This window comes from Psychrobacter sp. T6-4, from assembly GCF_052258425.1.
Lineage (GTDB): Bacteria > Pseudomonadota > Gammaproteobacteria > Pseudomonadales > Moraxellaceae > Psychrobacter.
This window is the reverse complement of sequence record NZ_JBQQEZ010000018.1, coordinates 1-47,692: the sequence shown is the minus strand read 5'-3', so window position 1 is coordinate 47,692 and position 47,692 is coordinate 1. Positions and strand designations below refer to the sequence as shown.

41 protein-coding genes are annotated in these 47,692 nt (G+C 44.3%); 29 read left to right on the top strand and 12 right to left on the bottom strand.

What is annotated here, in order from left to right:
- Nucleotides 1-52 precede the first annotated feature (52 nt).
- Both ACTXGE_RS11750 and ACTXGE_RS11745 read left to right on the top strand, forming a co-directional pair.
- Nucleotides 53-1,054: a D-cysteine desulfhydrase family protein gene (locus tag ACTXGE_RS11750; RefSeq protein ID WP_443541415.1), complete on the top strand. Its 1,002-nt coding sequence runs from the start codon at nucleotides 53-55 to the stop codon at nucleotides 1,052-1,054.
- A 194-nt stretch (nucleotides 1,055-1,248) separates the two neighbouring features.
- Entirely contained in the window at nucleotides 1,249-1,722 is a 474-nt protein-coding gene (locus ACTXGE_RS11745) for a hemerythrin domain-containing protein (protein WP_443541416.1), read from the top strand.
- Here the strand turns inward: ACTXGE_RS11745 and ACTXGE_RS11740 are convergent.
- Complete coding sequence (locus ACTXGE_RS11740; RefSeq protein WP_435950546.1) at nucleotides 1,719-3,224, bottom strand: phosphatase PAP2/dual specificity phosphatase family protein; 1,506 nt, start codon at nucleotides 3,222-3,224, stop codon at nucleotides 1,719-1,721. The genes ACTXGE_RS11745 and ACTXGE_RS11740 overlap by 4 nt on opposite strands.
- 269 nt (nucleotides 3,225-3,493) lie before the next feature.
- Between ACTXGE_RS11740 and ACTXGE_RS11735 the strand changes: the two genes are divergently transcribed.
- From ACTXGE_RS11735 to ACTXGE_RS11710, 6 genes are all read left to right on the top strand, one after another.
- Nucleotides 3,494-4,105 carry a DedA family protein gene (locus tag ACTXGE_RS11735; protein ID WP_435950548.1) on the top strand — a complete coding sequence of 204 codons (612 nt, stop codon included), beginning with the start codon at nucleotides 3,494-3,496 and terminating at the stop codon, nucleotides 4,103-4,105.
- Nucleotides 4,106-4,675: 570 nt separating this feature from the next.
- Nucleotides 4,676-5,575 carry an SMP-30/gluconolactonase/LRE family protein gene (locus tag ACTXGE_RS11730; RefSeq protein WP_443541417.1) on the top strand — a complete coding sequence of 300 codons (900 nt, stop codon included), beginning with the start codon at nucleotides 4,676-4,678 and terminating at the stop codon, nucleotides 5,573-5,575.
- Between the two features lie 176 nt (nucleotides 5,576-5,751).
- Complete coding sequence (locus tag ACTXGE_RS11725) at nucleotides 5,752-6,486, top strand: YidX family protein (RefSeq protein ID WP_443541418.1); 735 nt, start codon at nucleotides 5,752-5,754, stop codon at nucleotides 6,484-6,486.
- A 166-nt stretch (nucleotides 6,487-6,652) separates the two neighbouring features.
- The gene (locus tag ACTXGE_RS11720; RefSeq protein ID WP_443541419.1) at nucleotides 6,653-8,479 is read left to right on the top strand and encodes an amidohydrolase; all 1,827 of its coding nucleotides are present in this window, start codon (nucleotides 6,653-6,655) and stop codon (nucleotides 8,477-8,479) included.
- Between the two features lie 201 nt (nucleotides 8,480-8,680).
- The gene (folD, locus tag ACTXGE_RS11715) at nucleotides 8,681-9,577 is read left to right on the top strand and encodes a bifunctional methylenetetrahydrofolate dehydrogenase/methenyltetrahydrofolate cyclohydrolase FolD (protein WP_443541420.1); all 897 of its coding nucleotides are present in this window, start codon (nucleotides 8,681-8,683) and stop codon (nucleotides 9,575-9,577) included.
- A gap of 103 nt (nucleotides 9,578-9,680) precedes the next feature.
- Complete coding sequence (locus ACTXGE_RS11710; RefSeq protein ID WP_443541421.1) at nucleotides 9,681-10,199, top strand: phosphate-starvation-inducible protein PsiE; 519 nt, start codon at nucleotides 9,681-9,683, stop codon at nucleotides 10,197-10,199.
- Between the two features lie 62 nt (nucleotides 10,200-10,261).
- Here the strand turns inward: ACTXGE_RS11710 and corA are convergent, their stop codons facing one another.
- Nucleotides 10,262-11,464, bottom strand: coding sequence for a magnesium/cobalt transporter CorA (gene corA / locus ACTXGE_RS11705; protein ID WP_443541422.1), 1,203 nt, complete (start codon nucleotides 11,462-11,464; stop codon nucleotides 10,262-10,264).
- Between the two features lie 18 nt (nucleotides 11,465-11,482).
- A complete protein-coding gene (locus ACTXGE_RS11700; protein ID WP_317199939.1) occupies nucleotides 11,483-11,872 on the bottom strand; it encodes a DUF2237 family protein in 390 nt (129 codons plus the stop codon).
- Between the two features lie 452 nt (nucleotides 11,873-12,324).
- Between ACTXGE_RS11700 and ACTXGE_RS11695 the strand changes: the two genes are divergently transcribed.
- The 12 genes from ACTXGE_RS11695 (at nucleotide 12,325) to ACTXGE_RS11640 (ending at nucleotide 27,530) form a co-directional block, all read left to right on the top strand.
- Nucleotides 12,325-13,599, top strand: a complete 1,275-nt coding sequence (locus ACTXGE_RS11695; protein WP_435950563.1) for an ATP phosphoribosyltransferase regulatory subunit — start codon at nucleotides 12,325-12,327, stop codon at nucleotides 13,597-13,599.
- Nucleotides 13,600-13,762: 163 nt separating this feature from the next.
- A complete protein-coding gene (locus ACTXGE_RS11690) occupies nucleotides 13,763-15,052 on the top strand; it encodes an adenylosuccinate synthase (RefSeq protein ID WP_435950564.1) in 1,290 nt (429 codons plus the stop codon).
- A gap of 254 nt (nucleotides 15,053-15,306) precedes the next feature.
- Entirely contained in the window at nucleotides 15,307-15,738 is a 432-nt protein-coding gene (ndk, locus tag ACTXGE_RS11685) for a nucleoside-diphosphate kinase (protein ID WP_435950565.1), read from the top strand.
- 281 nt (nucleotides 15,739-16,019) lie between these two features.
- Nucleotides 16,020-17,255, top strand: coding sequence for a dual-specificity RNA methyltransferase RlmN (gene rlmN, locus ACTXGE_RS11680; RefSeq protein ID WP_443541423.1), 1,236 nt, complete (start codon nucleotides 16,020-16,022; stop codon nucleotides 17,253-17,255).
- 193 nt (nucleotides 17,256-17,448) lie between these two features.
- Nucleotides 17,449-18,375 (top strand): type IV pilus biogenesis/stability protein PilW, encoded by a 927-nt coding sequence (gene pilW, locus ACTXGE_RS11675; RefSeq protein WP_443560313.1) that lies wholly within the window; start codon nucleotides 17,449-17,451, stop codon nucleotides 18,373-18,375.
- A complete protein-coding gene (locus ACTXGE_RS11670; protein WP_317199945.1) occupies nucleotides 18,372-19,187 on the top strand; it encodes a helix-turn-helix domain-containing protein in 816 nt (271 codons plus the stop codon). Before pilW ends, ACTXGE_RS11670 begins: the two co-directional genes overlap by 4 nt.
- 73 nt (nucleotides 19,188-19,260) lie before the next feature.
- On the top strand, nucleotides 19,261-20,376 hold the full coding sequence (gene ispG / locus ACTXGE_RS11665; RefSeq protein ID WP_435950573.1) for a flavodoxin-dependent (E)-4-hydroxy-3-methylbut-2-enyl-diphosphate synthase: 1,116 nt from the start codon (nucleotides 19,261-19,263) through the stop codon (nucleotides 20,374-20,376).
- A 91-nt stretch (nucleotides 20,377-20,467) separates the two neighbouring features.
- A complete protein-coding gene (gene hisS, locus ACTXGE_RS11660) occupies nucleotides 20,468-21,748 on the top strand; it encodes a histidine--tRNA ligase (RefSeq protein ID WP_443541425.1) in 1,281 nt (426 codons plus the stop codon).
- Between the two features lie 87 nt (nucleotides 21,749-21,835).
- A complete protein-coding gene (locus ACTXGE_RS11655; protein ID WP_317199948.1) occupies nucleotides 21,836-22,642 on the top strand; it encodes a YfgM family protein in 807 nt (268 codons plus the stop codon).
- Between the two features lie 48 nt (nucleotides 22,643-22,690).
- Nucleotides 22,691-23,884 carry an outer membrane protein assembly factor BamB gene (bamB, locus tag ACTXGE_RS11650; RefSeq protein WP_443541426.1) on the top strand — a complete coding sequence of 398 codons (1,194 nt, stop codon included), beginning with the start codon at nucleotides 22,691-22,693 and terminating at the stop codon, nucleotides 23,882-23,884.
- 163 nt (nucleotides 23,885-24,047) lie between these two features.
- Entirely contained in the window at nucleotides 24,048-25,463 is a 1,416-nt protein-coding gene (der, locus tag ACTXGE_RS11645) for a ribosome biogenesis GTPase Der (RefSeq protein ID WP_443541427.1), read from the top strand.
- A gap of 156 nt (nucleotides 25,464-25,619) precedes the next feature.
- Nucleotides 25,620-27,530 carry a sensor histidine kinase gene (locus tag ACTXGE_RS11640; protein ID WP_443541428.1) on the top strand — a complete coding sequence of 637 codons (1,911 nt, stop codon included), beginning with the start codon at nucleotides 25,620-25,622 and terminating at the stop codon, nucleotides 27,528-27,530.
- 104 nt (nucleotides 27,531-27,634) lie between these two features.
- Here the strand turns inward: ACTXGE_RS11640 and ACTXGE_RS11635 are convergent, their stop codons facing one another.
- Together ACTXGE_RS11635 and ACTXGE_RS11630 are read right to left on the bottom strand one after the other, a co-directional pair.
- Nucleotides 27,635-28,798 (bottom strand): D-alanyl-D-alanine carboxypeptidase family protein, encoded by a 1,164-nt coding sequence (locus ACTXGE_RS11635; RefSeq protein WP_317199952.1) that lies wholly within the window; start codon nucleotides 28,796-28,798, stop codon nucleotides 27,635-27,637.
- A gap of 316 nt (nucleotides 28,799-29,114) precedes the next feature.
- The gene (locus tag ACTXGE_RS11630; protein WP_435950580.1) at nucleotides 29,115-29,510 is read right to left on the bottom strand and encodes an MCR_0457 family protein; all 396 of its coding nucleotides are present in this window, start codon (nucleotides 29,508-29,510) and stop codon (nucleotides 29,115-29,117) included.
- A 626-nt stretch (nucleotides 29,511-30,136) separates the two neighbouring features.
- Here ACTXGE_RS11630 and surE point away from each other — a divergent pair.
- The 6 genes from surE to ACTXGE_RS11600 all read left to right on the top strand — a co-directional run bounded on the left by surE (nucleotide 30,137) and on the right by ACTXGE_RS11600 (nucleotide 34,598).
- Entirely contained in the window at nucleotides 30,137-30,922 is a 786-nt protein-coding gene (gene surE / locus ACTXGE_RS11625; RefSeq protein WP_443541429.1) for a 5'/3'-nucleotidase SurE, read from the top strand.
- Between the two features lie 81 nt (nucleotides 30,923-31,003).
- Nucleotides 31,004-31,801, top strand: a complete 798-nt coding sequence (locus ACTXGE_RS11620; protein WP_443541430.1) for a LysM peptidoglycan-binding domain-containing M23 family metallopeptidase — start codon at nucleotides 31,004-31,006, stop codon at nucleotides 31,799-31,801.
- A gap of 22 nt (nucleotides 31,802-31,823) precedes the next feature.
- Nucleotides 31,824-33,134 carry a lytic murein transglycosylase gene (locus tag ACTXGE_RS11615; RefSeq protein WP_443541431.1) on the top strand — a complete coding sequence of 437 codons (1,311 nt, stop codon included), beginning with the start codon at nucleotides 31,824-31,826 and terminating at the stop codon, nucleotides 33,132-33,134.
- A gap of 114 nt (nucleotides 33,135-33,248) precedes the next feature.
- On the top strand, nucleotides 33,249-33,785 hold the full coding sequence (locus ACTXGE_RS11610; RefSeq protein ID WP_443541432.1) for a cytochrome b: 537 nt from the start codon (nucleotides 33,249-33,251) through the stop codon (nucleotides 33,783-33,785).
- Between the two features lie 79 nt (nucleotides 33,786-33,864).
- Nucleotides 33,865-34,296: a PACE efflux transporter gene (locus tag ACTXGE_RS11605; protein WP_317199958.1), complete on the top strand. Its 432-nt coding sequence runs from the start codon at nucleotides 33,865-33,867 to the stop codon at nucleotides 34,294-34,296.
- A 14-nt stretch (nucleotides 34,297-34,310) separates the two neighbouring features.
- A complete protein-coding gene (locus tag ACTXGE_RS11600) occupies nucleotides 34,311-34,598 on the top strand; it encodes a DUF4031 domain-containing protein (protein WP_435950591.1) in 288 nt (95 codons plus the stop codon).
- Nucleotides 34,599-34,923: 325 nt separating this feature from the next.
- On the opposite strand, the gene ACTXGE_RS11595 is transcribed toward ACTXGE_RS11600, so the two are convergent.
- Both ACTXGE_RS11595 and ACTXGE_RS11590 read right to left on the bottom strand, forming a co-directional pair.
- A complete protein-coding gene (locus tag ACTXGE_RS11595; protein ID WP_443541433.1) occupies nucleotides 34,924-35,442 on the bottom strand; it encodes a DUF302 domain-containing protein in 519 nt (172 codons plus the stop codon).
- 156 nt (nucleotides 35,443-35,598) lie between these two features.
- Nucleotides 35,599-36,492, bottom strand: a complete 894-nt coding sequence (locus ACTXGE_RS11590) for a LysR family transcriptional regulator (RefSeq protein ID WP_443541434.1) — start codon at nucleotides 36,490-36,492, stop codon at nucleotides 35,599-35,601.
- 196 nt (nucleotides 36,493-36,688) lie between these two features.
- Between ACTXGE_RS11590 and ACTXGE_RS11585 the strand changes: the two genes are divergently transcribed.
- Nucleotides 36,689-37,813 carry an S-(hydroxymethyl)glutathione dehydrogenase/class III alcohol dehydrogenase gene (locus tag ACTXGE_RS11585; protein WP_443541435.1) on the top strand — a complete coding sequence of 375 codons (1,125 nt, stop codon included), beginning with the start codon at nucleotides 36,689-36,691 and terminating at the stop codon, nucleotides 37,811-37,813.
- Nucleotides 37,814-37,925: 112 nt separating this feature from the next.
- Here the strand turns inward: ACTXGE_RS11585 and ACTXGE_RS11580 are convergent, their stop codons facing one another.
- The gene (locus tag ACTXGE_RS11580; protein WP_443541436.1) at nucleotides 37,926-38,585 is read right to left on the bottom strand and encodes a DsbA family oxidoreductase; all 660 of its coding nucleotides are present in this window, start codon (nucleotides 38,583-38,585) and stop codon (nucleotides 37,926-37,928) included.
- A gap of 218 nt (nucleotides 38,586-38,803) precedes the next feature.
- On the opposite strand from ACTXGE_RS11580, the gene ACTXGE_RS11575 reads away from it, so the two are divergent.
- Nucleotides 38,804-39,664, top strand: coding sequence for a universal stress protein (locus tag ACTXGE_RS11575; RefSeq protein WP_317199964.1), 861 nt, complete (start codon nucleotides 38,804-38,806; stop codon nucleotides 39,662-39,664).
- 76 nt (nucleotides 39,665-39,740) lie between these two features.
- The gene (locus ACTXGE_RS11570; protein ID WP_443541437.1) at nucleotides 39,741-40,715 is read left to right on the top strand and encodes a glutathione S-transferase family protein; all 975 of its coding nucleotides are present in this window, start codon (nucleotides 39,741-39,743) and stop codon (nucleotides 40,713-40,715) included.
- A gap of 68 nt (nucleotides 40,716-40,783) precedes the next feature.
- Here the strand turns inward: ACTXGE_RS11570 and ACTXGE_RS11565 are convergent, their stop codons facing one another.
- From ACTXGE_RS11565 to phbB, 4 genes are all read right to left on the bottom strand, one after another.
- Nucleotides 40,784-43,309, bottom strand: coding sequence for a DUF3141 domain-containing protein (locus tag ACTXGE_RS11565; protein WP_443541438.1), 2,526 nt, complete (start codon nucleotides 43,307-43,309; stop codon nucleotides 40,784-40,786).
- 381 nt (nucleotides 43,310-43,690) lie between these two features.
- On the bottom strand, nucleotides 43,691-45,763 hold the full coding sequence (gene phaC, locus ACTXGE_RS11560) for a class I poly(R)-hydroxyalkanoic acid synthase (protein ID WP_443541439.1): 2,073 nt from the start codon (nucleotides 45,761-45,763) through the stop codon (nucleotides 43,691-43,693).
- A 215-nt stretch (nucleotides 45,764-45,978) separates the two neighbouring features.
- Nucleotides 45,979-46,644 (bottom strand): phasin family protein, encoded by a 666-nt coding sequence (locus ACTXGE_RS11555; protein WP_317199968.1) that lies wholly within the window; start codon nucleotides 46,642-46,644, stop codon nucleotides 45,979-45,981.
- A 74-nt stretch (nucleotides 46,645-46,718) separates the two neighbouring features.
- Nucleotides 46,719-47,480 (bottom strand): acetoacetyl-CoA reductase, encoded by a 762-nt coding sequence (phbB, locus tag ACTXGE_RS11550; protein WP_443541440.1) that lies wholly within the window; start codon nucleotides 47,478-47,480, stop codon nucleotides 46,719-46,721.
- Nucleotides 47,481-47,692: the final 212 nt, after the last annotated feature.

Genomic DNA, 47,692 nt, shown 5'->3' with positions numbered 1-47,692 from the left:
GGTGTTAATCTAGTAAGCTCATACTCAATAATACTTTTATAATGGATAAGACATGGACGACAATACAATAGCTAGGCAGCCTCTAGGATACTTTCCAACGCCACTGATCGAATTGACTCGACTAAGTAAAAAGCTGGGCGGTCCCAAAATCTTTATGAAACGCGATGACAATACAGGATTGGCGCTCGGCGGTAATAAAACGCGCAAGCTTGAATACATCATGGGTGATGCTCTAAAGCAGGGCGCTGATACGGTGATTACCGCGGGCGCCGCACAGTCCAACCACTGTCGTCAGACGGCAGGAGCGGCGGCGAGTTTAGGTCTTGAGTGTCATTTGGTACTAGGCGGCAAAGAGCCACAACAGGCTGGCGGTAACTTGCTACTCGATAAAATATTTGGCTGTCATATCCACTGGGCAGGCGCCAATCGCAAGGGCGAGGATATTCCTGCACTCGTTGATCAATTAAAGGCAGAGGGTAAAAAACCTTACGTTATCCCGTATGGTGGCTCGAACGAGCTTGGCGCTACTGCTTTTGTACAAGCATTTAAAGAGATGGAGGCGCAGCGTCAAAGTATGGATGTGACCTTGACGCATATAGTCTTTGCTTCAAGCTCTGGGGCGACTCATGCAGGACTCATGATAGGCAATAAAATGATTGGTAGCGACTGTCAGATTATCGGTATTAACATCGATAAAGGGGAGATGGATAAAGTCCCTTTTGATCAGCACATTATTAATCTAGCCAATAGCACAGCAAAGTTAATAGAGGCTGATATTAGCTTTTCAGATAATGATTTAATCTTAAACTCTGATTATGTTGGTGAAGGGTATGGCGTGGTTGGCGCATTGGAGAACGAAGCTATCGAGATGACCGCGCAGATTGAGGGCATTTTGTTAGACCCTGTGTACACGGGCCGTGCTATGGGCGGGCTCATTGATATGATACGCACAGATCAGATAAAACCCAGCGATAGCGTATTGTTCTGGCATACAGGCGGCGCGCCTGCGCTATTTGCTTACTCAGATGATTTGGACGCTGCACAAAAGGGTTAATTCACAACGAGCGACTCATTCAACGCTTGATGACTTACCTCAAACCAAACGTGGTTTGAGGTTTTTTAATATCTAAAGGCATAAATTGTTCAATTAGAATCAGTAAAGTCCTGTTATTTAATAAGTCTAAAATCTCAGCTTATAGTCGGCCTTTACTATATAGTGGATATTGAACTTAGTTAAGAGAGCATTTTATGAAGCGCGCTGATCAACTACAACCGCTATCTCGCCAGCATCATCTGGGTCTTAACTTGTCTCGTCATGCCAAACAGTGTCTTGATACGCCGCAAGATATTGACAAACATTGGCAAAACTTGACCACTTATCTCAACGAGATGCAAAGTCATTTTGAGAGTGCAGATCATTCAATCAAGGCGGCGTTGCAGCCTTATAAGGATACTAACCCTAAGGTAGCAGCCGTACTGGCTACGCTTAATGAGCAGCAGCGCGCCTTGCGTACATTCATGACTGATATCCCAAACGGGCAAAAGCTGCATACCGTTACGGCTAAACAAGTCAGGGAATTGGGCAACTTATTGTATGATCACATGCGTTTTAAAGAGCGTGAGCTATTTCTTATTGCCCAAGAGTTTTTAAATAATGAGCAGCTCGATAATATTTATGACGCGAGCGCAGATAATGTTAAACGTATAGATGAGAATCGCTAAACTCCAACGATGTGATGACGGCTAGGATCTGTCTTAATAGAAATGTTTTTAACAACTGATAGCGGTAAATAATCCTCGCTGACATGCGCTTTTGGATAAGTTGTAGCTATCCAGTCCCTATAATTATCTACCGTCAACACTTGGCAATATACTAAGTACAGCACCTGTAGCGCAATGCTACGCGAAAATCCCATGATGCAATGAAAATGAATGACAACTCCTGTCTCACTTGCCAATGCTTTGTCTGCTTCTATTTTTTTTATTTGTTTAAATAGCTCAATCATCTCATCGCTATCAATGTCTACAAATGATTGTAGATCTAAGATAGGAAAGTAAAGGTAACATAAATTTGCATTGGTATGATCAGTCAATGCTTTTTTGGCAGGTGAGTAATGACTATTGGCTTCTACCGCGCAGTCAACGATTACGACAGCTTGGCTGTCTAAGGCACTATAGAGATTATGACTTAGCACATTGAACACTTTAGCGCTGGCAACTGAATATACACACTTATATTCTGATAAATGATGCGGCGTCTGCTTGGCTTTTTGCGGATAAACACTATAGCGCTGCACGACATACCACATTAGATAATAACCACTTAACACGGGTGCAAATGCTACCCATGCTTGCGCATTCAAGCGACCTTGCTTATCCTTTTTAAACCATTTTTTAACATGATTAGGATACTGATAAAGCCAAGCTAAAGATAAGAAGCTCATAAGCCAATACCCAGCTAATAGCAGGCAGATTATCTCAATAAACTCATTTGTCTGACGACTCAATAGATAACCGAGTACAGATAGAAGTATAAATCCCGATACGGCAACGGCTACATACTTTAAAACGAGGTTATTTCTAAGGTTATTTGCAAGCCATATAACAGATGCGGCGAGTAAACAGCCACCAATGATATCTAAAACGTGGTGCTGATAAGTAAATACAGTAGAGACGATGATGAGGCTACAGACTACAAACAGTAGCGCTCGATAAATAACGGAGCGATAAACTTCCCATAGAGTAGCGCCCAGCACCAGCGCGTAAGCGACATGCAATGATGGCAGCTGATTAAAGGGCTTGTCCGTAAGGCCTAAAAACTGATAGCCAAAGCGCGTCCAATCAGTAGGCAGAGGACGCACAAAACTAAATCTTGCTGGAAACAGGTAAAAAATCAGGCAGCCTAAGACAGTTGCTAAAATCAATCGGCGCGTAAGCAAAGATAATTGCCAAGGCGTTTTTACCACAAAAAAACTGGCGCAAAACAACAAAATCGACCAGCTATAAGGCACGATCATCACAGGTATAAAGGGTATAAACGTATCAAGCGGCACTGATAACTCATAAATAGTCTTGGGGACTAGGCTAAAGGTAAGGTGCTGCTGAATATCGTCAAATAAAGTGTGAGCATAAAAGTTGGTCACCGTATACAAAAGCGCAAATAGCCCCAAAGCTATAGTCAATGAGAGTCGCCTCGTTTTTTTCTGTACCTTGTTTAGGCTCATAGCATCCTATGGTCAGTTCAATGTAAAAACGGTACCGTAAGATTAGGATGGTTTTTGCAGCATCACGCAGCGTAGGCACAGCATGCTAGACAAAATTATTCTAATCTTGCGATGTTCAACGTATTTATTTTAAATGTATTCATTTATTTGATATCAACTATAGTTATTTTTACAAGTTAAAGACACTCAAAACAAAACTACTATTCGAGATTGCAATTGATATCGACATAATTGCAGTACGAAAAAAACTGATATTAAAAGGTGGCGTTATGGGTCAAATCAGCGAGTGGGTATTGTCTATTATGGCCAAGTTTGGTTATTTTGGCATTATCTTTGCAATGTTTGCCGAAAATGTCTTTCCGCCGATACCGTCTGAGGTCATCATGCCAGCGGCTGGTTTTGCCGCCTCCAAAGGGGATCTTAGCCTAGTCTTGGTGATTTTGGCAGGGACACTTGGCGCGGTACTTGGCGCATTGCCTTTATACTATTTAGGGCGAGTATTTGATCAAGAGCGTCTGGCAGCATTTACCGACAAGTACGGCAAATTTGTATTCGTAAAGGCGCAAGATGTGATGTCCGCTAATGACTGGTTTGATCGTCATGGCAAAATGGCGGTATTTTTTGGGCGGATGGTGCCAGGAGTGCGCTCACTTATATCTATACCTGCAGGTATGAATAAAATGGCAATAGTGCCATTTTTAGCATTAACAGCATTGGGATCAAGTATTTGGACAACGGTATTAACTTTAGCAGGCTATTACCTGGGTCAAAACTATGAGGTTATTGAAGGCGTACTTGCCCCTTATTCTAAGATAATAGGTATCGCAATAGTGATTGTGATCATTGGACTGGTGATTAAACGACGTTTAAATGACCAATAATGATAATAATATCCTGACAAATGTTTTTAATTATTGCTCTTAACTTATTGATAACTATAAATAAAAAAGTTTTTTGTAAACGTATTTATTATTCGTATAAACGGATGTTATATATGAATTTATTTAAATATTAAATCTTAATACATGATTATATATAGCTTGAGAGCAGTTTAATTGATTCTAAAAGACGCCAAAATATGGTGAAAGCACTGTTGTCAATCATCTTGTATGAAAGTTGGTATCATAATTGCTTACGTTTACATCAATAAAAAATATGTTATAAATAACCTGTCTACAAAAATCAAGGATGAATGGAGTGACAGGTCTAAAATTCTATACCAACGGTCATATCATGACTAAAGCTGACAGTATGAACCAAAAGCTTATCACTTTAGCTCAGCAATACGACACATCGTCGGCAGCTGTCATTATGGATATGAATATTAAACCAAGATATTGTCATCGATATTTAACTTGCCTTACGACTAGTTCAAAAATTATGTTGCGCGCAGCAGTCGTTATTTTAAACCAACACTTTAAATACGAGTTTAAAAATTAGGAATGATGACAATGTCAAATTACGAGTTAAATGTGGTAGTAGATGACTTCCATTATTTAGAAGGACCGCGCTGGTACCAAGATGCCTTGTGGTTCGTCGATTTTTATACTAAAGGCGTGTACCGTATCAATGATGCTGGCGACGCTGAAAAGATCGTCCATGTTGAAGAACAACCCTCAGGCTTAGGCTGGTTACCTGATGGTCGTATGTTAGTGGTCTCCATGAAAGATCGAAAGATACTACGTTTAGAAGACGATGGCGAGCTAGTCGTTCATGCGGATATCTCTAAGCATTGCGGCGGACATGCCAACGATATGGTGGTTGCGCTAAATGGTAATGCTTATATTGGTGATTTTGGGTTTGATTTAACAGGCGGTGAGGACTTTAAAGAAACAGGGTTAGTGCTGGTTAGACCTGATGGTAGCTCACAAGTAGTCGCCGAAGGGTTATGCTTTCCAAATGGTATGGTCATCTCAGCAGATGAAAAGACCTTGATCGTCAACGAGATGTTTGGCAATAGAATCTCGCAATTTGAGGTGTATGATGATGGCACCTTAGGACCAAGACGAGACTTTGCAAACTTTGGCGAGCTTGGTGATGAGCCAGATCTATCTAAGCGTGTTGAGCGCGCTCAGATTCTACCCGATGGTTTGACCTTAGATCAAGAAGGCGCGGTTTGGATTGCCGATACTCTCAATCATCGCGTTGCACGTATCAAAGAGGGCGGGGAGATACTAGAGGTTGTCGAGACGGCCCCTGAAGGCATCTTTGCAGTCATGCTTGGCGGAGCTGATGGCAAAACGCTATTTATGTGTGCAGCGCTCGACTGGAATGAGGAGTCGCGCAAGGCTGAAACCAAAGGGCGCATGTTATCTACGCGAGTTGCAGTCGCTCACGATGGGACACCCTAAAATAAACTTTTATCATTGAATTAAGAAGCAACGACAGCAATGTGGTTGCTTTTTTTGTTTTAAGAAGAGCTCTTTTAGAGAGTGTCAAAGGGCAAGCAAATATCTTGTTTTATCCCTAAATATAAAGCAATATGAGCTATATTATATAGAGTCATCACCTACAAGGACGTCTTATCATGGCTACAAATACACTCCCTTTATCTGGCAAACTCATCCTAAAGTCAACGATGCTGGGTGCATCAGTAGTTGCGCTACTAGCCAGCTCAGGCTGCGCGACCGATTCTTTGTTGCAAGATAACAATACAGTGAGCGAGCGCTCTGTCAAGACCCTGCTATCGCAAGACCAAATCATCGCTTTTGGGCGTCCTGCGCAAATACTGCCTAAAACGCCAAATGCGACGATGGTCATCGTTGGTGAAAAGAACAGCTACGTGCTAACCCAAGGTGGAACTGAAATGGTCAATCTGCTGACCAATCTGACCCCAAAAAATATCCAAGTCGAAAACGATATGAGCTTTACCGTACCAAATAATGATGGCTACTTTCAAGGTCAAATGAAGCTGTCTTATGCCAAATTAAAGGACGAGTTTGCCCGCAGTGATTATCAATTCTTTTTGCAAAACGGCGGACAAGATTGTACCTCTGCCAGTGATACGCGTATCAATGCCCAGCGCTTTTGTTTTACCGTACCAGTCAAAGGTGCTATCTACCCACAAGTGAGCAATTTGAGCATGATTCAATCGCAGTACCGTGCTTTGAGCAAACCCTATACTGTGACCTTTTATGGTCAAACTAAGCAAACCCAAGTCAATTCAGGCGGTACGAGTACGGCTGGTAAGCTAGTGTTATTGCCTTTTGCGCTGGCCTTTGATGTGGTGACTTTTCCAATACAGCTGTTAGATAGTATATAAATTTTTTACTCTAAGCCGTTTGTACAAGCAAACACCGTCTTTCTAATCTAAAGAAAGGCGGTATTTTTTTGTTTAATTAAAGTTAACCTAATGGTGTAATTATTAAGTTTTTATGATAAATTATGATGGGTCATAAGGTAATTCTTAATAAAAGGGAGACTTAATAATGAAAAATCTGATTTTACTAGCGGGCGCGGCGAGCGTGTTGAGCGCTTGCGCCGTACAAAATCCACCTACAAGTGTGAGTACGCCTACGGCACTAGCAGCAGATATGATCGTGACTAATGCCAAAGTTGCGGTAATGGATGACAAAAGAAGTATCGCTCAAGCCATAGCGATAAAAGATGGCAAAGTACTGCGTACGGGCAGTGACAAAGATATATTGCGTCTGCGTGATGGTGATACTCAAGTCATCAATGCTGATGGCAAAACGGTGATACCAGGACTTAATGACTCGCATTTGCATGTTACGCGAGGTGGGCGCTTTTATAATTCAGAGCTGCGCTGGGATGGGGTTACATCACTCAAAGAAGCTTTGCGCATGCTAAAAGAGCAGGCGGATCGGACGCCTGAAGGACAGTGGGTACGGGTTATTGGCGGCTGGTCCCCTTATCAGTTTGAAGAAAAGCGTATGCCGACCATTGAGGAGATCAATGAGGCGACAGGTGACACGCCAACTTTCGTATTGTATCTCTACAGTCGTGGCTGGCTCAATCAAGCGGGCCTTGACGCCTTGGGTATCGATGAAAATACCAAACCGCCTAACAATCAAAGCCGCTATGAAAAAGATAAAAACGGCAAGCTGACTGGCGTATTGCTAGCAGAGCCTAACGCCATGATCTTGTACCAAGTCATCGGTAAACTGCCGCCTTTATCTAATCAAGAAAAGATCAACTCAACCAAGCACTTTAACCGTGAGCTTAATCGTTTTGGTCTGACCAGTGCTATTGATGCAGGTGGTGGCGGTCATACTTATCCTGAAGATTACGAAGCGGCAAAGACACTCGCAGAAGCAGGAGAGTCATCTTTACGTGTCTCCTACTATCTATTCCCGCAAAAGGCAGGCGAGGAGCGCGCCGCTTTTGAGAAATGGATGGCGAACAATACCGCAGATGTCAATGAAGATAGCGATCTTGAACACGGCTACGAGCTAAAGGGTGGCGGTGAGTACATGACATGGGCGGCAGGCGACTTTGAGAATTTTTTATCTCCTAAGCCTTTGATCAAAAATAACGAAGGCTGGCGCAAGCAAACCAAAGAGATTATTCAGATGCATGTCAACGAGGGCTGGTCATTTAGACAGCATTCGACCTATGGCGAGAACACCGCCCTTATCGTCGATTTGGTTGATGAGATTGACCGCGAGAACAATGGCAAAATTCGCAATGAGATGCGCTGGGCAATTGATCATGCCGAAACTGTCAATGATGAAACGCTTAAAGAAATCAAACGTCTAGGCGGCGGCATATCGATACAAGATCGCATGGCCTATGCAGGCGAGTATTTCTTAGATCGTTACGGCGCTGAGGCTGCTAGTACTTCGCCACCATTCAAAAAGATATTTGATATGGGTATTCCACTTGGGGCAGGTACTGACGGTACGCGGGTTTCAAGCTACAATCCTTGGATTGCGCTGTACTGGATGACGACAGGCAAAACCGTTGGCGGCACGCCGCTATATGGCAAAGACAATGTGCTCTCTAGAGCCGATGCACTAGAGGTGTATACCAAAGGCAGCGCTTGGTTCTCAAACGAGGAGACGGTAAAAGGTACGCTTGAGCCGGGTATGTATGCTGACTTTGCACTATTGTCTGATGATTACTTTAGTGTTCCCGATGAGAAAATCAAAACTATCGAAGCTGATCTCACTGTCGTCGGCGGTGACGTGGTATATGGCGCCGGTAAATACAGTAAGCTTGCGCCAACACTAGCGCCTGTGATTCCAAGCTGGTCTCCGGTAAAATATTACGGCGGATATCAAAACGCCAAGTAAATTATTGAAATTGCGATAAAGAATCGGTCTATTATTAGGCCGTTTTTTTGTATTGGTATTAACCATTCAACACGCTCTAGGATTTTGGCGCGTAGGCAGGTACAATACTAGATATACACAGAGACTTATTAAGCAAAGGACAGGCATGTAAGATACTTACGCGCGCTGTCCTTATTTTTTCGCTTTTTTATTGGAGTTATCATGTCACTTGCTCAAGCGTCGTCAACCGCTCACTCTGCTACTGTTTTGGACGGCAAAGCCCTTGCCAAAGAGATAGAGCAGCAATTACAGACCCGCGTTGCAGCGATCAAAGCCAAGACAGGACGCACGCCAAGCCTTGCGACGATATTAGTCGGTGCTGATCCTGCTTCTGCCACCTATGTCCGTATGAAAGGCAATGCTTGTAAGCGTGTCGGTATGGACTCTATCCGTGTTGAGATGCCAAGTGAGACGACGACTGAGCAGCTGATGGCAAAGATTGATGAGCTTAATAACAACGCTGATGTCCACGGTATTTTGCTTCAGCATCCAGTGCCTGAGCATATCGATGAGCGTGCCTGTTTTGAGCAGATCGCACTAGCAAAAGATGTCGATGGCGTGACCAGTTTGGGCTTTGGTCGTATGAGCATGCAGCAGCCTGCTTACGGCTCGTGTACGCCCCAAGGCATCATGCATTTGCTCGCGCATTATAATATTGAGCTGGCAGGTCGCGAAGCAGTGGTCGTAGGTCGTAGCCCCATCTTAGGTAAGCCGATGGCGATGATGTTATTAAATGCCAATTGTACGGTGACGATTTGTCATTCTAGAACGCAGGATTTGGCCGCTCATGTACAGCGCGCTGATATCATCGTCGGTGCAGTAGGCGTACCTGAGCTAATCAAATCAGAATGGATAAAAGCAGGCGCGGTCGTTATTGATGCAGGCTTTCATCCAACAGATGACGGCGGCGTTGGAGATATTCAAATGCAAGGGATAGCAGAAATAGCCAGTGCTTACACGCCAGTACCAGGCGGCGTTGGACCGATGACTATCAATACCCTTATTCGCCAAACAGTAGAGGCCGCTGAAAAATCAGCAGGGTTGGCACTCAAAGTGTAAACGTATTAAATTTTCGCTGAGCATTTCTACACTGATCGCCAGTACCTAAAACGTTTGAGAATGTACTCACTTAAACTATCATTACCAGTAGGTAGAATCTGAAATGACTAAAAGAGATGTAGATATTCATAAGCGACTACAAAGTATCGGCAGAGAATTTTTAGATGTTGCGCATTACATTATATTGTTTTTGATCAGTGTGGTAGTCATCTGGACTGCAGGCAAAGAGTTTATTTATATTGTTCAAAAAGGTTCAGCGGCTTTGAAAGATATTTTAATGCTATTTATCTATCTTGAGCTGCTCGCTATGATCGGTATTTATTTTAAAACCCATCGTCTGCCTGTTCAGTTTTTGATATTCATTGCGATTACCGCTTTATCACGACACTTAGTAGTTGATGTGCAGGCTGTATCGGATTACTTTCATCTATGGCTACTGGCAACCATCTCTATAGCTATCTTGGCGTTGAGCGCGTCTATTGTCGTTCTAACGTGGACGGCAAAAACGTTTGGTCGACCAGAGGATAATATTCAGCGCCAACATACAGATACAACACTAAAAACACTACTGCCGCAAAATGCTCAAAATTCAAATAACGAGCCGAAATCTGATCATAAATAAGGGCTTCTAAAAATTATACAGCTGGCTAAGCTATAGTAGGTAGTGCTGTGTTATATAATGCTCTATAACCATTTTAACCTTTTAAAGTTGTAGTACAGATAACTACACAGTGCAAGGATAAGTCCCATGATGACCAGATAAGAGTACTTCCAATGTAGCTCTGGCATAAAGTCAAAGTTCATGCCATAGATACCCGCAATAGCCGTTGGTACCGCCAAGATACCCGCCCAAGCTGCCAGCTTACGCACCACTTCGTTCTGTCCCATGTTGACCATGGCCATATAGGTATTCATCACCACGCTGAGCATCTCATTGAGACCATTAATGGCGTCTAAAGAATGTAACAGATGGTCGTTCACATCACGAAAGTAGGGTTTAGCTGCTTGTGAGAAGCCTGAGACCAGCTCGCTCTTTTTGTGATTGATAAAAAAGCTGCAGATGTCTTGTACGGGCAAGATAATAGCGCGCATATGCACTAGTTGTGATTTGAGCTCATAGAGGTTTTTTAATGTGCTCTTATTAAACTCATAGGTAAAGACATAGCGCTCTTGCTCGCGCAGATACTGCCCTAAGCGATCGGTGATAGGCATATAGTTATCGACGATAAAATCGAGAATGGCGTGCAAAACAAAGATAGGCCCCATACGCAACTTCTCAGGGCGACGATGGCAGTGCTCGCGCACAGGCGCGTAGGAATTTGAGGGGCCATTACGAATGGTAATCAGATAGTTTTTGCCCATAAATATCGCAGTGGTGCCATAGCGAATAACATTGTCCTCTAACTTGGCAGTACGCAGAACGACGAACACCATGTCATTATCATAGTTCTCAACCTTAGCGCGCTGATGATCGGCAAAAGCATCCTCAATCGCCAGTTCATGGAGTCCAAAGGCGTCTTGTACCTTTATCATGGTCTCAAGGCTGGGATCATAAAGACCGAGCCAGATAAACTGACCGCTATTACTTAGAGCGCGGCTGACATCGTTGAGTGCCACTTGAGTGATCTTTTCACCTGTTTTACGTGAGTAGGAATAGCAGCTGACGACTTCATCAATGCTGGTATATTCTATATCTTCATAGCGCTCAGAATCTGGATCATAAACCGTCATGGTCTCGATAGTATCTGCAAGCGTGCTATCAGCGTCGCCATAGATATAGCTGTCATAATCAGCGATATAAGGCTGACCTGAGTAGATATGTTTGAGGTTGGTATCAGGGGTAATATGGGTATTGGTTTTTACCGCAAGATCGTCGTTATCCATCATCTCTTATCCATGCCTAAACTAAAGAGCGAAGCGTTTTAGCGTATCGATATCGACTAAGGTCAGTAAGCTCTCATGACAAGCCTCTAGTTTGATTTGCGGAGCAATATCAAAATCGAGCGCCTCAACCCAGCGCAGCGCGCAGATACACCAGTAGTCACCAGGTTTGAGACCAGCAAAATTATACTCAGGTAACGGGGTGATCAAATCATTGCCACGATCGGCTGAAAAGCTCAAAAATTCACTAGTCATCTTGGCGCAGACAGTATGCTGACCGACATCAAAGTGACCTGTGTGACAAAATCCATTACGGTAGTAGCCAGTAATAGGATCAAAGCAGCAGCTAGCAAGAGCGGTGCCTAATACGTTGGTTTGGTTGATATCGGGACTTGGATGGTGGTCAATCGACATAAGATTTCCAGATAAATGATAAGTAAGCGCTAGTGTACCATGAGTCTATCTTGCTGCCATGGCAGATTTTATATCTAGGTTGACTGCCAATGGTAAAGCTTAAGCCAGCAGGCATTAGCGCCGCAGGCGAAAGAATATAAATAATCAGTCGTTATTGGCGTTAATTATGGCTAGGCGAACTCTAGTCGCTATGCTAAACTTAGGCGCAAAGTGCTTAAATAGCAAAGTATTAAGAACAGGTACTTGGTTATATAACCAGTAAAAAGCATTTTGATTATCTATTTTAGCCTCTCAATAATCTCTATTGCCACCGTTTAGGTATGACCTAGTTTTGGTATTAATAATTTTAGTATCATTAGGCAGATAGTGTTGTGTGCTAAAAACTTTTATTTGATCGTCACCTTTTATCATACTGCGTTTTTGGTAAGCGATATACCAAACAAGGATTCATTGTGCCTGCTAGTTCTGATTCTGCTCAATCTAATGCTCTGCCGACTCTAAGCAGTGCTCACCTTAGCCAATTTGCAGGAGAAACAGCCAATCATTGGCTACTGCCTGATGGCGTCGTTGACGTCTTATTTGATGATGCGCAAAAGCAAGAAATCCTGCGTCATCAATTGATCCAGCAGCTCATCACCCATGGCTATCAGCTGGTTAATCCGCCGATAATTGAGTTTACTGAGTCTCTGCTAAGAGACGCCTCAGAGGATCTAAAAAGGCAAACGTTTAAGATTATCGATCAGCTGACTGGGCGTTTGATGGGGGTGCGCGCGGATATCACTCCGCAGATTTTGCGTATTGATGCTCATCACGGCGGCAGAGCAATCGCTCGCTACTGTTATGCAGGCGACGTTATTCATACGTTGCCATCGGGCTTGTTTGGCTCGCGTACGCCGCTGCAATTAGGCGCTGAGATTTTTGGCTGTCATGCTATTGACGCCGATATCGAGCTGATAGATGTGCTGATGACGATGATAACGGCGCTAAAAATGAGCGCTAATTTGCACATTGACTTAGGTCATGTGGCTATCTTTAAGCGTCTAAGCGAGCTAGCTGAATTATCAGATAATGATACTGAGCAGCTCATGTATCTCTATGCCAACAAGAACTTGCCAGAGCTTAAACGAGTCTGCCAGTCCCTGCCGATGGGCACAGATTTTTATGTCCTAGCACGCAATGGACACGATACCGAGCAGCTATTGGCAAAGCTATCAGATGATGCCAAGCAAGACAAACAAATTGCTAGCGCGATCGATGAGCTACAACTGCTTACAAGCCATCTACAGGATAAATGGCGATGCGATGTGAGTATCGATATTACTGAGCTCTCAGGCTATCACTATCATACAGGCATCGTCTTTAACGGTTATATCAATAGCGAGACCCAGCCTTTAGTGCGCGGCGGACGATTTGATGGGATGAGCGGTAGTCAATTATCGAACGAGCCTCTATTGAACGAGCTTAAGCGCGCGGCGACAGGGTTTAGTATGGATGTCAGTCGCCTGCTAGCTCATGTCAAACTAGATGATGCCACCGTTGTCCTTGTAGATTACCAAGCGAGCAGTAATGCTGACGCGAGTCAGAAACAGGCGCTACAGCAAAAAATAGTACAGCTACGTGAGCAGGGCAATCGCGTGACTATGCCGTTAAATGAGCAAGATAGTCCGCAGGGCATGACGCATCGACTCACACTGCATAATAATGACTGGCAATTGATCGCTGTTTAAACATATAGCATTTATAACGGCACCAAAAGTTTATTAAATACACTCGTACCGTTTTATAGTAGCGCAATTATCAGATGTATCAGTACTACCAAAGGTAAGCTGATAAGTTTGAGAGTAAGCTGGTTTAAAACGAGTACTCAATACAGTAGCGTAAGGATTTATCATGGGTAAGAATGTCGTAGTTTTGGGTAGCCAATGGGGCGATGAAGGCAAAGGCAAAATCGTTGATTTGCTGACTGAAAAAGCCACTGCCGTTGCACGTTTTCAGGGCGGTCATAACGCAGGTCACACCTTAGTGGTCGACGGAAAAACGACTATTTTGCATCTGATTCCATCAGGTATCCTACGTGAGGGCGTGACTTGCTTTATTGGTAATGGCGTGGTGCTAGCGCCTGACGCTTTGCTCAAAGAGATGAGGGAGCTTGAGGCTAACGATGTTCCGGTACGCGAGCGTTTGCGTATCTCGCCCAATTGCCCACTTATCATGCCGTATCATGTGGCACTTGATCAAGCTCGTGAAGCTCGCCGCGGCAGTGGCAAAATCGGTACGACAGGTCGCGGTATTGGTCCTGCCTATGAAGACAAAGTCGCTCGCCGTGCAATCAAGCTTGCTGATCTGTTCCGTGATGATCTAGAAGAAAAACTACGTAACCTTATTGAGTATCATAACTTTCAGTTGACGCAGTACTATAAAGTCGATGCTATTGACTTTGATGAGACGCTCAAGCTGTGCCAAGAGTGGCGCGAGGAAATCAAAGGCATGGTCACTGATGTCACTGAAGATTTGAATCAGTTGCGTTTAGCGGGCAAGAATTTGATGTTTGAAGGCGCGCAAGGCACGCTACTCGATATCGATCATGGCACTTATCCGTTTGTCACCAGCTCTAGTGTTACCGCAGGCGGCGTCTCTACGGGTACGGGTATCGGTCCTTTATACTTAGATTATGTTTTAGGTATCACAAAGGCCTATACCACCCGCGTCGGTAGCGGTCCGTTTCCAACGGAGCTGTTTGATGATGTGGGCGCGCATCTTGCCCGCGTTGGTCATGAGTTTGGTGCGACGACGGGACGTGCGCGTCGCTGTGGTTGGTTCGACGCCGAAGCCCTGCGCCGCGCTGTGGTATTAAACTCATTGTCAGGTATCTGCTTGACTAAGCTTGATGTATTAGACGGTTTAGAAGAGCTGATGATCGGTGTGGGTTACAATCTGCCAGAGACTGAATGCGCAGGCGCTCATGATGCCGAGTTTTATGAGTCTGTGACGCCAAAGTACGAAACCTTGCAAGGTTGGAGCGAGTCAACAGTCGGTATCACTAACTATGATGATCTGCCAGAAAATGCCAAAATCTACATCAAGCGTATCGAAGCACTCATCGATTGTCCTATCGATATTATCTCAACGGGTCCTGACCGCGAAGAGACTATCGTACTGCGCGATCCGTATGATGCTTAATTGATATTTTGCTGACAGTAAATAAATAGCTTTGATTTAAAAGGTCTCAATAAGTATTGGGACTTTTTGTTTTTGGGTCTATAGTTATCTTTTACTAAGGGACAATTATAAATTATCCCTATCATTTATAGCGTCAATCATTATAATAGGCAGCAATCACACGTTTAGGCGCAGATATACGCATTAGTATGCCTAAACGTCATAGTGATCACAGATATTTACCCTTTTTATTCACATTTTATTAGGAGCTACACATGGCTAACGAACGTACTTTATCTATTATTAAACCTGACGCGGTTGGCGGCAATCATATCGGCGCAATCTATAGCCGCTTTGAAGACGCGGGCCTAAAAATCGTTGCCGCAAAAATGATGCAATTAGATGACGAAAAAGCAGGCGGCTTTTACGCTGAGCACGCTGAGCGTCCATTTTATAACGATCTAAAATCATTCATGATGTCAGGTCCAGTACTCGTATCAGTACTAGAAGGCGAAAACGCTATCGCTCGTCATCGTGAAATCATGGGCGCAACCAACCCAAAAGACGCGGAAAAAGGCACTATCCGTGCTGATTTTGCTAGCAGCATCGATGAAAACGCCGTTCACGGTTCAGATTCAGCAGAATCTGCCAAACGTGAAATCAGCTACTTCTTCAACGATGATGAAGTCTGTGCGCGTACCCGTTAATTTGTATCGCTGGTAACCACTAAAGCGATATAGAATATTTAAACGGCTTATATCTTATGGGTATAAGCCGTTTTAGCGCTTTGTTGTTGAAATTAGCGACCATTTGCCTCATCATCTGTATTTACATAGCGTTATCAATCCCTTATCAGCATGTTCTATTATTCAATACAAAAAGCACGCTCATAACGGATTGCTTATGCCGCATTTCTAGCATGATGATTTATATACTTGCATCTCAATACTTGCGCCGCTTATGAGTGGGTGCAAAAAAGGTATTTATTATGTCAACGATTCAAACCATTCAAGCGCCGACTCAGCATGTCCCTGCCAAGACTACAAGTATCAAGCTAGTAGACGAAGCAAAAGCCAAGACCAATCTACTTGGTATGACGCAAGCGCAACTGGCCGAGTACTTCAAGAGTATAGGCGAGAAGCCGTTTCGCGCCACCCAAGTCATTAAATGGATCTATCAGCACGGTGTCACTGACTTCGATCAGATGACCAATCTAAGTAAATCCTTACGTGATAAATTATCACAAAATGCCTGCGTGACACCGCCAAAGGTAATTCATCGTCAGTATAGTAACGATGGCACGCGTAAATGGGTGTTTGAAGTCACAGGCGGCTCTTTGGTTGAAACCGTATTGATACCGGCAGATGACAGTAAAGAAAACGGCCGCAAAACCTTATGTATATCCTCACAAGTGGGCTGCGCGCTGGATTGTAGTTTTTGTAGCACCGGCAAACAAGGCTTCGAGCGTGATTTGAGTGCCGCTGAGATATTAGGTCAGTTGTGGGTCGCTAATGCCTCTTATATGACTGATGACAATGACAGCTTAGAGCATGTCGATCATAGTTTGTGGGAGAACAACGTCACTAACGTGGTGATGATGGGCATGGGCGAGCCGCTCCTCAACTACACCCCTGTGGTTAGCTCTATGGAGCTGATGCTCAGTGATCATGGCTATGGCTTATCCAAGCGCCGCGTGACCTTATCAACGTCAGGCGTGGTGCCCAAGATGTATGAGCTGGCGCAAGATATCGATGTGGCGCTCGCTATATCCCTGCATGCGCCAAATGACGAGCTACGTAATGAGCTGGTACCTATTAATAAAAAGTACCCGCTTGAGCAATTGATGGCCGCTGCTCGCAACTATGTCTATGAGGTCAATCCGCGCCACAAAAAACATGTGACGATAGAGTATGTGATGTTAGATGGTGTCAACGATAGTAATGAGCACGCGCGGGAATTAGTCGCTTTACTGGGTGATCTGCCTAGTAAAATAAATCTGATTCCGTTTAATCCGTTCCCACATGCCAATTACGACAAATCAAGTAATAATCGCATTCATGCCTTTAGCAATATTTTAAGCGAAGCTGGTTTTGTCTGTACTATACGTCAGACGCGTGGCGATGATATTGACGCCGCTTGTGGTCAATTGGTCGGACAGGTGGCTGATCGTACTCGGCGCTCAGCGGCGTGGCAACAAAGTATTAAAGATAGAGAAGAGAACTGAGGCTAGTAAGTTGTCTTTTTATGGCAGTATAATATTCACTTGGCAAAGTAAATTGTACTTATAGACTGCAAATCTATTAAACTGATGCTGCACCGTTTCACAGTGTTGACAATCACCAAAGATCTTATCGCGTTAGAGTGCCTGAGCTGTACGCGATAACTAAGGTGAAAAACCTGTTTTGAATAATCGTTTAATGGTAGCTTTAATGATGCTTAAATACTTATATCAGCCCAAATGCTCTTTTTTAACTCATAAAAGTACACACTGTAGACAAAGCTTTGCGACTTATAAACTAGTGACGGCAAGTGTCGTTCTCTTATCTGTGGCAGGATGTCAGAGCAGTCAAAATACAGACTTGCTCGGTGGTACGCGTTATCAGACCACAACGCAGGCAAGCGATAATCGTAGTGTCGATAAGCAGGAAGTAGCGCGCGTTCGTACCACGCTTGCTGCGCAATATATCCGAAAAAATGAGCTGGATACCGCGCAGCGACAACTCGAAAAAGCTTTTGCTGCCGATAGCAGGTACGCGCCTGCCTATGATATGATGGGCGTTTTGTTACAGCAAGAAGGCAGCCGCATAAATTTGCAAAAGGCGGATCAGTATTTTAAAAAGGCGATCACCTTAGATCCTGATTTTGTGCAGGCGCGTAACAACTACGGTGTTTATTTATCACAGATGGATCGCTATAAGGAAGCCGCTGAGCAGTTTGAGATTGCAGGCGCGACTCTCGGTTACGAAGGCCGGATCGGCGCGCTTGAAAATTTGGGGCGCACCTACCTTCAGCTCAATGATAATCCAGCTGCAGCAAAAGCATTTTTGCGCGCACTAGACGGTAACCGTAGTAGTATTATTGCCCATATCGAGCTGGTTGATCTGCTCCTTGAGCAGCAGCGCGTACAGCAAGCACAACGACTCTATGATGAAACTTTAATATTGGTGCAAGGGCAAGGCGTAAGTCCACGACTTATGCTTCAAGGCATCAAACTTGCTGACGCACAAAACCAGATATCAACGCGCCAGCAGTTAGCGCAGCAACTTCTATCCGCTTATCCACTCAGCGATGAAGCAAAACAACTTAAGAATTGGCTTAATAACCCAGAGGCTCCATGGAAATGACCACCCCTTCATCACATCAATCATCTGGCGCTCAGGGATCATTCGGTGCTATGTTGCAGCAGGCGCGAGCATCAAAGCAGATCAGTTTAGACGAGGCTGCTAGCGAGCTATTTATATTAAAGCGTCACCTGCAAGCATTGGAGAATGAGAACTTCTCTGATTTGCCGCAAGTTGCTTTTGCGCGTGGTTTTGCGATTAATTATGCTAAGTTCTTAGATTTGGATCCAATCAAAGTCGCAGATAGCTTTGATGCCGCTTACCCTAACGAGCTCAAACAGCACTCGATCAACAATATCGACTCGCCACTTAGACCTATGGGTACTTTGCAGCGCGATACGCACAATCGTATCCGTTTTAATCCTATGCTTGTTATCGCTGTGATTGCTCTAATTATCCTAGCGATATTCTTGTATCGTATGGTGAGCAATGCTACCAGCGATAACGCTCAAGAGCCAACGCCGCTATCAGAGGACATCTCAGTTGCTGAGCAGACTCAAGGCGCTGCAATCGATAACCAAGATACGGTTGGCGCTTCAGGATCGGCGCTTAATTTAGGTGAGCCTACGACTAATGCTCGCTTGCCACTTGTGGTCAGTATTACCGATCCCGTCGTCGTCAATATTACAGACGCTGCAGGCAGTAGCCTTATGACAGGTGATCAGACTGCGGGTACTTATGAGCTTTTAGGCGCGCCGCCTTTGAACGTCAATATCAGTGATACCGCTGGTGTCAGCATGACGTTTAATCAAGAGCCAGTTGCTATGGATGAGTATGCAGCGGGCGACCAAGCCAGCTTCATCTTAAATCCATAAGCTTATAAGCTTAAATAAAACGCCAAGCTTAGCGGTATCAATCGATTGCGATTTTTAAATAAAGGATGTTTATATGTCTATGCCTACACCTATTAACCGTCGTCAAACCAAAAAAATCTATGTTGGCGATGTGGCAATCGGTGGCGACGCGCCTATTAGTGTACAAAGTATGACCAATACTGACACCTGCGATGTTGCAGCTACCGTTGCTCAGATTGAGCGCTGCGTTGAGGCTGGGGCTGATATGATGCGCGTATCGACGCCGACGATGGATACGGTCGAAGCCTTTGGCAAGATTCGCAAATTAGTTAGTGTGCCGCTAATTGCCGACGTACATTTTGATCATAAAATTGCTTTAGCAGTAGCAGAGGCGGGCGCTGATTGCTTGCGTATTAACCCAGGTAATATCGGTAGCGATGCCAAGGTACGTGAAGTAGTCGCTTGTGCTCGTCATCATAATATTCCGATTCGTATTGGTGTCAACGCAGGCTCGCTCGAAAAAGACATTCAGCGCAAATACACCGAGCCGACTGGGGAGGCGATGCTTGAGTCGGCCATGCGTCATATCGATATCTTAGATCGTCTAAACTTTGATCAATACAAAGTCTCAGTCAAAGCCAGTAATGTATTTTTGACGATGGATGCGTATCGCCTGATATCTGCGCAGATTGATAATCCGCTGCATTTGGGCGTGACTGAAGCGGGCGTCTATCGTACTGGCGCGGTCAAGTCAGCTATTGCATTAGGCGGTTTACTACTTGATGGTATTGGCGATACGATTCGTATATCGCTCGCCGCAGAGCCTGAAGAAGAAATTAAAATAGGTTTTGATATTCTAAAGTCCCTTAATATTCGCTCAAATGGCGTTAACTTTATTGCTTGTCCAAGCTGCTCGCGCCAAGAGTTTGATGTGATTAGAGTCATGACTGCCCTTGAGTCGCGTTTAGAGGATATACGCGAGCCGATGAATTTATCGGTTATAGGCTGCAAGGTTAACGGCCCAGGTGAAGCTAAAGAGGCGGATATAGGAATTGTGGGTGCAGCGCCCAAATCTTTGGTCTACCGCATGGGCGAGAAGAGTCATCTGATTGATACCACCAACTTAGTTGATGAAATCGAAACGATGGTGCGTGAGCATGCTGATAAGCTTGCCAAAGCACGCGAAAATGAGATTATCAGAGTCGGATAAGCAGTCGAGTAGCTTAAAAACTAGCACTAAATAGTCTAGCACTAAATAATAATGATAAAGTACAAGTGATTCTTAGGGATATAAAGGCACCATGATAAAAGCGATCAAAGGGTTTAACGATATCTTGCCAGAACAAGCGGCAAAATGGCTACGTTTAGAGAAAATACTAGCAGAAGTACTCGCTAGATATGGTTATGAACATATCCGTTTGCCTATCGTTGAGCAGACAGATCTGTTTGCAAGAGCGATAGGCGGCGCAACCGATATCGTCGAAAAAGAGATGTATAGCTTTATTGATAAGTCTGAGCCACCAACGCCGCTTACCTTGCGCCCAGAAGGTACGGCAGGAGCGGTACGCGCGGTCATCGAGCATAATCTATTGCGCGGCGATGCACCCAAATTGTGGTACATAGGGCCCATGTTTCGTTATGAGCGTCCGCAAAAAGGCCGCTATCGTCAGTTTCATCAGCTCGGTGTCGAGAGCTTTGGTAGTGCGTTACCTGATGCCGATGCTGAGCTGATCGCCATTACTTATCTTATGTGGCAAATGCTGGGTCTCAAAGACGAGATGCAGCTGCAACTTAATAGTTTAGGCGAGAGTGATGAGCGCCATGCTTATCGTGATGCGCTGGTTAGCTATTTGACTGATAAGCAAGATCAGCTTGACGAAGATAGCAAGCGCCGATTGAGTACCAATCCACTACGGATATTGGATAGTAAAGAGGCGAGCACGCAGGCTCTCTTAGCGGATGCACCAAAGCTTGCTGACTTTTTGGGTGATGAAAGCACAGCTCACTTTGAACAAGTCAAAGCTTATTTAGATGAGTTGGGCATTGAGTACGAGATTAACCCGCATTTGGTACGGGGCCTTGACTACTACAACAAAACCGTCTTTGAATGGGTGACTGATAAGCTTGGTAGTCAGGCGACGGTGTGCGCAGGCGGGCGTTATGATGGGTTAATCGGTCAGCTAAAATCTATGGATACTGACAAACCTGCTAAGTCTGAGCCTGGTGTTGGTTTCGCTATGGGTCTGGAGCGTCTGCTTTTATTAATAGAAGCAGTCGCACCTTTTGATGACGTCGCTGCATGTGATGTCTTTGTGGTTGCGCACCCTGATGTCTATAGCGCAGGCGTACGTTTTGCACAAAATCTGCGCTATGATAGAGCGGACTTGCGCATAAAAATGGGCGGGGCAACGAGCCTAAAAGCACAAATGAAAAAAGCGGATAAATCGGGTGCTAGATTGACCGTCATTATCGCGCAGCAAGAGCTTGATGAGCAGACCATTAGCATCAAAAATATGCAAACAGGCGAGCAGCAGACGGTCGAGCAGCAGTGGTTATCGAGTACGGATAATTTTTCGATTTAGCGACGATAGTAAAGACGATAGTAAAGACGATAGTAAAGCTGCATTTGTACCGCGATACTTTTTTAATAATTTAGTAGGCAGATGATCATGGCATTGAACCCTAATTCACCAAATACCGATAACTCAATGCAGGCTTTGCAAAAGTATGGTGGCAATATTATCACTGTGATTTTGCTCGCATTGGCAGGCTATTTTGGCTGGACGTACTGGCAGAATAATCATGCGCGCGTAGATACCGTTGCCGCAGATCAGTACGCTGATATTCAAAGGCTCAATGAAGAGGTTAATTTGGCGTCGCAAAATCCTGACTTGGAGGCGGATGCTTTGGCCGCGATTGCAGATAGTCGCACTCAGCTTAATCAAAACATTGACACTTTAGTGCAAACTCATGGCGACTCTGTTTATGCTTGGCAAGCGCTGATGATAAAGGCGCGTACGCAAGCTGACAACGATGACTTTAAAGGTGCTAGCGAGACGCTACAAAAGGCATTGGCTATTGATTTGGGTGACGCAGGTCTAAAGGCGATCACTCAATTGCGTTATGCCGAAACCCTACTTGCTATGGGTGATGCCGATAGCGCCTTGTCTGCCGCTAATAACGAGTTCCCAATCTCGTTTGAAGCCAGTCAGCAAGAGTTGTTAGGGGATATCTACTTGGCACAAAACAAGCAAGATGAAGCGATTCAAGCCTACAATAATGCTTGGGAGTTGTTACGAGAGCGTAAGGAAATTCGTGCAGTATTAGCACTGAAAATGGAGAGTTTGGGTGTGGTACCTGATCCTATCACTGAGCAGGCGAGTCTGGTTCAAGCCTCGAGTGCTGCGCCGCAGGCAATCAGTGTCGAACCTGCTTCTTCTGAAGCTCAAAGCGTAGCAATAGAGACAGCACAATAATTTTATATTGCATACTTATTTATCATTTACTCGTAGTGAGAACCTATAATGACTCGATCGATTCGCTCTAAAAGCATGGTCAAAAAGACGGTTATGAATGCGGCAATACTGGCGCTTATGACGACTGCTGTCGTTGGGTGTAACCGCGGTATCAAGCCTGTCGTCAACGATCCAGTAAAACTGGTACAGATTGCGCAGCCTGTTAGTGTGCTACAACCTGTCTTTAATGTTGATGTTGGCAACAAAAAGGCAAGCAAAAAAGATCCTTTAAGCTTGCAGGTCGGTTTTGATAATGGTCAGATAGTTACCGCCTCGCGTAGTGGTGATTTACTAGGGTTTGATAGTACTGGTCAACGTCTATGGTCAGTGAATGTCGGTGATGAGATCACAGGCGGCGTGGCGGTAGATGCGTTTAGTCAGACTGCTATTGTTACTACTCGTAATGGTCAGGTTCTCGCCTTTGATAGTACAACAGGTGCCAAGCGTTGGCAGCAGCAATTATCAGGCTCAGTACTCACGCCTGCGCTCATTACCAATAACCGCGTGATACTGTCCGCCAACGACGGGTTTTTGCACGGGTTAGTACTTCAATCAGGTCAGTCGGTTTGGCAGTTTGCAACTCAAGTGCCCGCTATTAGCATTCGAGGTACAGCTGCGCCCACCTTATTAGATGATAAGACTGCACTTTTGGCAACAGCTGATGGTCGTCTGCACGCTATCACCACTGATAGTGGTCTGCCGCAATGGTCACGTCGCATAGGCGTTGGCACAGGCAGTAGTGAAGTTGAGCGTATGAGTGATGTTGATGGCAAGCCTATCGTTGATGGCGATCAGCTTTTTGCAATCAGCTATAGCGGTCAGCTTTTAGGTATCGATTTGGCATCAAAGCAGGTCATGTACATAAATGAGCTTGCTAGCCTAAAGTCGTTAGCGGTGAACAATCAGCAAGTGATCGCGACCAGTTTAGACGGCAAGGTCATCGCTTATGATCGCAATAGCGGCGAGATGCTATGGGAGAGCAACGAGCTGGCTTATCGCAAACTCACTAACCCTGTGATGATAGGCAACTATATTGCTATTGGTGACTTGGATGGGGTAGTGCATCTATTTAACCCAGCGACTGGTGCTATTGTCAGCCGTGTTCAGACCAAAGGTGCATTGACGACGCTACAGTCTGATAATAATCGTCTACTGGCTCAAAGCACCACAGGTCAAGCCTCCATTTGGCAACTGGCACGTTAATTAGCATTGCTACCTTTTAGTGCTGTTTTTTATTATCATAGGCATTAGGCGCTGCTATTGTGCCTAATGCCTTTATTATTGATCTATTATCGCTTTAAAGCATTATCGCTTTAATCCTGTCCGCTACTGTGTTTACTACCAAGCACACCATAGAGAGTATTGCATGAGTATCAAGCCTGTGGTCGCCTTAATCGGTCGCCCAAACGTCGGTAAATCCACCTTGTTTAACCAGTTTACTAAGAGTCGTCAGGCTTTGGTTGCCGATTTGTCAGGGCTTACTCGTGATCGTCAGTACGGTGATGCCAGATATGAAGATAAGTCCTTTATTGTCGTTGACACAGGCGGCATTGGCGAGGCGGATGATGGTAGCGGCAATATCGATGATTACATGTCTGAGCAGTCGCACACTGCTATACATGAGGCAGATATCATTGTATTCGTCGTGGATGCGCGCGCAGGTTTGATTGGCGCAGATGCTGAGATCGGTAAGTTTTTGCATACCTTAGGCAAACCTGTGTATGTCGTTGCCAATAAGGTCGATGGCGCTCATGATTCAGCGCCTGCTGAGTTTTATGCATTAGGACTTGGCGAGCCATATCCAATGGCGGCAAGTCATGGTCGCGGTGTCGGTAATCTACTTGAGGTACTTACTGCTGATATGCCAGAGGATGGGCACGGACAGGAGCCTGATGGCCTAAAGCTTGCTGTGATCGGTCGTCCCAACGTCGGTAAGTCAACGCTGGTCAATCGTCTATTAGGTGAAGATCGCGTTGTGGTATTTGATATGCCAGGCACAACACGTGATAGTATCTACATTCCTTATCAGCGCGACGGCAAAGACTATGTATTAATTGATACCGCAGGCGTGCGCCGCCGCGGTAAGATTGATGAAAAGGTAGAGAAGTTCTCTGTTATCAAAACCTTGCAAGCGATTAAAGACTCCAACGTTACGGTCATTGTCATTGATGCTCAAGAGGGTATCGTTGATCAAGATTTGCATATGATTGGCTATGCGCTTGACGCAGGCCGCGCCTTAGTCGTTGCAATCAACAAATGGGATGGTCTGACTCCAGATCAAAAAAACTATATCAAGATTGAGATGAATCGCCGTTTTAACTTTATTCCTTATGTCAAAGTGCATCTGATATCTGCGCTTCATGGTACAGGCGTCGGTAATCTATACCCGTCTATTCGCCGCGCTTATGAGTCCTCGATGTTTGAGGTATCGACCAACCGCCTGACGCAAATCTTGCAAGATGCGGTGACTGCAAATCCGCCACCAACCGTTGGTGGTCGTAGAATCAAACTGCGCTATGCTCATATCGGTGGGCACAATCCACCCGTTATTGTTATTCATGGTAATCAAACTGGCTCGCTACCCAAAAGCTATCAGCGCTACTTAGAAAATCAGTTTCGCCAAGTGTTTAAATTAGAGGGCACGCCTTTGAACGTGGTCTTCAAACTCAACGAAAACCCGTACGCTCACAAAAGCAGTACACCGACCAAAGCAAAGGCGCAGCAACTGCTTCAGCGCAAGCAGCGCAAAAAGTTCACTAAAGGCGATAAAAGAGATCGATAGCTCACGTTTTAATGAGCGTTTGCAAAGCTGTAATCGCTTATTTTTTAAACCTATAAAAGGGTGCAATAGCCTTTGTGACTTGGCATAAATACCAGTAGTATGTATGGGAGTATTTAGATTTATAACATTACAGTTGTCTAATGGCAGTGACGCGATATGAAAAACCGTCCACAAAAGACTCTCTCCGCTATTGCTTGGAGCGCTGTTTTACAAGTAACCCTTGTAACTGTGCTGACCGGGTTTTTACTGTCTGTTATTTACGGCCTGGTTTATCACTATAAGCAAAAGCAGCAACACGTTGATCAGTTAGCGGCGCTACTAACCACTAGTGCTTCAACGCCCGCTGGTGCCAATCTAATCGCCGATCAGGTGAGGCTCGTGTTAGCTAATGAGCCAAGTATTGAGAGTATTAGGTTTTATTCGACGACATATTCTATCGCCGATAACGCTCAAGACAAGGGTGATGAGACTCGTAGTGATTGGCAAAATGCACTGTTTTCAAATACTGCTAGCTTTAACTATCCTGTCATCAGTCGTGATGTTAGTAGTAGCACGTTTATTGACGAAGCTCTTGATGCCAGTGCTGATACTGAGAATCAAGACACTGGCAGTTTGGTCGGCTATCTTAATATTACGCTTGATACAGCCCGTATGCGTAGCAACTGGCTACAAGATAATTTGCTGCTATGGTTGTTCATCGTAGGACTCAGTCTGACTTGGATCATGTTTATACTGCGTAAAATCAACTGGTTTATCAAAGACGTAGATGCATTAACGGATGTATTCAAACTGGTCATAGAAAATCCAGAGCTCAAGCAACTACCTGTCACCAAGCAGCGCCTTGAGTTTAAGGAGCTTATGCACGCCAAGCACGCTTTTATCACTTTGTTTGAGCGCTTAAAGAATACGAAGCGCGACTATAAAGAGCTAGCTATATTAGAGCAGCAACTACACAACAAAGATTTGTCTTTAAACCTGCAACGCCACACCTTTCAAAGCATGATCAATCACGAGCTTAAAACTTCACTCAATGCTATCGTAGGCGGCCTACAACTACTCGATAGCCAAGGCTTAAATATCGAACAAAAAGACACTGCTGACATTATCAATAAAGGCGCGCAGCAGCTTGTGATAATGCTTGATCAAATCATGTTACTAAATCAGATTGATAAAGGTCAGATTAGTATCGAGACGCGAGAATTTAATCCGCTAGAGGTTATCGCTGATTTACTCGCTAAGTATGAGCCTATCGCTCAACAAAAAGGGCTGGCGCTTGTCAGTCATATTCATCATATCGATTATGTACTCCAAGGGGACGTCAACAAGATTAAGCAGATGGTATCGACGTTACTAGATAACGCAATAAAATTTACTACAAAAGGTGAGATTAGCCTTCAATCGCAGCTTACTCATTTTGATCGCAGTAATCGCTGGCAGATTGTGATCAAAGATACAGGTATTGGTATTGATGCCGATTATCTAAACGATATTTTTGATCCCTTCTTTCAGGCGGACTCGTCACAGACGCGTCAATACGAAGGCTCTGGTATTGGTCTGACTGTGGTCAGGCAAATGGCGCAGCTCATCGGTGCCACAATAGAGGTTGAGAGTACCCCTAATGTGGGTAGTCAATTCACGCTTACCATTCCTATGAGCAGTCAGCATCATACTCGGCAGCAATCGGTTTTTAGTGAGTTGACGGTTATCTATTACTACTACCGCGAAAAAGGACATCTAGCAGCTACTCTCGAGCGACTAGGGGCTCATGTTCATTATCATCAGTACGAAAAATCTGTTATTGAGCAGATGAGTATTAAAAAGGTAGATATAGTCATGTGCGCTGAAGACGTACAGATAACCAGAGTGATCTCGCTCACTAAATCCATCCGTCAATACGAAAAGGCGCATCGCGCGCTGATTATCTACTGGTATCCGCCGCAGCAAGCGCCGAATTTAGGGAGTTTTGAGCATGGGATCAAGGCTGTCGGCGTCGACTATTGTCACAGCTCAGATATCAATAGCAAAACATTAATGAAACTCATTAAGGAGTGGCTGGCATGGATATAGGACTTCTTATTTAGCACAAAAAAGACTAGCAGCACAAAAAAACTACTGAGCATAAAAAAAGACGCCTGATATTTAGGCGTCTTTTTTTACAACTAAGTCATATATCAAAACAGGTTCTGCGCCCAGCGTACCACATGCTGCCACATCCGGCTTATAAACCCTGACTCCTCGACGGCGCTGGTAGCGATGATAGGTACAGAAGCTACAGCCTTACCATCAATAACCGCCATCATCTTGCCAACTTCTTGGCCTTTGGCGATAGGTGCCTCTAAGCTCTCAGGTATGTCGACGACCGTAGTGATTTTATTTTTTTGTGTCTTGGTGGTCAAGATTTGCAAATTATCAGCAGTCGCCAGCTCAACCTCTTCATTTTCTCCAAACCATACTGGCAGTTTGCTTACAAACTGACCTGAAGGCGCTTTGGTAACGGTTGTAAAGTGGCCATAGCCCCAGTTGAGTAGTTCGCGCGACTGATCCGCACGAGCTTGCGCACTCTCTGTGCCCATAATAACGGAGATCAGGCGCATACCGTCACGGTCGCTAGAAGCTACCAAGCAGTAACCAGCAGCGTTGGTATGTCCTGTCTTTAAACCATCGACTGTCGAATCGGTCGCGAGTAGGGCGTTACGATTGCCTTGAGTAATACCGTTATAAGTAAACTCCTTTTCAGCGTAGATATCATAATACTCACCGCTGTTTTTGATAATAGCGCGCGCAAGTTTGGCCAAATCCATCGCTGAGGCATAATGACCATCATCTGGCATACCCGTTGAATTGACAAAATTGGTGTTTTCCATACCCAGCTTTTGCGCCTGCTCGTTCATCAAAATAGCAAAAGCCGATTCGCTACCAGCGATATGCTCAGCCATTGCTTTTGAGGCGTCATTGCCTGATTGAATGATGATGCCGCGAAGCATATCGATCACGCTTGCTGTTTTGTTGACAGGGACATACATGCAAGATTGGCTACTACTACCGCGGCACCAAGCGTTTTCGCTCATCAATACTTGGTCATCTTCACTCAAATCATTTGAGGCTAAGCGTTGCTCGATGATGTAACTGGTCATCATTTTGGTCAAGGATGCTGGTGGCAGAGGTTGATTGGCATTCTTTTGTGCCAAAATCTCGCCTGTATTGTAGTCCATCAATACATAAGCAGTATTGTCCATTTCAGGAGTTTGAATGGCGGCGCCTGCCATGACCGCGCTCATAGAAGCGCTTGCAACCATAAGCTGGATGAGCTGTTTTTTTACCTGCTTTACTATCATAAATTGTTACACCGCATCAAAAAACCAAATGTATCTACCGCATAGCTAAGGATATAAACGTATGTTTGGTAACCTTTATACCGAGCCTCAAAACTCATAATTGACAGATGAGCACAGTATATTGCCTAAGCGATAGACATAAAAAAATAACGCCTTATAGTAGCAAAATGCCCGGCGATGGGGAATTGTTAAATGCAACTAAATAAGACCGGGGGAGATTGTTAAGATAATAAAAAACTTGCAATCACTTATCGCCAAAGGCTATAAATCATCGCAAGTCGTATGAGACATTGTCTGTTGCAACCAGTACTACCCGTTAGATAGCCGCGTTAGCCAAGTCCTCGCATAGCGCTTTGTTTTCTTGTCTAGAGAATCCCATAGTCCAGCTACGAATGCCTTGCAAGATTTGGCGATAATCTTGCTGAGTAGACAAGTACTGGATAGCCGCTTTTGGATCCTCTAATGACGGCATCAATTCGTGAAGCTGTACATTATAAGACTTATAAAAACGCTGTTTTTGTTTGCCATTGAGCATCGGCGGGCATATCTCTGAGAGCACTTGCATGACAGCTATTTCATGCTTAGTGATGTTCATACCAGACATATCTAAAGGGATCGTTGTAGAGTTATCTGCTGCAGTTGTTACTGAAGAGAGCAAGAATGCAGACGCTATGGCGCTAGCAAAACCGACTTTGGAGGCGGCTTGTTTCATAGTAAAAGCTGTAGACAATATCGATTGATTCTTCATTCAGTATTACGCTCGCTTATCATTATTTGATGGTCATATGGTAATAGTTATAAAAATAAAAGTCACATGAATTCTTCGTCTATGTGTAGATATATTGTGAGCTTAGCCCGTGTTTCAGCAACATAGCAGAGCTATGAGCAGACAAGTTACGTCAAGATAAAGCAAAGGGTAAATAATGTTGTTAATTATTGCTTATTGTAACGCATTGGCATATTTTTTAGGGCACCGGTTTTGATAAATAGACTGACAAAACAAAACCTTAGACGTTAAGTGAATAGGGCAGACAGAGTATAACGCTAAATGCAGGCACTGGTGTACAAAGATTAATTTAATATTATTCACTATTATATAAGGCAGCTTTGAGCAATTTATCTCTTATTTAGTTTTATCACTGTCTGTTTGCAGGCAGCACTTGAGATATACAAGTACTAGTTAAGAGGTGTCAATCACCTAGAGCTTTAAGCATTTTGGCATTGAACAACAAATACAGTGTGTACAAAGGATATGATAATCCTATATCATCAAAACCCCAAAATTTAGCAAATCATGATGACTTTTATAGCGTCATCTACTATAGAAAAAGAGTATTAATGAGATTTTTAATTAGTAATGATGATGGCGTATATGCACCTGGATTGGCAGCTTTGTACAGGGCTTTATCTGGCATTGGAGAAGTGGTCGTCGTCGCACCAAATACTGAGCAGAGCGGTACAGCTAGTGCGTTAACTATTACGCGTCCCTTACATACTCACATTCTGCCATCTGGCTTTATCGCTGTAAATGGCTCGCCTGCTGATTGTATTCATTTAGCACTGCACAATCTTTATCAGGGCGTAGCATTCGATTGCGTCGTAACGGGAATCAATTCAGGAGCAAATCTGGGACAAGACGTTCTATATTCAGGTACCTTTGGCGCCGCTCTTACCGCGCAGCTTTTTGGTATTCCAGCTATTGCAACCTCCTTAGTTGGCGGCGCTCATAAAATATCAGACCAAGATCAAAGTTATGATAGGGCAGCAAACGAGATCGTCAAATTATTAACTCAAACATCGATAATAGATACCTGTAAAAGTTTGCCCTATCATGTATTAAACGTTAATATTCCTAATGTAAAAAGTGCTGATGATATTCAAGGTCGCAAAATCACGCGCCTAGGTCATAGCCAGATTGCACAGCCTGTGTATCATATGGTTGATCCACGCGGACGTGATGCTTACTGGTTGTCTTTACGCAAAGATAACGCACAGAATCAAGATCAAGCATCGGCTGATACAGATATACAAGCAGTTGCAGCAGGCTACATTAGTCTGTCACCAGTTAGGCTACACCATACTCCAAAAGCGGCGCTCAAACAGTTGCAGGCGCTAGATATATAAAATAATAATTTAAACCAGATACTAGCTTTACCATAAATAAGTCACACTACGACAAGTCACACTACAAATAGGATATCTTGTATGAAAAAGCTTACGATGAGATCGCAATTAGCGACGGCAACCTTGCTCGGAGCAATGACAGTGGCGATGGTTGGCTGCGCAACTAAGCCTGCTTATCAGCCGACCAATCTAAGCGGTCCCAAAATCATTACCAACGCTCAAGGTGTGCCTAATTATCATCTAGTCAAGCGCGGCGATACCGTCAGTCAAATCGCTTCTCGCTATCGGCTGAACTATCGCCAAATCGGTTCGCTAAATGGTTTAGATAGTAAATATACTATCTATAGCGGTCAATGGCTTAAACTGTGGGATGGCGGCTCGGCGCCTGCTGCCAACAACAGCTACAACACGTCAGTCCGTCAGACGCCGCAGCCACAGCCTACCTACACGCCGCCTGTCACCAGTGCACCTGTCACTCAAAGTCCAGTATATAACGCAACGGCCAACTCGGCGACAAATTATGGCTATCCAACGAGCAATCAGGTGATTCGCAACTTTGATGCTCAATCAGGCAACATGGGTATGTGGTTTGCCGGTCAAGAAGGCGATCCTGTCGTAGCGAGTCAATCAGGTACGGTACTGTACTCTGGTAATGGACTGCCTGAATATGGCAACCTGATTATGATACGTCATAGTGACAACTATATTACCGCTTACGCCCATAACAGTCAGTTGCTGGTCAAAGAAGGCGATCAAGTACAGCGTGGTCAGCGTATTGCCAATATGGGCCGCAGTGGTCAAACCGATCAAGTCGCCTTAGAGTTTCAGGTGCGCTTAAATGGTAACCCTATTGATCCACGTGCGGTACTAGCGCGCTAATTCCTAATATGAGAGTTGTATCATGCTAAAAAAACAATACGCCGCTTTGCTTCCCGCGCTTTTTTTTGTCGGCTGTACCAGTCAGCAAGCCATGCAGCAGCCAAGCAAAACGGTGCCAGTACGCCAAGGCAAAGTAGAGATTACTCAGCAGCAGACGATTACTGTAAAACCGACACCTGCGCCAGTTATCACGCCCAAACCGCAACCTGTTAAGCCTAGCTATCAGAGTTTTTCAGACTGGAAATCTGATTTTTCTATGCGCGCGCTATCATCAGGCTATAGCAGTTATGATGTGCAGCGCTTGCTTGCGTCTGCGAATTTAAATCAGCAAGTTATCTCACTCGATTCAGGTCAGCCTGAGTTCTCAAAAATGCCTTGGGAATACGTTGATTCTGCGGTATCAGAAGGTCGCGTGAGTACTGGCAAGCGTAAGTTCTCTGAACAGCGCGGATTTTTATCACAGTTAGAGTCCAGGTATGGCGTCGATGCTGAAATCATCGCCGCGATCTGGGGTATGGAATCCTCCTACGGCGTTGTCACTGGCAATAGCTATATTCCAAGCTCGCTTGCTAGTCTTGCCTACGATGGTCGCCGCCAAGAGTTCGCCGAAAACCAGTTGTTAGCCCTTATAACCTTGCTACAACGCGGTGATGTGTCTTGGTCGCAGCTCGATGGCTCGTGGGCAGGCGGCATGGGACAGACGCAGTTTATCCCTGATACATGGCTCAAGTATGGCGTTGATGGTGATAATAACGGTAGCCGTAATCCATGGGCGACAGGGGACGCGCTAGCATCGACTGCCAATTATCTCAATAATTCAGGTTGGGTGCGTGGTTTGGCGCCTTTTTATGAAGCAACTATTCCTGCCTCTTTTGATTACTCCTTAGTCGGTACCAAACAATCTGCTGCCAGATGGGCATCGATGGGTATTGATACGCTTGAGGATGTCACTTTGGATGCCAATACTCAGATGGAGCTGTGGCTGCCTGCTGGTAAAGATGGTCCTGTCCTACTGCTTAGCCCTAATTTTGATGTTATCAAGGTATACAACAACTCTTCAAGCTACGCGCTTGGGGTGAGTTTGCTTGGCAAAGCCATCGCGGGCAAAAGCGGTCTACAAAAATCATGGCCACGTTACGAGCGTCCACTCTCTACGGTGCAAGTGACCAATTTGCAGCGCCGTTTAACCAGTTCTGGCTACGACACCAAGGGTACTGACGGCATTGTCGGTACCAACACTCGTAATGCGTTTCAGCGCTGGCAGGCGGACAACGGTCAGACGCCAGATGGTTTTATCACGCAGCGCAGCGCGTCGTCACTAGCGTCTTGGTGAAGTAATCTGCTAACGCCATTTTTCAGCAGTGATTATTGGCGCAAGCTTACAGCAAAATTTTAGTTCAAGAAATATAGTTTTTCCGAGAGTGTTTTATAACCCAATAGGTAAGATATGAGCCCAGTTCAACCTACTACAACCCATGTCAATAAATGGTCTGCGATCAGTCGCCTTTTTCACTGGGTCAGCGCATTGCTGCTGCTCGTCACTTGGGTTATGATTTTTACCTATGAGAATACGGACAACTCGTTCTACATTGGCCTGCATAAAGCCTTTGGCGTTAGCTTATTGTTTTGGATGATAGCGCGAGTAATTAGCCGCGTATTTACCAAAGCGCCGCCGCCTGTCCCTATGCCTAAATGGCAAGAGATGATCTCTAAGCTTAGTCACTTTATGCTCTATGCGTTACTGATTGCGATGCCTATGGCAGGGCTGCTAATGTCAGTCTACGGCGGGCGTGCGGTAAGTATGTTTGGGCTGTTTGATATTCCTGTATTTGTCACCCCTGATCGCGGTTTGGCACGGTTTTTTAATGATGTGCATACTGATATTATTTGGAATCTAATATTAGTATTTACCGCCTTGCATATTGCAGCCGCGCTTTATCATCAGTTTGTCAAAAAAGATAAGCTCATTAATCGTATGCTGTAATGCACCTTTAGGTCTATAAAGTGCATAGCGTTTAGACACTATTGAAGCTTGCGGCTTAAATGAATAACAAAGAGCTTTTATGCGCACGACCAAAGATCGTATTCGCCACGCCTTGAGCTTTGAGATTATTGGGCTGCTTATTTTTGCACCATTAGCGAGCTTAGTGTTTGGTTTTAAGCTTGAGCTGATGGGCGTCATTGCTATTGCAGGCTCCATAGTCGCCACTGTCTGGAATTATTTTTATAATATTTTATTCGATAAAGCAATGCTTAGATTACGCGGCAGTGTCCACAAGACCGTAGCATTACGAGTCGGACATGCGGTACTGTTTGAGGGTGGTCTGCTGGTATTATTCTTACCGCTAATCGCATGGTACCTACAGATTAGCTTGTGGGAAGCCTTTGTTATGGATATAGCGATGGCGACCTTTTATCTCGTATATGCGTTTGTCTTTAATTGGGCTTATGACAAGGTATTTCCGATTCCTCAGCATGCTCAGGGTACGCAATAAAAAGGACAGTCAATATGGCGATATACGTCGATTTTATGCAGATAGAATTTAAAGGCTATAAATGGTGCCATATGCTGGCAGATACTTTGCAAGAGTTGCATGAATTTGCCGCACTGATTGAAGTGGATAAACGCTTATTTCACCGTAATGCCAGTTATCCGCACTATGATGTTACGGTGCAAATGCGCTTAACTGCTATCGAAAACGGTGCTATTCCTGCCGATAGAAAGAAAATTATTGAATGTGCAAAGAAGTTGAAAGTAGAGTTACATGAGCAAATAGCACAATCTGAGAACTCCTAATAAGTTAATTTTCTAAAACATGAAAAAGGTGGGTTATGCTTTTGCATCCCACCTTTTTATTTGTTTAGATTCTTACCTAAAGCTTATAACATTCCCAAAAATTAGAGTAGCAAGGAAAACGAGTGCAAGTATAGTCGATGTACTATAAAGTAAATACAGCGCTACTGGGATGAATTTTGCGCAGCCTCTGTGAACGCAGCACGCAAGTAAAATTTATACCAGTAGCGCGTTTGAAGTTATAACCTTTTTACTTCCAACTGACTATTCTACATTTATAATATGCTAAGCGAGTTTGACGCCGCTAATTGCATTTTTGGGTTTGGTATTACTTTGCAATAGCGGCTTTACTAACACCATCAAGGGCTTTTGCAATATTCCCTAATTGGGTATCACAACCTTTTATATTATGGCGGTCTTTGAGATATTCAGGATTGTTGTACGATAACCAAACTTTTTTATCAGCATCTTCACTGATGAGGATTTTTTGCGGCAAATCAATAGCGACGCTTTGCTCGCAATTCATCAATGGTGTACCGGCTTTAGGATTACCAAACATAATCACTTGTGTGGGTCTTAATGTTAAATCAACACCTTGCGCATTTTTCTGATGATCGACGCGCGCAAACACCTTCATGCCTTTACTTTCAATAATCGATGCCAGTTTATCCGCAGTATCTTGAACGGAGTGATTACTTTGCATCGTCACCAAACCCTTCTTAGCATTAATAGCAGCCATCGTTTTTAGTGTTGACTGCCCCTTGTCTGGCGCGTTTAAAATATTTTCAACACTGGCGCAAGAGGATACGGCCAAAGCTAGAGCAGCGATAGAGATAATCTTAAGCATAAAAAGTCCTTTTTTAGTGTGGTCATTTATTCAGCGAGTGATGGCTGACAACATCGAATATTCATTGTGAAGCATAGCATTGTGCGTAATAAACTGCGCATAGTAAAGGGTCGCATGACAACACCTCTTAAAGAATAACTAAGCCAAAACTATCATCTAAGCCAAACGCTCTGCCAGATAATCTACGAGCAACCTAATCTTTGGTGATAAATGACGGTTGTGCGGATAGACGGCCCAGATACTTTCCTCGGGCTCTCTATAGTTATCTAGTAAGCTGACCAGCTCACCTGATGCTAAGTACTTTTGCACATAATAATCAGGTAGCTGCACGATACCCAGACCTTTTAACGCAGCATCGACCAGACTGTGACCGCTGTTGTATTGCACAGTGCCAGATACTCGCAGGTTTTTTTCTTTATCAGCGTCTTTTCTAGAATCTGTTTTTTTAAAATCTATAAAATGCCAATAGTCACGAGTGCCAAGTAAGCAGTTATGTTGGCTTAGCTCGGACAGAGCATGAGGCGTGCCGTATTTTTCAAGATAAGCGGGTGCGGCACAGACGAAGTTGGTACGACGGCTAAGTTTTTTTGCCATCATGGTTGAGTCGCTTAATTTGCCAATACGAATTGCCAAGTCATAGCCGCCATCTACTAAGTCAATTTTTTGATTACTCAAAAATGCCGTCACTTCGATATCACGATATTGCACCATGAAGTCATTGACCAGTGGCAATAATTGCTGCTCGCCATAAGTGACAGGAGCGGTCAGTTTAATCCTGCCTTGGGGTTTTGATTGTAAGTTGCTTACTGCTTGCTCAGCGGCATCCAAGCCATCGAGCACGCTGCGGCAATGCTGATAAAACACGCGGCCTTCTTCAGTCAGTGTTACCTTACGCGTTGTGCGATATAGCAATTTGATACTGAGGCGCTTCTCTAAGGCGCTTATCTGCCGACTGACTTGCGCGGTTGAGATGCCCAACTCTTTTGCAGCACGTGTGAAGCTTTCGTATTCTGCGACGTAAACAAATTCACTAATGCCATCCCAGCGCATGATTATTACCACTGTGTAAAAGATATTTGTAAATATAGCACATTGTTATCATGGCAGAAACGACTATAATAGTTAGTGTAAAGTTTAATGCTTCACAGACAGGTTCAGCTGTCGCTTGCCTCTACTAAGTCAGCACTATAAGATGAATAGGTCTGTGCTCAATAACCGATAAAACTAATTAAAAAGAGAGACAACTATGTCAGATGAATTTATTAAATCAAGAGCCGCCATCGCTTGGGGCCCAAATGAGCCACTATCTATTGAAGAAGTAGACGTTATGCTGCCACGTAAAGGCGAAGTGTTGGTAAAAATCGTCGCCAGTGGCGTCTGCCACACTGACGCCTTTACCTTATCTGGTGAAGATCCAGAAGGCGTGTTCCCAGCTATCTTGGGTCACGAAGGCGGCGGTATCGTTGAACAGATCGGTGAAGGCGTGACCAGCGTCCAAGTCGGCGATCACGTTATTCCTTTATACACTGCAGAGTGCGGCGTCTGCAAAATGTGTCGATCAGGCAAAACCAATCTATGCTCAGCCGTACGTGAGACTCAAGGCAAGGGTCTGATGCCAGATGGTACGACGCGCTTTTACAAAGACGGCGAACCTATCTATCACTACATGGGCTGCTCGACCTTCTCAGAATATACTGTGTTGCCAGAGATTTCACTAGCCAAAGTGAACGTCGAGGCACCGCTAGAAGAAGTTTGTCTACTTGGCTGCGGCGTGACCACAGGTATGGGCGCGGTTATGAATACGGCAAAAGTCGAAGAGGGTGCAACCGTTGCTATCTTTGGTCTTGGCGGTATCGGATTATCAGCCGTTATTGGCGCTCAAATGGCAAAAGCGCGCCGTATCATCGCGATTGATATCAATGAGAGCAAATTTGATCTGGCCAAAAAATTAGGCGCAACAGATGTCATCAATCCAAAAGACTATGACCATCCTATTCAGGACATTATCGTTGAGCTTACCGATGGCGGCGTAGATTACTCGTTTGAATGTATCGGTAATGTCGATGTCATGCGCTCAGCGCTGGAGTGTTGTCATAAGGGCTGGGGCGAGTCGGTCATCATTGGGGTCGCAGGCGCAGGGCAAGAGATTTCAACCCGTCCATTCCAGCTAGTGACTGGTCGCGTCTGGAAAGGTTCAGCATTTGGCGGCGTCAAAGGCCGTTCAGAATTACCAGGCTACGTCGATCGTTATATGCAAGGTGATATCCCATTAAATGACTTTATTACCCACACTATGCCATTAGAAGATATCAACGAAGCCTTTGATCTGATGCATAAGGGTGAGAGTATTCGTACGGTGATTCATTTTTAAGACACTATTTATTATGAATTAAATCACGTCAGCACAAAAACGCCGCTCCTATATAGAAGCGGCGTTTCTAGTTTTATCGCTCGTTGCTGTAAAATCGTTCATTTAAGTCGATTTATTCCGCCATATCAGCCAGTTGCTGCAAAATGCTAGTAAAACTTTCCTCTCCTTGCGCACCGTTGACCAAATGACGCTCATTAAATATTACCGCTGGCACGCTTTGGATACCTTGCTGCTGCCAATGTTGCTCTGCTGCTCGTACTTCCTTAGCAAAACGCTGGTCTTCTAGTACCGCCAGTGCTTCGCTACGATCCAGCCCAGTCTCTGCCGCTATATCTGCAAGCACCGTGATGTCAGAGATATTACGGCCGTCAGTGAAATGGGCGACGAATAGTGCTTGTTTTAACTCGTGCATATGTCCTTGCTGCTCCGCCCAGTGCAGTAGCTGATGTAGATCAAAGGTATTATGCATACGCGTATCATCATTGAAGTTAAACTCAAAACCAACCTCGCGACCTGCTTGAGTCATCGCCTCACGGCTGGCATCAGATTGTGCTTTGGTCGAGCCGTATTTTTCTATAATGTGCTCACGTAAGTTTTGGCCCTCGGCTGGCATGTTAGGATTGAGCTCAAACGGGTGCCAGTATATCTCATGCTCAGTATTGGTCTGCTTAAGTGCTTGCGCTAGCTGACGATAACCGATAACGCACCAAGGACAGACTACGTCGGAGACAATATCTATTCTGAGTGGCTCAGCTTTCTTGGTATTATTCATAATAACTTCCTATAGTTAGTTTTGTGTTTGCATCACCATTTTAATGGCGTTTATTCTTCTCAAAACAAGCTAGCGTTTTACTATTGGATCTATAATCTTAAGCGTACTAACCATTTGAGGTGAGCCTAATGTTTTAATTTGCTAAGCTTGACTATAAGGCTCATAAACTTGGTAGACTCTATATATACCTTACTTTTATTTAATCTTAGGAGGAAGTGATGATGACCCAGCAGCATATTCTAGCTTGTGTCGATGGCTCAGCAGTCACAGGTTCCGTCAGTGACTACGCCGCATGGTACGCCAGTCGCCTAAATTTGCCTGTAGCCTTATTAAATGTGACCGAAGTGCCTGCATCCAAACGGCGCGACCTATCTGGCGCGATAGGACTCGACAGTCGCCAGATTCTATTAGAAGAGCTCTCGCATTTAGATGAGCAGCGGGCAAGAGTTGTCAATAGCTACAGCAATGCTCTAGTACAAGATGCCAAAAGCCATATACAAAGCAGCTTTGATGTCCAAATTAAGGTTTATCAGCGCCGCGGCAAATTGCTATCTGCTATCGAGCATTTCAAAGAAGACAACCGCGCTATCGTCATGGGACGACGCGGTGAGGATCACAAAAACGCGCGAATCAATATCGGTAGTCAAATCGAGACGGTAGCACGTGCCTCTAGCATTCCAATTTTGATTTGCTCAGAAGCTTACAAGGAGCCACGCTCATATATGGTAGCCTTTGATGCCAGCAAAACGGCTATCAAAGCGGTCGGATTGGTTGCCAAAAGCGAGCTGTTAAAAGGTATGCCTGGGCATATTGTGATGATTGGTCATAATAATGATGAAGCAAAGGAGAGTCTAAGAGTAGCCGCTGAGCAGTTAAACCAAGCAGGGTTTGAGGTGCAGACGCATCATTTGCCAGAGACAGATGCGGTCAATGGTCTGCTTACTCATCAGACGCAAAACGATATCGACATCATTGTTATTGGCGCGTATGGACGCTCTAAATGGCAGCAGCTATTTTTAGGCAGTACCACGACAGAAATTATCGCCAGCACCGTATCCCCTGTGATTTTGGTACGCTAATAAAATAATGGTTTAAAAACAACTTAGTGTTTTAAATTTAGCAGTATAGATAACAACATTTGTGAGGAGAGTAATCTTGGGTTTATTGGTTGATGGTAAATGGCAGGACACTTGGTACGATACCGACGCTAGTGGCGGGCGCTTTAAGCGCGAAGAGTCTGGGTTTAGAAATTGGGTCACAGCAGATGGTAGCGCAGGACCAACGGGCATAAGTGGGTTTCAAGCTGAACCTGATCGCTATCATCTATATGTGTCCCTAGCTTGTCCTTGGGCGCATCGTACGACGATATTTCGTAAGCTCAAGGGGTTAGATGATATGATTTCATTATCAGTCGTTCATCCCTTCATGGGTGATTATGGTTGGACCTTTAAAGACGGCGCAGGCGTCATCGCTGATCCTATCAATCATGCGGACTATGCCTATGAGATCTATACCGCTGCAAAAGCGGACTATACTGGCCGCGTCACTGTGCCTATCTTATGGGATAAAAAAACCAATACTATTGTCAGTAATGAATCTTCTGAAATCATTCGGATGTTCAATTCTGCATTTGATGAAGTAGGTGCATTGCCCGTTGATTTTCTGCATAAAGATAAATGGGACGAGATCGATGAGATTAATGCTTTGGTCTATTCGGCGGTTAACAATGGCGTGTACAAGTCGGGCTTTGCAACCACGCAAGACGCTTATGAAGAGGCCGTTGGCGAGCTATTTGCAGCTTTAGACGTATTGGAGTCACGTTTGGCAGGCAGTCGCTATTTGGTTGGAGATAGTATTACCGAGGCTGATTGGCGACTGTTTACCACGCTAGTGCGTTTCGACGCGGTGTATTTTGGTCATTTTAAATGTAATCTGCGCCGTATTGTTGATTATCCTAATTTATGGGGCTACCTAAAGGAGCTGTATCAAGTACCGGGTATTGCGCAGACTGTAAATATGGATCACATTAAGTCGCACTATTACACCAGTCATGCCAATATCAATCCGACAGGTATTGTTCCTGTTGGCCCCAAGCTTGATTTTGAGGCGCCGCACAATCGCGGTAAGTGATCATAAAAAGGAGCTACCTAAATCATTTAGATAGCCCCTTTTTTTGTTTTAACGTTTAGCTTTAAAAACTAGATGATATCAGCATCTTTTAGCGCTAACGCCGCTTCGATACGCTTCTTGATAGATAAAATAGCAGGGTCTTGATCGACCAGCTTATCACCAACTACGTAATGCACCAGTTTTAGCGCCTCAATACGTTGCTCTTTTGATGTGAGTAATGTGCTTAGTGAAGCAATAGACTCATCTTCAGCGAAGCGCACGATGATCGTTTGCGTATGTATCATAGTTGATAGATCCGCTTGCGGCATTTTAGTAAACGGTGCTTTTTCTGTCAAAACTTCTGTCAGACGTATCAGCTGATTACGATCGATACTGTTGTCCGCGACCAAGTTGCTCAAAATCAGCATACGTACGACCGCTTCATTAAAGCCGCCATCAGCGATTTTGGTAAGCGCTTCATCTACTTTTGGTAATTCGTGCAATGAGTCTTTATCAAGCAGGCGACGCGAGCCGACTGATTCACCGTACTGACGGAACCAAGGCATAGACCAGATACTAAAAAATTTGCTTTCAGTATAGCGTCCTTGCCAATCGCGCCAAAAATCAAGCGTCATTCTAGTATTATCCATAAACATCTTTTCTATCTGTAAAAAAAGATTGTCTTGCTGGAGCGACTCGATAGCAGGCAACTTGATTCTGGCATAAACGTCAGAGGGCTCATGCGTTTTCTCGTCCTTTTCAACCGGGACAAACTCTTGATTTTGGTTTTTCTCAATGCTACCACTGAGCACTTGGCTCATTTGACTCGTCGCCATCGCTATTGGGTTTTTGCTGCTCCAGATACTTCTTTGTAGTCTTAGCGGATGCATTGTACGCAAAAACTGCGCAGAGGTCTCATTGCTCATCGCTTTGACGATAGGGCGTAGGTTGTGCTCGTAAGCTTGCGTTTGTGACATAGAGTAGCGATGTACTGCTTTGAACGGCTCTTCATCGGTACGGTACTCACCAATGGCTTGGCTCAAATCATCAAAGGTGCGGCGCTCAAGATTGACGGCAAAGGTTTTTTCTTCTCCGCTACCTTCAAAGTCAGCAATATCTAGCTCGTAGAGACCAGGTGGTAAGACTTCGATCATATCCATGATTGAGGCAATACCAGTATGCTCAGTATTCGCAATTTTTGAGCTGACAAAAATACCTAAGTGGCCCACTTGCTCATGGATCATATAAATAATACGCTGACCACAGACTTCAACATCTTTTTCGTCACTGTACGCGTCCAAAATCCATGACAGCGCTTGCTGCGGCGGGGTAATATCATCACCGCGTGAAGCGAAAGCGATAATTGGCGCTTTGACATTACGCAGGTCAATATTGACACCTGGCTCAAGCTGCCCGGTATTGCGAGCTAAGCGATTACCGATAAAGATATTCTCTACAATCCACTGAATCTCTTTGTCATTCATTAAGAAAAACCCGCCCCACCAGCGCTCAAAATCCAAAAAGCGCTGACGGTTGGCTTGCGGGTTTTTGTATAAATCGTAATATTTACCGACATAGTTACGATATGGTGTCATTTTTTCGAAGTTATCGACCAAAGCGGCACCATCGAACACGCCATTATTGAGATCAGCGCTGAGCATGGATAACCAAGTACCGCCATTAACGCCAGCTTTGTAGCGCATAGGGTTGACACCAACTTCTCCGCTCCAAGCGGATACTGGTGCGCCGTTTAGCACGATAGGACCTGTAATATCTGGATTAGTAGCGGCTAAGATAAGCGCCGCCCAGCCACCTTGGCAATTGCCAATGATGACAGGGTCATCTGATTTTGGATGGCTTTTTTCTACTTGACGAACAAACAAGCCTTCAGCATAAGTGATATCGGCGATCGTTTGTGTTGGCTCAGGTAAGCGCTTGAACGCCACAAAGTACACAGGATGCCCCTGATTTAGGGCAACGCCGACTTGGCTTTCGTGCTTAAAGCCGCCAATACCAGCGCCGTGTCCTGCTCTTGGGTCAATTATAATGTAAGGACGCTTGCTGTCATCAGTGATAATTCCGGCGGGCGGTATGATTCTAAGTAACACATAATTGGAGGGGCGATCAAAATTACTGGCGTCCATTATGACGTCATAATCATAATCTAAAACGGGCGGGCAGCCTGCTGCCTCGTGCTCCAAAAACACATCGCCACGCTCTTTGAGCACATCAGCCGTTTGCAATAGACGCTTGGTGCTGTCTGTGCTGTAACTAAGCCACTCTTGCCAGATTCTATTTGGCGTATAAGTCTTTTTTAGACTGCTAACGATATCATTAGCATCTTGCTTGAGCGTCTGAATATTGTCTTGAATCTGTTGTTTGGTCTGCGCCATATGTCTTGAGGTGACTTCTTTTATCAACACTGCGCTGTCTTCGGAATAGCGCTTTTGACGCGTAAAGTCGTTGATGTTGTTTTCGCTTTTATAAAACTGATTGTTCATCATGTCTTGAAAGTTCGGTACAGAACCGGGCACTCTTTGACGTGGGTTGTTGCGACTTAGCCAAACTTGGGCTTTATCTGGCTGTTCGATGTTTTCTTCGATAATATCTGACATAGGGTATTCCAGTTTGTATAGGGGTAGGGCGTGACGTATTTACCTAAACACCAGCATCTGAGCATTTAAGATGCTAGAAGTGAGTGTCGTACACGCCTAAATAGTTTATAAATTTATAAGGGTTAGCTCTCGTTATAATACTAAAATTTTTGATCCTGACAAGGCAGTAACCTAGACCTGTAAATCTAGAATATAAGTTTTAGCTTTAACGTTATAGAGTCAATCTGGTAGTAAACCACGGTACGATAAAGTAAAGAAGAATACAATGAAATAAAAGTTAAGTCGGAGGTTTTATAAAACAAATAACGGTAAGAGCAAACAAGTAGCGCTCTTACCGCTTATAGTACTTTTAGACAAATAGTACTTTTAGACAAATAAAAATTAATTTCCAGAGGACTTTAGTGCATCTTCTGCTCTAACGTGAACATATGTACCAGGCGCGTCACCTAATACTTGCCACTCTTGGCCCTTGTGATCGACGCCAGGCATACGGCTATCAGCTTGTCCTGCGCTATGCTGGTCGATCCACTCCTCCCAATGAAGCCACCAGCTTCTATCTTGTTTTTGTGCTTTGGCGTACCATTCATCGGGGTCAGAGGCGTACTCATCATGAGTATAAAAGCCATATTTACCAGTAGGCGGATTGATGATACCTGCAATGTGTCCTGACTCTCCGAGTACAAAAGTCACGTCACCACCGAGCACTTGCGTAGACGTATAGCTGCCTTTCCATTTTGCAATATGGTCTTGTAGCGTTGCTACGACGTAGGTCGGTGTTGTCACTTTTGATAAGTCGACTTTGATACCATCATAATCAAGCGATCCTTTTTCGATCATTTTGTTGCCAAGATACAGCTCACGAAGTACAAAACTATGCAAAGCGGCGGTGACGTTGGTGCAATCAGAATTCCAATATAAAAGATCAAAAGGAATAGGGCGCTCGCCTTTTAGATAGTTTTGTACATAGTAATTCCAGTATAGGCTATTCTCCCGTAGTAAGCTAAAGGCCACGCCCATCATACGTCCATCGAATACCCCTTTGTCATTGCCTTCTTTTTCAAGGGCACCTACAACGCGCTCGTCGATAAATACGCCTAAATCGCCTGGATCTGTAAAGTCGAATATCGTTGTCCAAAAAGTGGCGCTAGCGATACGATCGGCTTGTTCATTTTCAGTAAGCCAAGATAAGGTCAGTGCAAGTAACATACCGCCGATACAGTAACCAATGACGTTAGCATCAGGCTCGCCTGTGATCTCTTGTATCGTATCTAAAGCGGTGAGCAAACCGTCATGCATGTAGGTATCCATACCGACATTTTTGTACGCTGGGGTAGGGTTAGCCCATGAGATAACAAAGACACTATGACCTTCATTTAGTGCCCAGCGGATATAGGAGTTCTTTTCTTGCAAGTCCATGATATAGAACTTGTTGATCCAAGGTGGAATGATCAGTAGCGGACGCTTATGGACTTTATCCGTGGTTGGCGTGTACTGAATCAGCTCAAACATATGGTTACGAAACACCACTTTGCCAGGGGTAGTAGCAATGTTTTCACCTAGCTTAAAAGCATCGTCATCCGTCATTCGTACGCTGAGCACTTGGGCGCTTTTTTCCATGTCTTCAGTGAGCTGTTTTAAACCTTTGACCAGATTTTGACCTCCTGACTCCATAGTTAGGCGTAGCACTTCAGGGTTGCTCCACAAAAAGTTGCTCGGAGCGACCGCGTTTAGCCACTGACGAGTAAAAAATGATAAACGCTGGCGCGTCTTATCATCGATACCATCAGCCTTGTCTATGGTAGACATCATGCTATCAACCATCAGCAAGTAGCTTTGTTTGAGCAAGTCAAAAATAGAGTTGTTCGACCATTCCTCATCATTAAAGCGCTTATCGCCTTTTTCTGGAGTAGCAAGCGGCTCGGTCTGATTGCCAGAGAAATTCATCAAAGCATTTTGGCTTAGCTGTACTTGCTGCTGCCATAGCATCATCTGTTTTTCAATCAAGGCTGTCGGGCTTTTTTCAGTGACGCCCGTTGTCAAGTTCTGCCACCCATCAATAATGTTGAGCATAATGGATTGGCTGATGTTGTCGTCTTGACCTGCGCGCTTTAGAGATTCGCTCATAAACTTTTGGGTAAAGTCAGTGATACCTTCAATAGCGTTGCTGGTATCTGATAGCGACTCATCAGCGCTCTGAGCCATATTTGGAGTCATGAATTGACCAAACTGACTCATAGAATCTTGCCATAGCTTCATATTGGCTTCAAAAGGATTGGCCGTCTGTTTAGACTTGTCAAAAAAAGATTGATTCATCTTATTGATCTGATCTAGTTGATCTAGATAATATTGACCAAAACTATTGAACCCAAAGTTGTTGGTATCTTCGGTAGTTGAGTCGTGTGATGACTGATTTTTATTGTCGTCTGAGTGGTCGCCGGACTGTTGATTATCCATATCTTTATCCATTGTTTATCTGATGGTACAAATTATCTGATGTTACTAGCTATTTAATGGTGCTTTCTATTTTGTGGTAAAAACTTATTTAGTAGTAAAAGCTTATGTTAGTAGTAAAGGCGCATATTGCCAACACCATAAAAATAAGGCGGGAAAGAGCTCTCTTACCCACCTTTATATAATAATGACGACATAAAACTGTGCTAACTAAACAATTACTTAGTGTTTGTTTTGGCAGCAGTTTTACTGGTGGCATTCGTTTGAGCTTTGCTCGCAGCACTAGTGGCTTTGGTTGCTTGCTCTTTGACTTTTTGAGTCATGTTTTTCATGTTCTCAGTGTACTCTTTAGCATTTTTATTGGCTTGCTCAGTTGCCTTTGTAGCATTTTGCTTAGCAGCAGCTGTGGCTTTAGAAACTTGCTCAGTTGCTTTTTCAGCCATTTTGTTCATGTTAGCTGAGTATTCTTGTGCCGCTTTGGTCGCTTGGTCAGCAGTTTTTTGCATGTTGCTTTGCATCTGCTCACTGGTTTGACCATATACGTCACCCATTACTTGCATCACTTCATCGTGCATGCTGCTACCAAGCTCTGTCATACGCTTAGCATCTGCTAGCATTTTTTGGCTGATAGTGTTTAGCATTTCAGCTTGTTTTTTACTGAAGTTCTCAGCAGATTCTGGTGAGTCGATCTCAGACACTTGACGCATGTTCTCAAGACCCATCTCAGAGTAGGACTTGATGGTGTTTAATGAGAACTCAGTCATCATTTCTGCGTTTTTTAAAAAGGCTTGGTTCAATTTAGTCCAAGGCTCAAACATTTTTTGAGCGTTTTCGCTCATGTTGTTGAACTGATTCATAAAATCTTGAGGGTTTTGCTGTGACATACTGCTTCTCCGCGCATGGGTTGTATAAAAATTTGACTTAATAGTATAACAGATATGACCTAATAATACTCAATCTAGGACATATACTGTCCGCCGTTCACTGATATGGTCTCGCCTGTGACAAAGATAGCTTCGTCACTAATGAGGTACATACAAGTTGCAGCAATTTCGTTGGCACCTGCCAAACGATTCATCGGAATGGTTTCTTTAATCTTGTTCATAATATGTTCAGGCACAGTCTCTACCATAGGGGTATAGGTGTAGCCTGGTGCAACGACGTTTGCAGTTACTGATGAGGTTGCGCCTTCATAAGCTAAAGCTTTGGTGAAACCAATAATGCCCGCTTTGGCCGCAGAGTAGTTGGTTTGACCGTACTGACCGCGCAGACCGTTAATCGAGCTGATGTTGACAACGCGGCCCTCTTTTTGCGCCAACATCTTGACAAAGACGGGGTGAACAATGGTATATAGCGAGGTTAAATTGGTATCGATAACCTGTTTCCACTGCTCAAAGCTCATCTTTTTAAAGCTACTATCGCGGGTGATACCAGCGCCATTTATCAAGGCATAGATGTTGTCATACTTATCAATGGTTTTTTGGATATTTGCCATAGCGGTCTCGTGATCACTTAAATCAACGGCAAGAAATTCAAAGCGGCTTGAGTCAAATCCATTGTCATCACACCATTTTTTGGTGCGTTCTGGATCCTCTTTGCTCAAAGTAGCAATGACGTGATAACCCTTATCTAGCAGTTTTTCACAAATAGCGGTACCGATACCACCTAGTGCTCCTGTTACCATGGCTACTTTTTGACTTTCTGCTCTCGACTCTGACATATAAAACCTCCGTGTTTAAAACCAGTGCACAAATGTATTCTGCTATATTTTACCTCAAATGCGCTCTAAAAGGTTAACAAATTTCTAATTTTTACGGAACATTACTCACGTTATGAATATAAAAGGTTATAGATTCAAAACACTTACAAACTATAAGTCAGACTATGTGCACACCGTCGTCAAAGATAATTGTTAAAAATCGACGATACAAA

Excerpts from the sequence above, each read along its gene's own strand:
- ACTXGE_RS11750 (WP_443541415.1), top strand. The coding sequence starts at position 53 with ATGGACGACAATACAATAGCTAGGCAGCCTCTAGGATACTTTCCAACG.
- ACTXGE_RS11745 (WP_443541416.1), top strand. The coding sequence starts at position 1,249 with ATGAAGCGCGCTGATCAACTACAACCGCTATCTCGCCAGCATCATCTG.
- ACTXGE_RS11740 (WP_435950546.1), bottom strand. The coding sequence starts at position 3,224 with ATGAGCCTAAACAAGGTACAGAAAAAAACGAGGCGACTCTCATTGACT.
- ACTXGE_RS11735 (WP_435950548.1), top strand. The coding sequence starts at position 3,494 with ATGGGTCAAATCAGCGAGTGGGTATTGTCTATTATGGCCAAGTTTGGT.
- ACTXGE_RS11730 (WP_443541417.1), top strand. The coding sequence starts at position 4,676 with ATGTCAAATTACGAGTTAAATGTGGTAGTAGATGACTTCCATTATTTA.
- ACTXGE_RS11725 (WP_443541418.1), top strand. The coding sequence starts at position 5,752 with ATGGCTACAAATACACTCCCTTTATCTGGCAAACTCATCCTAAAGTCA.
- ACTXGE_RS11720 (WP_443541419.1), top strand. The coding sequence starts at position 6,653 with ATGAAAAATCTGATTTTACTAGCGGGCGCGGCGAGCGTGTTGAGCGCT.
- folD (WP_443541420.1), top strand. The coding sequence starts at position 8,681 with ATGTCACTTGCTCAAGCGTCGTCAACCGCTCACTCTGCTACTGTTTTG.
- ACTXGE_RS11710 (WP_443541421.1), top strand. The coding sequence starts at position 9,681 with ATGACTAAAAGAGATGTAGATATTCATAAGCGACTACAAAGTATCGGC.
- corA (WP_443541422.1), bottom strand. The coding sequence starts at position 11,464 with ATGATGGATAACGACGATCTTGCGGTAAAAACCAATACCCATATTACC.
- ACTXGE_RS11700 (WP_317199939.1), bottom strand. The coding sequence starts at position 11,872 with ATGTCGATTGACCACCATCCAAGTCCCGATATCAACCAAACCAACGTA.
- ACTXGE_RS11690 (WP_435950564.1), top strand. The coding sequence starts at position 13,763 with ATGGGTAAGAATGTCGTAGTTTTGGGTAGCCAATGGGGCGATGAAGGC.
- ndk (WP_435950565.1), top strand. The coding sequence starts at position 15,307 with ATGGCTAACGAACGTACTTTATCTATTATTAAACCTGACGCGGTTGGC.
- rlmN (WP_443541423.1), top strand. The coding sequence starts at position 16,020 with ATGTCAACGATTCAAACCATTCAAGCGCCGACTCAGCATGTCCCTGCC.
- pilW (WP_443560313.1), top strand. The coding sequence starts at position 17,449 with ATGGTAGCTTTAATGATGCTTAAATACTTATATCAGCCCAAATGCTCT.
- ACTXGE_RS11670 (WP_317199945.1), top strand. The coding sequence starts at position 18,372 with ATGACCACCCCTTCATCACATCAATCATCTGGCGCTCAGGGATCATTC.
- ispG (WP_435950573.1), top strand. The coding sequence starts at position 19,261 with ATGTCTATGCCTACACCTATTAACCGTCGTCAAACCAAAAAAATCTAT.
- hisS (WP_443541425.1), top strand. The coding sequence starts at position 20,468 with ATGATAAAAGCGATCAAAGGGTTTAACGATATCTTGCCAGAACAAGCG.
- ACTXGE_RS11655 (WP_317199948.1), top strand. The coding sequence starts at position 21,836 with ATGGCATTGAACCCTAATTCACCAAATACCGATAACTCAATGCAGGCT.
- bamB (WP_443541426.1), top strand. The coding sequence starts at position 22,691 with ATGACTCGATCGATTCGCTCTAAAAGCATGGTCAAAAAGACGGTTATG.
- der (WP_443541427.1), top strand. The coding sequence starts at position 24,048 with ATGAGTATCAAGCCTGTGGTCGCCTTAATCGGTCGCCCAAACGTCGGT.
- ACTXGE_RS11640 (WP_443541428.1), top strand. The coding sequence starts at position 25,620 with ATGAAAAACCGTCCACAAAAGACTCTCTCCGCTATTGCTTGGAGCGCT.
- ACTXGE_RS11635 (WP_317199952.1), bottom strand. The coding sequence starts at position 28,798 with ATGATAGTAAAGCAGGTAAAAAAACAGCTCATCCAGCTTATGGTTGCA.
- ACTXGE_RS11630 (WP_435950580.1), bottom strand. The coding sequence starts at position 29,510 with ATGAAACAAGCCGCCTCCAAAGTCGGTTTTGCTAGCGCCATAGCGTCT.
- surE (WP_443541429.1), top strand. The coding sequence starts at position 30,137 with ATGAGATTTTTAATTAGTAATGATGATGGCGTATATGCACCTGGATTG.
- ACTXGE_RS11620 (WP_443541430.1), top strand. The coding sequence starts at position 31,004 with ATGAAAAAGCTTACGATGAGATCGCAATTAGCGACGGCAACCTTGCTC.
- ACTXGE_RS11615 (WP_443541431.1), top strand. The coding sequence starts at position 31,824 with ATGCTAAAAAAACAATACGCCGCTTTGCTTCCCGCGCTTTTTTTTGTC.
- ACTXGE_RS11610 (WP_443541432.1), top strand. The coding sequence starts at position 33,249 with ATGAGCCCAGTTCAACCTACTACAACCCATGTCAATAAATGGTCTGCG.
- ACTXGE_RS11605 (WP_317199958.1), top strand. The coding sequence starts at position 33,865 with ATGCGCACGACCAAAGATCGTATTCGCCACGCCTTGAGCTTTGAGATT.
- ACTXGE_RS11600 (WP_435950591.1), top strand. The coding sequence starts at position 34,311 with ATGGCGATATACGTCGATTTTATGCAGATAGAATTTAAAGGCTATAAA.
- ACTXGE_RS11595 (WP_443541433.1), bottom strand. The coding sequence starts at position 35,442 with ATGCTTAAGATTATCTCTATCGCTGCTCTAGCTTTGGCCGTATCCTCT.
- ACTXGE_RS11590 (WP_443541434.1), bottom strand. The coding sequence starts at position 36,492 with ATGCGCTGGGATGGCATTAGTGAATTTGTTTACGTCGCAGAATACGAA.
- ACTXGE_RS11585 (WP_443541435.1), top strand. The coding sequence starts at position 36,689 with ATGTCAGATGAATTTATTAAATCAAGAGCCGCCATCGCTTGGGGCCCA.
- ACTXGE_RS11580 (WP_443541436.1), bottom strand. The coding sequence starts at position 38,585 with ATGAATAATACCAAGAAAGCTGAGCCACTCAGAATAGATATTGTCTCC.
- ACTXGE_RS11575 (WP_317199964.1), top strand. The coding sequence starts at position 38,804 with ATGATGACCCAGCAGCATATTCTAGCTTGTGTCGATGGCTCAGCAGTC.
- ACTXGE_RS11565 (WP_443541438.1), bottom strand. The coding sequence starts at position 43,309 with ATGTCAGATATTATCGAAGAAAACATCGAACAGCCAGATAAAGCCCAA.
- phaC (WP_443541439.1), bottom strand. The coding sequence starts at position 45,763 with ATGGATAATCAACAGTCCGGCGACCACTCAGACGACAATAAAAATCAG.
- ACTXGE_RS11555 (WP_317199968.1), bottom strand. The coding sequence starts at position 46,644 with ATGTCACAGCAAAACCCTCAAGATTTTATGAATCAGTTCAACAACATG.
- phbB (WP_443541440.1), bottom strand. The coding sequence starts at position 47,480 with ATGTCAGAGTCGAGAGCAGAAAGTCAAAAAGTAGCCATGGTAACAGGA.